Here is a 57,671-nt window from a genome sequence, read left to right on the forward strand (position 1 = left end):
ATGCTTGCGGACTTCGGCGATATTCACAAAATCGACTCTGCCCGCCGTTGTAGTCTTTATCATTTTCAGCTAAAAAATCCACCGCACTTTGATCTGAATTCCTTCTGGAAATCCTACCAATCACCACACCTTGCCGATGTCACCGTGTATGCGTTACCGGGCGTCTTCAGCGCCGCCGAACTGGATGGCGGCACGGCATTGTTGTTGTCTACGTTAAAAAATGTGTCGGGTGATGTACTGGATATTGGTTGTGGCGCCGGCGTGATTGGCAGTTACATTCAAAAACATCATCCGAAAACCAAGCTGGTGATGACGGATATTCACGCCATGGCGCTTGAATCGGCACGACGAACCTTGCAAGAAAATCAGTTGCAAGGCACAGTATTGGCAAGCGATGTGTTCTCTCATGTGGAAGGAAAATTTGACCTGATCATTTCCAACCCGCCGTTTCATGACGGCATTGATACCGCTTATACCGCGGTTAATGAATTGATTAAACAAGCAAAATGGCATCTTAAAGCAGATGGTGAATTGCGTATTGTGGCGAATGCCTTTTTGCCTTATGCCGACTGGCTTGATCAACATTTCGGCGGCCATGAGGTATTGGCGAAAAATAATAAGTTTAAGGTGTATTCAGTGCGCGGATGAGTGAATAGTGCGTTAAATTTCGCTAGTCTGACAAAAGCCTTTTAGCTAGAATTCTACCTATTATTTACTACTTCGGGAGAAGACTATGAACTTTCCTAACATCGCCAAACAAGTGATTGAAAAACTTGGCGGCAAAGAAAATATTGTCACGGCTGCTCACTGTGCTACCCGTTTGCGTATTGTGCTAAATGATGAAAGTAAAGTGGACAAGGAAGGCATCGACAATATTGAGGGGGTAAAAGGGCAGTTTGCTGTTGCTGGGCAATATCAAATTATTTTTGGTTCTGGTACTGTGAATAAAGTCCACGCTGAATTAACCAAATTGCTGGGCATCGGCGATGTGAGCAAAGCGGAAGTGGCAGAAGCCGCGAGCGGTAACCAAGGTTTATTGCAACGTTTGGTGAAAGGTTTAGCGGATATCTTCGTACCGATCATTCCGGCCATTGTGGCAGGCGGTTTGTTGATGGGTATTTACAGCATGCTCACCGCCAAAGGGTTCTTTGTGGATGAACTCAGCGTCATTGAAATGCATCCTGAACTTAAAGATTTAGTGGATTTCATTAATACCATTGCGAACGCACCGTTTGTGTTCTTGCCGGTATTGCTTGGTTTCTCTGCTACCCGTAAGTTTGGTGGTAACCCATTCCTTGGGGCTGCATTAGGAATGTTATTGGTTCACCCGGCACTGGCTGACGGTTGGAACTATGCTTTAACGCTGGCAGAAGGCAAAATCCAATATTGGAATGTGTTTGGTTTGGAAATTGAACGTGTAGGCTATCAAGGCACTGTGATCCCAACCTTAATTTCCGCTTGGGTGTTGGCAACGTTAGAAAAAACGTTTCGTAAATTTGTGCCGTCTTATTTAGATAATTTGGTTACACCGTTATTTTCTTTGTTTATCGCCGGCTTCTTGGCGTTTACCATCATCGGCCCAATCGGACGTGAAGCAGGTTCATTAATCGCGGCAGGGTTAACCTGGTTATATGACACATTAGGTTTTATCGGCGGTGCGATTTTCGGTACCTTCTACGCACCAATCGTGATTACCGGTATGCACCAAACCTTCATTGCGGTGGAAACCCAATTATTGGCGGAAATGGCACGCACCGGCGGTACCTTTATTTTCCCAATTGCGGCAATGTCTAATATTGCACAAGGCGCCGCCTGTTTGGGCGTGGCATTCGCCTTAAAAGATCCGAAAGTTCGCGGCTTGGCCATTCCTTCCGGCATTTCTGCGTTGCTTGGTATTACCGAGCCCGCCATGTTTGGGGTGAACTTGCGTTACCGTCAAGCCTTTATCGCGGCGATGATTGGCTCCGGTCTTGCCAGTGCGTTTATTGCGTTCTTTAATGTCAAAGCCATCGCCCTTGGTGCGGCAGGTTTTTTAGGGATTCCGTCGATTAAACCGGACAGCCTTGCCATGTACAGCATTGGCATGGCCATTTCCTTTATTGTGGCATTCAGTCTTTCCACGATTTTAGTGAAACGGGCACAAGCCAAAGCATAGTTTGCCAACCTTGAGAAAGCACGAATTTGTGAAAGCGGATTCGTGCTTTTTCTTTTGTATAAATATAAAAACTCCTTCAAAAACGACCGCACTTTTTTACAAAATTTTCGTGCATTTCTACATAAACGCAAACGTTTGCGTTATAATACGCCACCTCAAATTTACTTCATAAATCAAAGGAAATTATTCATGCAATCAACTCGTCCCATTCGCCAAGCATTGCTTAGCGTGTCCGATAAATCCGGTATTGTGGAATTCGCCCAAGGCCTCGTAAAGCGCGGTGTTAAACTGCTTTCTACCGGCGGTACGGCAAAACTTTTAGAACAAAACGGCTTGCCGGTAACCGAAGTGTCCGATTACACCGGTTTTCCGGAAATGATGGACGGTCGCGTGAAAACCTTACACCCGAAAGTGCACGGTGGGATTTTAGGTCGTCGTGGTACGGATGATGCTATTATGCAGCAACATGGCATTGAAGGCATTGATATGGTGGTGGTGAATTTATATCCTTTCGCCGCAACCGTGGCTAAGCCAAATTGCACGTTAGAAGATGCCGTGGAAAATATTGATATCGGCGGCCCAACCATGGTGCGCTCTGCCGCGAAAAACCATAAGGATGTGGCGATTGTCGTGAAAAATCAGGATTTTGATGCCATTCTTGCCGAAATGGATCAACATCAAAACAGCTTAACCCTGGAAACCCGTTTTGATCTTGCTATTAAAGCGTTTGAGCACACAGCGCAATACGATTCTATGATCGCGAACTATTTCGGACAATTGGTGAAACCTTATCATGTGGCAGCCGAAGAAGATGCAGAGGCGAAGTGCGGTCAATTCCCGCGGACTTTAAATTTGAACTTCGTGCGTAAACAAACCATGCGTTACGGCGAAAATGCCCATCAAAATGCCGCATTTTATGTGGATCTCAATGTAAAAGAAGCGAGTGTGGCAACGGCAAACCAACTGCAAGGTAAAGCCCTGTCTTACAACAATATTGCCGACACCGACGCAGCCCTCGAATGTGTGAAAGAATTTGATGAACCTGCTTGTGTGATTGTTAAACACGCTAATCCATGCGGGGTGGCTTTAGGAAAAGATATTTTAGAGGCTTACAATCGTGCCTATCAAACAGACCCAACCTCAGCCTTTGGCGGTATCATTGCTTTTAACCGTGAATTAGACGAAAAAACGGCAAATGAAATTGTAGAACGTCACTTTGTGGAAGTGATTATCGCACCGAAAGTGTCTGCGGAAGCTGTTGAAGTGGTGAAACGTAAGAAAAATGTCCGTTTGCTTGAATGTGGAGAATGGCAAGCGCGTACCCAACGTTTAGATTTCAAACGCGTGAACGGTGGCTTGTTGGTGCAAGATGCGGATTTAGGCATGGTGGGCTTGGATGATTTAAAAGTGGTCAGCAAACGTCAACCGACCGAACAAGAACTGAAAGATTTATTATTCTGTTGGAAAGTGGCGAAATTCGTGAAATCAAATGCCATTGTTTATGCCAAAGATAACCAAACCATCGGTATTGGCGCAGGTCAGATGAGCCGCGTGTATTCGGCCAAAATCGCCGGTATTAAAGCGCAAGATGAAGGCTTGGAAGTGGCCGGTTGTGTGATGGCATCCGATGCGTTCTTCCCATTCCGTGATGGCATTGATGCGGCGGCGAAAGTAGGCATTCAATGCGTGATCCATCCGGGCGGTTCAATGCGCGATCAGGAAGTGATTGATGCGGCAGATGAGCATAATATGGTGATGGTATTGACGGGAATGCGGCATTTTAGACATTAAATATTACGGGGTTGGGCTACCTAGGGTAACAAGTTACCCTAGGTTAGTTATAATTTTGCCCTTTGGGGCAAGAGCAATGTTCCCCAAAGGGGAACCATTATGCTTAACCGTGGGTATACTTACCCACGGCGATTCACAAATACAAGGATCATTATGAACATTCTCATCATCGGAAACGGCGGTCGTGAACACGCCCTCGCTTGGAAAGCGGCGCAATCTCCATTAGCAGATAAAATTTTCGTTGCACCGGGCAATGCGGGGACGGCGTTAGAACAAAAGGTTGAAAACGTGAATATTGCCGCAACGGATATTCCTGCGTTAGTTAAATTTGCCCAAGATAACCACGTTGGTTTAACGATCGTGGGGCCTGAAGCGCCACTTGTGATTGGTGTGGTGGATGCGTTTCGTGCGGCGGGATTGAACATTTTCGGGCCAACACAAGCGGCGGCGCAATTGGAAGGTTCCAAAGCATTCACCAAAGATTTTCTCGCTCGTCACAAAATCCCAACGGCAGAATATCAAAACTTCACCGAAGTCGAACCGGCATTAGCTTATTTGCGTGAAAAAGGCGCGCCAATAGTCGTTAAAGCGGATGGTTTGGCGGCAGGTAAAGGCGTGATTGTGGCGATGACGTTGCAAGAGGCGGAAGACGCAGTGCGGGATATGCTGTCCGGTAATGCCTTTGGTGAAGCCGGCAGTCGGGTGGTCATTGAAGAATTTTTAGATGGCGAAGAGGCGAGTTTTATCGTCATGGTGGACGGCAAAAACGTCGAACCTATGGCGACCAGTCAAGACCATAAACGTGTGGGCGAAAAAGACACGGGCTTGAACACCGGCGGCATGGGGGCTTATTCTCCTGCGCCTGTGGTGACACCTGAAATTCATGAGCGCGTGATACGTGAAGTGATCTATCCAACGGTCAACGGTATGGCGGCAGAAGGCAATGTTTACACCGGTTTCTTGTATGCCGGTTTGATGATCATGCCAAATGGTCAGCCGAAAGTGATCGAATTTAACTGTCGTTTCGGCGATCCGGAAACCCAACCCATCATGTTGCGTTTAGAATCGGATTTGGTGGAACTTTGTCTTAAAGCTTGTGATGGCAAATTGGACGAAGTGACATCCCAATGGAATCCAAAGGCTTCTTTGGGCATCGTATTGGCAGCAGAAGGCTATCCGGGCGATTATCGCAAAGGCGATGAAATCACTGGTTTGCCACAAAGTGCGGTGGAAAATGAAAAAGTTTTCTTGGCGGGCGTAGAAGCGAAAGCGGGCAAGTTAGTCACTAACGGTGGTCGTGTACTTTGTGCTGCGGCATTGGGGGAAAGTGTCTTTGAGGCACAACAGAAAGCGCTAAAACTGGCTGAACAAATCCAATGGAACGGTCGTTTTTATCGTCGTGATATCGGCTACCGCGCCGTGGCACGTGAGCAGAAAAAATAGCAAAAAAATGATTCGTAAGTTCGTCTAAGTACTTGCGAACACCAGATGGCGGTGTCGGCAAAGGCGACGTTAAAAATCCAATGGATTTTTTGACCGCACTTTTATGAATGGTTTTCATTGATTTGATGAAAATTTAGGACTTAACTTTTAATTAAATTTCAATCCATAAACAGTTAAACTATACCACTCAAAATTACATAACGAGGAAAACACAATGTTTAAAAAGAGCATGAACATCGCAGATTACGATCCGGTTTTATGGCAAGCCATTCAAGATGAGAATCGTCGTCAAGAAGAACATATTGAATTAATCGCTTCTGAAAACTATGCCAGCCCGCGCGTAATGCAAGCGCAAGGTTCTCAATTCACCAATAAATATGCGGAAGGCTATCCGGGCAAACGCTATTATGGTGGTTGTGAGTACGCTGACATTGTGGAACAGTTGGCGATTGATCGTGCGAAAGAATTATTTGGCGCAGATTATGTGAACGTGCAACCGCACTCCGGTTCACAAGCGAATGCGGCCGTTTATATGGCATTATTGAATCCGGGCGACACCATTTTAGGCATGAGCTTGGCACATGGTGGTCACTTAACCCACGGTGCTTCTGTGAGTTTCTCCGGTAAAATTTATCATGCAGAGCAATATGGCATTACCGATGAGGGTTTGATTGACTACGATGCTTTGCGTAAACAAGCGCATGAAGTGAAACCAAAAATGATCGTGGGCGGTTTCTCTGCTTATTCTCAAGTAGTTGATTGGAAAAAAATGCGTGAGATCGCAGATGAAGTGGGCGCCTATTTATTCGTGGATATGGCGCACGTTGCCGGTTTAATTGCCGCAGGTGTTTATCCTAATCCGTTGCCGCACGCCCATGTTGTTACAACGACAACCCATAAAACCTTAGGCGGTCCACGTGGTGGTTTAATTTTATCTGCCAGCGGCGATGAAGAGATGTATAAAAAACTTCAATCTGCGGTCTTTCCGGCTGGTCAAGGTGGTCCATTAGTTCACATTATTGCGGCAAAAGCAGTGTGCTTCAAAGAAGCATTAGAGCCGGAATATAAAATCTACCAACAAAATGTCTTGAAAAATGCAAAAGCCATGGTTGAGGTGTTTAAACAACGAGGTTACAAAGTGGTTTCAAACAGCACTGAAAATCACTTGTTCTTGGTGGATTTAGTTCAACAAGGTTTAACCGGTAAAGCGGCGGATGCAGCACTTGGTAAAGCAAACATTACCGTGAATAAAAACTCTGTACCGAATGATCCACAAAAACCATTTGTGACTTCCGGTATTCGTGTAGGGACACCTTCCGTTACCCGTCGTGGCTTTAACGAACAAGACTGTCGTGAACTTGCCGGCTGGATGTGTGATGTGTTAGATGCACTCGGTAAAGACAATGAAGAACAAGTGATTGCTGCGACGAAAGAAAAAGTATTGGCAATCTGTAAACGTCTTCCGGTTTACGCCTAATTATTCAGGCATTTCTCTTTAAGCGGCGAATTTCGCCGCTTTTTTATTGCTTAAAGAGCGGTCGAAAAATAAAAGGTTTTTTCTGATGTATTAGAGAAATGCGATAAGTGTGGAAAATAAAAAAGGTCGTTAAAAAACGACCTTTTTTGTTTTAGTGATTTTTATGGTAACTCTTCAATATCATCTTTGTTCACTTTAGGTTGAACCATGTGTTCACGGGTTAAACCTAAGTCATAGGCGATAGCAATCGCAATGAAGATGGAAGAATAGGTACCGAATCCGATCCCGATGAGCAACGCTAGCGAGAAACTGTGAATTGTCGGGCCGCCGAAAATGAAGAGGGCGATAACGACAATTAACGTGGTGACCGATGTCATAATAGTACGGGATAGGGTTTGAGTTAAGGAAATATCGATGATGTCGATGGCGGAAATCCGTCTGATTTTACGGAAGTTTTCACGCACACGGTCGAATACCACGATACTGTCATTTAACGAGTAACCTACCACGGAAAGGATCGCCGCAATAAAGGTTAAATCCATTTCGATTTGTAAGTAAGAGAATGCACCGAGGGTGACAATCACGTCGTGCGCTAAAGAAAGCACACCACCGGTTGCTAAGCGCCATTCAAAACGCATGCCCACATAAAGCAAGAGCATAATGAGGGTGGCTAAGGTGGCGTAAATGGCCCCTTGGGTTAATTCTTCACCTACGTTAGGTCCGACAAATTCAATGGAACGGATTTGAATATCACTATCCAATGTGTTCAGCATTTTTTTGACGTGATCGCCGATTTGCGCATCATCGGTTGCCGGTAGGCGAATCATCACATCGCGCACACCGCCGGTGGTTTGTACGAGTGGACTCTCAATGCCGTTTTGTACCAACGTAGAACGGATTTTTTCCAGATCTGCCGGTTGGGAGAAGTGGGTATCTACCACCACACCACCGGTGAAATCTAATCCCCAGTTGAAACCTTTGGTAAACACAAAGAATAAGGAAACCGCGATAATCACGACGGAAGCAAGATAGCCCCATAGACGGAATTTCATGAATTCCACTAAACGGAAAGGGAGTTTAATGCCTTGAATTTCTCTAATTGGCTGACTTCTATTTTCTAAATTCACAATATATTTCCTCACCGTTAAATTGATAATTTATCAATTCGTTTGCCGCCGTATAAGAAATTCACGATTGCGCGTGTTCCGGTGATTGCGGTAAACATGGAGATAGCAATCCCTAAAGATAAGGTGATTGCGAAGCCTTTGATCGGACCCGTCCCTACAGCATAAAGTGCTACCGCAGTCAAAATGGTGGTTAAGTTCGCATCGAAGATAGAACTGAATGCACCGCTATAACCTTCGCTAATAGCTTGTTGAACAGGGCGACCGTTGCGAATTTCTTCTTTTATTCGCTCAAAGATCAACACGTTTGCGTCCACGGACATCCCTACCGCCAATACGATACCGGCAATCCCCGGCATGGTGAGCGTGGCGCCCGGTAATAAGGACATCAAGCCGACCAATAAAATGATATTGACGATTAAGGCGACATTGGCGATAAGACCGAATTTACGGTAGTAAATCACCATAAAGGCGACGACGATCATTAAGCCCCAAAAACTTGCTTGCAAACCTTGTTCGACGTTTTGCGCACCAAGAGATGGACCGATGGTGCGTTCTTCCACGATTTGAATCGGCGCAATTAACGCACCGGAACGAAGTAATACCGCAAGGTTTTGTGCTTCAGCCGGAGAGTCAATGCCAGTAATTTGGAATTGACTACCGAAACGGCCTTGAATCGTCGCAACGTTAATCACTTCCTCGTGTTTTTGTAAAATGGTTTTGCCATTTTCGTCTTTTTTACCGCTGTCTTTATATTCCACATACAACGTTGCCATCGGTTTTTGGATGTTGGCGCGGGTGGTTTGTGACATGATTTCGCCGCCTTCGCTATCCAAGGTGACGCTCACTTGCGGTCTAGAGGTATTTTGATCCACACCGGAACTGGCGTTCGTAATGTGCTCACCACCTAATACGGCACGTTTATATAGCACAATAGGGCGATTGTTTCTGTCATATTTCACTTCAGAATCAGAGGTCACCATGCCGCGAGCGGCTGCCTCTAAGTTTGCATTACCATTGACTAAGCGGAATTCAAGGGTCGCCGTTGCTCCAAGAATTTCTTTCGCACGAGCAGTATCTTGTACCCCCGGCAATTCAACCACGATACGTTCTGCGCCTTGGCGCTGAATCACCGCTTCAGCCACACCAAGTTCGGTGACACGTTTACGCAAAATACTTAGGTTTTGTTCAATCGCACTTTCGCGTGCTTCGTTTAATGCCGCATCAGATAACGCCAAAGACAGGGTATTATCAGAAATCGCACGAATGTCTAAGGTCGGATGCTGTTTGCGCAAATAACGCTGTACATCAGATAACTGTTCCGGATTCACCAAACTTACGATTGTGGAAAAATTCTCCGCTGACTTAATTGCGCTGTATTGATATTTTTCTTTGCGCAATTCGGTACGCAAGGAATCTTGTAATTGCTCTTGACGTTTGGTGAGCGCAGAGTTCATATCCACTTCCATCAGGAAGCGTACACCACCACGCAAATCCAAGCCCCATTTCATCGGATTGCCGCCAATGCTGCTTAGCCATTTTGGCGTTGCCGGTGCAAGGTTCAGGGCGATAGAGTAGTTATTGCCTAATTTTTCAGTGATTTTATCTTTGGCGAGTAATTGGTTATCGGTATTGTTAAAACGTACAAGAATAGAGCCGTTTTCTAACACGATGGATTTTGTTGCCAGATTATTTTCTTTTAGAACAGTTTGAACTTCGCTTAGCACGCTGGAATTAGCTTCCTGGCCACGAGTTCCTGAGATTTGTACGGCAGGATCTTCACCGTAAAGATTTGGAAGAGCGTATAAAATACCAATGGCGACCAAAAAGATCACCATTAGATTCTTCCATAAAGGGTAACGATTTAACATAGATTTCCTGTTCCCTTGAGGAATGTAAGATTAAAGGGTTTTAATTGTGCCTTTCGGTAATACCGCTGCAATGTAGTTGCGGTTGATGGTCACTTCAGTGCTGTCGTTTAACGCGATAACGATGCTGTCGCTGTTTTCAACTACTTTGGTGATTTTACCAATGATACCGCCGGCGGTTAATACTTCGGTGCCTTTGGTTAATTCGGACATTAATTTTTTGTGTTCTTTATTTCTTTTCGCTTGCGGACGATAAATCATGAAATAGAAAATCAATCCGAAGATGATAAAAATAAATAACATTGACATTGGGCTGCCTTGTTGAGCTTCCATTCAAATTTCCTTTTAGTTAATGAAAAGAGAAGACGCTGTGGAGCGTCCGTAAACTGATTAAAATCGGCAGTTAAAATACCATAAATTCGCTGAAATGTGAAAATGATATTGTAAAAATGACGGCAAAAACGACCGCACTTTTGAAGGCTGAAAATAGGGAGGTTACTTGTTGATTTTGGTGATTTGAATGGTACGTTGAGATTGACTTATTACGGTAAAAGACAACTGCTTTGCTTCGCAAAATAAACGAAAATCTTCGATGTCACTTTCCGCAGCAAGCCACACCGTCAAGACATCATTTGGGGCTAATGTGTTGACGGCATTTTTCGTCATTAATAACGGCAGAGGACAACGATACTCACGAGTATCAAGTTGATATTCCATAATTTAAATCAACGATAGCTTAAGCTTGTACGCGACGACGAGCGCTCATGATGTCACCGATTTCGCGTAATTCGGCTTCCGATAAATGTTGTTTACCAAGCTCAAATAACGGCTCTTCCAACGCGATATGTTTGTCGTAGCCTGACACCACATTGTTGATCAATGCCATATCGACATTCTCCCGTTCGCCATTCAACAAGGCTTGCAACTGTTCAGATAATTTTGCCCAGTTATCATGTAAGGTCACGTGCTGTCTTTCTAATTCATCAATGTCTTTTTGCGCTTCCGGCACATATTTCACCAACAGTGGGAAAAAATCTTTTTCCTCATCATCATGGTGCAATGGGGCTGACTGATTGAAATAGTTGAGAATTTGCTGAACGTCATTTTTCACCGCCTGATTACAACCGTTTTTTGCCAAATAATCAGGCAAAATCGTCAACTGCCGACAAAAACGTTTCACTTTGCTATGACAGGCATACAACATTTCAATGGGTTCATTCCATGTGGCAAATTGTTGAGGGGATAACTCAATCATATATTTTCTCCAATAATTAAATAGTTATTAGTGTCCGCATCTATCTTCACAAGGTTTGCCGTCGTTATCTCCATCCATTTTTGTATTCGGACAATTGCGAAGAAAATAGCGGGCTTCTTCACAAGAGTTCATTTCGGAGCAGTATTGACGACCATCACACGAGAATCTTTGATTTGGTTTTGAATACGAAAGGTTATTTTTTTTGATAAATACAGTTTTATTTGTATGGTCTTTAAAACTTATTTCAGAAGGTCCAGTATACTCCTCTTGTTTTTGGGTATTTTTGAAGTACATTTGTGCCTTGCCTATCCAGTATTTACTTTTCCAAATGAATTCCTCAACGGTCTCTCTGACTGGGGAGCGAGGTATTGAACATTGCCATATTATAAATCCAACACTAGAAAACAGGAGTGTAGCGACTATAAATTTTGTTATTTTAGAATTTAGCACTTTGAGGTTCCTAGTTAGAAAATTAATCTTAAACAAAAAGCGCGGTCGAAAAAACACTTAAATTTTCCACCTCACTTTTAACTGATTATTTTTCTGTTTCTGCAAGTTGTAACGGTGGAACAGGCTTGCCGATTCTCGCATAAAATTCCACCACGAAATCATCGAAGCGATCGTCTTCAATGGCTTGACGGATTTCCGCCATTAAACGTTGGTAATAACGTAAGTTGTGGATGGTGTTTAGGCGCGCGCCGAGGATTTCGCCACATTTATCCAAATGATACAAATAGGCTTTGGTGTAATTCTTACAGGTGTAGCAATCACAGTGCGGATCTAACGGGCTGGTATCGTCTTTGTATTTGGCGTTGCGGATTTTCACAATGCCATCAGTGACGAATAAATGACCGTTACGTGCATTACGGGTTGGCATCACACAGTCGAACATATCGATGCCGCGGCGTACGCCTTCCACTAAGTCTTCAGGTTTGCCCACGCCCATTAAATAACGTGGTTTGTCGGCAGGGATTTGCGGGCAAATGTATTCCAAAATGCGGTGCATATCTTCTTTCGGTTCGCCCACAGCCAAACCGCCCACGGCATAACCGTCGAAACCGATGTTCACCAAACCTTCCAGGGACACTTTGCGTAATTCTTCAAAGGTGCCGCCTTGGATAATGCCGAATAGGGCGTTTTTGTTGCCTAATTCATCAAAACGGTTACGGCTACGTTGCGCCCAACGTAAAGACATTTCCATCGATTTTTTGGCATAGTCAAACGTTGCCGGGTAAGGCGTACATTCATCGAAAATCATCACGATGTCGGAACCCAAATCATATTGGATTTCCATGGATTTTTCCGGTGATAAGAAAATGCGTTCACCGTTGATTGGGTTTTGGAATTTCACGCCTTCTTCGGTGATTTTGCGCAACTTGCCTAGACTGAAAACTTGGAAACCGCCGGAGTCCGTGAGGATAGGACGATGCCATTGCATAAAATCGTGCAAATCGCCGTGTTTACGCATCACTTCTTGCCCCGGACGAAGCCATAAATGGAACGTGTTACCGAGGAGTATTTCTGCGCCAGTTGCACGAACTTCTTCCGGTGTCATGCCTTTTACCGTGCCATAAGTGCCCACCGGCATAAACGCCGGGGTTTCAACCGTAAATATACCTTGTGGGCGTTCAAATACCAAGCGACCACGACGGGCGTTGCCACTGGTTTTATCTAATTCATACTTCATTTTATTTCCTCAACGAATAAACAGTTCGAAGGTTTTTAGTCAATAAAAAAGCCTGAGTAACAGGCTTGAGTTGTAGGATTTTAGGTGGAGAACCTAAATAAGTCAATTTCTATTCCATTCCCTTAACATGGGGATTTTTGTTGATAAACATGGCATCGCCATAACTGAAAAAACGATAGCGATTTTCTACCGCACTTTTATATGCATTCATCGTATGGCTAAACCCTGCGAAAGCAGAAACCAGCATAATCAAAGTGCTTTCCGGCAAATGGAAATTGGTAATTAAACAATCCACCACGCGGAATTTTTTGCCCGGATAAATGAAAATAGACGTATCGGAAAAATACGGTTCAATTAACGCTGCACTTTGTTTTTCTTCTGCCGCTAATGCAGCACTTTCAATGGAACGTACGGAAGTTGTTCCCACGGCAATCACGCGCTTGCCGGCTTTCTTGGTGGCTAGAATGGCATCGCAAACCTCTTGCGGCACTTCCACGTATTCTGCGTGCATAACATGATCTTCAATGTTTTCAACACGTACCGGTTGGAATGTTCCTGCGCCCACATGCAAGGTTACAAAGGCGAAATTGACGCCTTTCTCTTTGAGTTTGGCTAGAAGTTCATCATCAAAATGTAAACCGGCTGTCGGTGCGGCAACCGCCCCCGGCACTTTGTTATAGACGGTTTGATAACGTTCTTGATCCGCTTCTTCGTCAGGACGATCAATATAAGGCGGTAAAGGCATATGCCCGATTTGTTGTAAAACGTCAAAAAGTGCGGTCTGTTTTTCAGCGATTTCAATTTCAAATAAACTGCCTTGGCGACCAACCATCAAGGTTTTTACACCGTTGCCTTCGCCTAATTTATCTTCACCTAAAATCAGTTCAGCCCCTTCTTTCGGCGCTTTGGAAGCGCGAACATGGGCAAGAAAACGAGATTCGCTTAATACGCGTTCCACCAAGACTTCTATTTTTCCGCCACTGATTTTGCGCCCGAACATCCGCGCAGGAATAACACGGGTATTATTGAAGATCATCAAATCGCCCGGATGAATCAATTCCAACACATCGGCAAAAGTGCGGTGGAAAATGTCCCCATTTTCGCCATTTAACTGCAATAAACGGCTGGCAGTTCGCTCTGTTTTAGGGTAACGGGCAATCAACTCATCAGGTAAATCAAAATAAAAATCGGCAACACGCATAATGGAACATTTGGTTTGAAAAAGAGGGCGGTAGTCTAGTGCGAATTGGGGAGAATCTCAAGGAAATAAAAGAAATCACGCTAATTTCTTTTGGCGAATATGTAGAAGAAAGTGTTTGTACGGACTAATTGATTCTTTAATCTATGTTTTACTTTTCTCCAGACAAAAAAAAAGCCCTTTCAAGGGGGTAAGGGCTAAAAGTATTTGGAGTCATATTTTTTTAGGGTACGAGTTGCATTATATGCTTCCAAATTAATAATGCAACATTTATTTAACAATAAATTAACTTTTCTTTTCGTGCGGATTGCGCGTGTTGGTATCAACCAAATTTCGCATGAGCAACGCATAATCCAAATGAATATCCTGTGGCACATCTAAAAAGACAAAGTGTCCGTCGCCCAAGGCCGCATCGACTTCCGCATTTTTGCGATTGAGCATTTTGTTGATTTTAAACACGATATTGCCTTGTGGTGTCATCATTTCCACTTCATCACCGAGCAAGAATTTATTCTTCACTGCCACTTCTGCCATGCCAAGTTCATTACGTTTACCGGTGAATTCGCCGACAAATTGTTGACGATCGGAAATGGAGTAGCCGTAGTCATAATTTTGGTATTCATCATGAGTGTGGCGACGTAGGAAACCTTCGGTATAACCACGGTGGGCAAGGGACTCTAAGGTATCCATCAAGCTTTCATCAAATGGTTTGCCGGCAGCCGCATCGTCAATCGCTTTGCGATACACTTGGGCGGTACGGGCACAGTAATAGAAGGATTTGGTACGACCTTCGATTTTTAAGGAATGCACGCCGAGTGAGGTGAGTTTTTCCACATGTTGCACGGCGCGTAAATCTTTCGAGTTCATGAAGTAAGTGCCATGTTCATCTTCAAAGGCGGTCATTTGCTCATCAGGATTTTGCGCTTCGGTGTAAAGGAAAACTTTATCGGTCACTGCGCCTTCGCCCAAGGTTGGGGCGACATTTTTCACCTCAATCTGTTGGCTCGGGTCGAATTTCGGCACGATATTGCCCACATCATCTACTTTGCCTTCTTCCATTTTGTATTCCCAACGGCAGGCATTCGTGCAGGTGCCTTGGTTTGGATCGCGTTTGTTGATATAGCCGGAAAGGAGGCAGCGACCGGAATACGCCATGCAGAGTGCGCCATGCACGAAAATTTCCAGTTCAATATCCGGTACTTGTTGGCGGATTTCGGCGATTTCATCAAGAGAAAGCTCACGCGACAAAATCACGCGGGTTAATCCCATTTGTTTCCAGAATTTCACAGTTGCCCAGTTCACCGCATTGGCTTGCACGGAAAGGTGAATATCAATGTCAGGGAAGTGTTCACGTACCAGCATAATCAAACCGGGATCGGACATGATCAGCGCATCCGGCCCCATGTCGATAACCGGTTGTAAATCCTTAATAAAAGTTTTGAGCTTGGAATTGTGCGGCGCAATGTTCACCACGACATAGAACTTTTTGCCTAGCGCATGGGCTTCATCAATGCCGATTTTTAAATTGGCGTGATTAAATTCATTATTGCGTACGCGTAAGCTGTAACGCGGTTGGCCGGCATACACGGCGTCTGCGCCATAAGCAAAGGCATAACGCATATTTTTTAGGGAGCCGGCAGGGGAGAGTAATTCAGGTTTAAATGAGGTTGTCATAAATGTCTCTTATGGTCTGATGTCAAGTCAGGAATTTGCGCAAGGCAAATCGTAAAGAGGGGTATTTTAGGCGGATTTTGCTTTTTGTAAAGGATAAGTGCGGTGGAAAAATAAAATGTTTTTTAGCGGAGTGAGAATAAAAAAGTGGGCATATAGCCCACTTTCTTGTGAGGGTATTTAGTCTTTACTTTCCGACTGAGAAGAATCCATCATCAGTTCATGTTGCTTCAGAAGTTCTTCTACGGTTTTTCCGTTAATTAGAAAACGGTTATTGTCCCTTTCTAATGTCAGAACATAGTTATCGCCTTCTTCGATAAATATCGGAAATAGTCGTTCTTCCGGTTTAAGCTCAGTCAACAAGGCTTGCCAAAATGGTGAGGCTTTTTTGATTTTTAAACTTTCTTCATCAGAAGTCTCTGCGAGGCCTTTGCTTAGAACAATATTGGTCGTGCTTTGCATATTTTCGATGAACATGTCTGCGATGGACTGTTTATCTTTAGTTGTTTTTAAAGCGCCTTTAAGGTGGATACTCACTGGATACGCTTTTGTGGTTGGATAGGTATTTAAATTGAAGGTGAGGGTTGTGTTATCACTGGCTAAATCTAGATCTTTCCATTGATTTCCAAGGAGTTTTTGTGTTGTTTCCGGTGTGAAATAAGCTGAACACAATGATGCAGTCAACCCAAAGCAAAACTGATTTTCTGCAAATTGAGCAACATTATTCACGGTGAGCGGTAGATTGAACGCAAGATCTTCCATTTGCGCCTGTGCTTCAGACAACGTCAGTTTTTTTAGTGAAAGCGTGGAATTTCCTCGATATTGGTTGTTTTCCTCTGAGCCTTGATGTTTTAACGCTAATGTTTCCAAAGAGACATTTTGGTAATTAAATGCTTGTAATGAGATTTCTGCATTGCTGTTTCCAGCCATTGTGTTTGCCCATTGTTTCTTCAGCTTTAATAAGGTCTTGTTATCTTCTTTGGGGGCATTTTTGATGGAGAGGGCATCTAAATAGAGCGGAATAAATGCCAATTTGTTTTCCAAGTTATAGCCATCAAGTTGATAGACGATTTGAGCTCCTTTGGCTTCCCATTGTTTGCTTTGATCTTCCGGCGTCTGTTTGATGCCGGCAACATTTAATTGCAAAGCCAGATTGGCTTTAGTGAGATCTGCATTTGCCATCGTTAAATTGAGTTTTGCCTCATTTAAATTAAAGTAAGGCTTTTGATTTTTAGGCACATCCACGGATTTGACGGAAAGGGTTCCGTTAAATGTGTGATTTTGCGTGAGGACGGCGGATAAAAAATTGGCTACCTGTTTAATATTTTGCTCACCGTTCAGCTGTTTCTTAAATTCATTGGCAAAATCCACCGCACTTGTTACACCTTGCTGTTGTAGATTCAGCGTTATGCCGTTAATCACGGTTTGGCTTTCTTCTGTAGTACGTTCTTTGTTGGCAATGCGTAAGGTGTCGCTACTTAATTGGGTGGAAAGATCGCGCAAGTCTGTATCAGCCGATTTTGTGACACTGAATTGATAACGGGTATTTTTCAGTTGGATTTTGGTGTTTTCTCCATTTAACAAATCCCATTCGGCGTTTTTAGCATTGAGTTCAAGGTTTGAAATGTCGTATTGGTTTTCACCAACAGGCACAAATTTAATCTGGGCACCAATTTGTTCTAATTTGCTGTTTTTATCATAGTTAAAGCCGCTTAAGTTGGCATTAAGCGCTACGTTTTTTGTGCCTGCATTAAAGTCTAGACTGACTGAAAGCGCTTGCGTTTTGTTCGTAAAATCACGGAAGTCGGTAAGTATGTTTGATTGCAGATAATCGCCAACCGGTGAAAATTTGCTGTTAATGGTGTTTTTATCAATGGTGATATTGAGATCTTTGTTTAATTGACGCACCAATTGTTCGGAAAGTTTCGATTCTGCCGTAATGAAAAAAGGCAATGCCGTCAGTTTGGTAGAAATAATATTGGTTTTTTGACCATCATTATTTTCTAAACTAAAGGTAAGCTCACGACTGAAAAAGTTCTTGGCACTTTCCGTCACATTGAGGCTGAGTTGATTATCTAAAGAATAAGGGAATTTTTGTAAAACCTGATCCACTTGCTGATTGGTATAAAACTGCGCGCCCCCACCAAGTGTAATAATCATGGCAGCAAGGGTTAAAGTGACTTTTCTTTTTTTACTCATGTGATTCTCAAGCTTAGGTTAAGGTTGTTTCGATGACGATACGGAACGCCAACGTTAAAAATGCTGTAAATAATAACCGCACTTTACTCTCTTGAATATAAAGTGCGGTTAAAATTTTAATTATTTTTGATTTTTATTGGTTTTTTAACAGGAAAACGCCTTGTTCGGAAAGATGCACATAGGCTTCTTGCGACGTCGGGTTGAACTGTTCCGGACGGCAGTTAATCAACAAATCTTGACCATGCCATACTGCCACGACTTCCCAATGGTTGCCCATGTACACCGCACTTTTAATCGTGCAACGTTGGGCTTCTGTGCCGGTTTCATGCAGATAAACGGCTTCCGGGCGAACGCCTGCCAAGCAATCCCCATCCGGTAAATTAAATTGCGCCGCATTATTTAAGGCAAGTTCATAGCCATGAATGTTAACGGTATTTCCTTGCAATTTCGCCGGGAAAATACTGGATTCGCCCATGAAGTTAGCCAAGAATAAGGAGTTCGGGCGTTGATACAGATCTTTCGCCGGTGCTTTTTGCATGATTTTCCCTTTATTCATCACGATAACTTCATCGGATACTGCAAAGGCTTCTGTTTGGTCGTGGGTCACGTATAGAGACGTGATGCCAAGGCTTTGTTGTAATTCACGGATTTTTTCCCGCATTGCGCGACGTAAGTTAGCATCAAGGTTACTTAAGGGTTCATCGAACAGTAAGACTTTGGGTTTGAGAACAAGCGCACGAGCAAGCGCCACACGTTGTTGTTGACCCCCGGAGATTTGATCCACATAACGATCTTCAAATCCGGCCAAATCTACCAATTCCAAGGCTTCTTTAACGCGCTGTTTACGCTCTTCCTTGCTCACGTTTTGCATGCGTAAGCCGTAACCGACGTTGTCACCGATGCTCATGTGCGGAAATAATGCGTAGGATTGGAACACGATACAAATATCGCGGTTTTGAATAGACGATTTGGTTACGTCTTCGCCGTCAATGAAAATTTGTCCGGAGGTTGGGTTTTCAAGACCGGCAACCAAACGCAAAATGGTTGTTTTACCGCAACCGGATGGACCAAGTAACGTCACCATGGTGCCGCGTTTAATGGTTAAATCCAAATCATCAATTACCACAGATTTGCCAAAGGCTTTCGTGACATTTTTTAATACTAAGAAATCATTACTCATATTTTTTACCTACAACTTAATTCATTTTTTTCGCTTTGGAACGGGAAATGCGGGTGTCACCAACAATCCAGTCGAAGAATAAAATAATCGCCATCATCACCACGATTAAGATAGAGCCGTATGCAATGGCAATCCCATACTCACCGTCTTCTACACGGTTTAGGATGTATGCGGTTGCTACACGGGTATCCGCAGTTACCAAGAAGATGATTGCACTTACTGTTGTCATGGCACGCACGAAACTGGTGACAAGCGCAGAGAGCAAGGCCGGTTTTAATAATGGCAACACGATATACCACAGGGTTTTCCATGAGCTACCTTTCAGAGAAAGGGAGGCTTCGTCTAGGGATTTATCAAGTTGTCCTAAGCCTGCAATCGCTGCACGCATACCAATTGGCAAATCACGCATCACCATGGAAATCACCACGATAATGCTGGTGCCGGTGATGTACATCGGCGCATTGTTAAAGGCAAGAATGTAAGATACCCCCGCTACGGTGCCTGGTACGGCAAAACAAAGCATGGTTAAGAACTCAAGGGATTTTTTCCCTTGGAAGTCTTTACGCACCACAATATAGGCAATTAATAAACCAAAAATGGCGGTAAGTGGTGCCGCGATACCGGCGTAAATTAAGGTATTAATTAAGGAAGGCCACGCGCCGTCACTTAATCCTTGTCCGAACAACATGGCGTAGTTCTTCAAGGTTAAGGTATAGTCCACACCCCAGTTGACGGTGAAGCTTCCGTAGAAAATACTGCCGTATAAAGCAAGGTTGAAGATAACCCAAGAACCGAGCATGAAAATAATCGTGTATTTCAAGCCGGCAGGGAGTTCTTGTACATCGCCGCGATAAGATTTACCGGAAACGGTCACATAAGAGCGGTTACCAATCCATAAATATTGAATGATAAAAATCGCCAAGGAGAAGATTAACAACATGGAGCCAAGGGTACTGGCGGAGGCGTAATCTAATTGTGAACCGGCAATGTAGAAGTAAATTTGCGTTGCAATAACGTCGAAGCTCCCCCCCAACACCAACGGGTTACTAAAGTCGGCGAGCGATTGGATGAACACGATGAGGAACGAGTTTGCCAAGGCCGGGCGCAGTAACGGGAAAATGATGTTATAGAAGGTTTGATAACGGTTAGCACGCAACGTATAAGACGCTTCTTCAATAGACGGATGCACGGATTTTAATGCACCGTCTAAAATCATGAAGGAAATTGGCGCGAATGCCAAAATCTGCGCAATGGCGATACCGTTAAAACCGTATAACCAGTTGTGATTGGTGAAGCCGAAATTGCTTGATAAAAACTCGGTCACATAACCGGAGCGGCCAAGCATTAAAGTTACCCCTAACCCGACCACAAACGGTGGTGTAACAATCGGCAAAATAGAGAAGATTTTACCGATAAATGCGGTACGGCGTGCGATACGGGTTGTATAAAGGGCAAATGCTAAACCGAATACCGTAGAAACGATACCCACGAAACCGGATAAAAACAAGGAGTTACTGATGACGCGCACAATGTAGCTTTGCGTCAAAATACGCATCACTTGTTGTGGGGCAAAGGTGTCCCCGTCGTAGAACATGGAGACAAAAATCGCCAAGGTTGGATACACGATGAAGAAGAAAATCAGCAAAATAATGCAAAGCAAGGAGGCGATAATAAATTTATCGCCTTGCATGATTTTCAGCTTGGCAAGCGATAGCGTAGCAAGTGCGGTGAAACCAATGAGTAAAACGATCACCGAATAACCCATACTGATTTTTAACACGCTCGCACTGATAAAGGTGAATAGTGTGGCTATTGCCAGTAAGTAAAGTTCCGCTTTAGCTTGGGTGTTGGCGGGTAATTTTAGCCACGGCAACAAACCGTATAAAATCACCGGTAGGAACCAAAAGGCGGTAATGTTAAAAGACGACCACCCCATGGCATCGTAGAATTCGTCGGCAGTGCTATCGAACAAACCGTAATCTAGGGCGTGGGAAGGTAAAACCAAGTATGCAATTAAGGATAAAATGATCCAAAAATGAGCAGAATGTGTTATTGGAAGTTTGTTTGCGTTCATACAACCTCGCATTAGTAGAAAAGTGAAGCAATGCAACAGCGCATTGCTTCTTTAATTTTACTACAATTATTTGGCTAATTTGACATCATCGACCCATTTGGTGATGAGGCGTTTACGTAAATCGGTGGCGCCGTATTTGTCAAAATCATAGTTAATCAGGTTAACGGATTTAAAATCCAACGCATAAGGCGATTGTTGCGCCGTGGTATTGGTTAAAATGGAATAGGCTTCGCCTTTTTGCCATGTTAATTCTTGCGCTTCTTTAGATAAGGCCCAATCCACGAAAAGTTTGGCATTTTCAAGATTGCGTGCGCCTTTAATCACGCTGACACCGCCGATTTCATAACCAGTTCCTTCGCAAGGCACCACTAATTCAACCGGAGCACCTTTAGCTTTTTCTAACGAATATTCGTGTAAAAAGCCGATGCCGATTGCTGTTTCGCCACGGGCGGTATTGCGAGTTGCTGTGTTACCAGATTTGGTATATTGCGAAACGTTTTTGTTTAACGCTTTCAAGTATTTGAAGGCTTCCTCTTCGCCCCAAAGCTGAATATAAGTGGCTAATTGAGTATAGCCTGTACCGGAACTTTGCGGATCCGCTGCTTGAATTTCATTGCGATACATAGGATCAGCTAAATCTTTCCAACATTTTGGTATTGGCAAATTGAGTTTTTGTAAACGTTCAGGGTTCACACCAAAACCTAACACACCAAGATAGATAGCAGAGGAATAGTTACCTTTCGTTTTGGCCGGATCACGGAATTGTTCAACAATTTGTGGCAGATTTGGTGATTTATACGGTTCCAACAAGCCCATTTCGCCCGCTTGGGAATGCGGATCCATTGTACCGCCATACCAAACATCGCCTTGAGGGTTATCTTTTTCCGCATCAATTTTGGCTAAGATAGTGCCCGTGCCGCCACGAATAAAACTGGTTTTTACATCATATTTTTTCTCGAATGCCATGGCTTCTTGCTCGCACATGGTGTTTTGCGCACTGCAATAAATGACTAAGCGACCTTTCGCTGCCGCATTGCCACTTAATAACATTCCACCGAGTACAACACCTGAAAGCGCTAACGCAATTTTTGAGAGTTTCATTTCAACACTCCTGTGTTTTTGATGTCGAGGTAACGCACTTTTGTTGATGTGCGTTCTGATGATAGTGATAGGCTCGCGTCGTAAGGACACGAGCCATCAATATAAGAAAAGTGCGGTAAGAAAAATACAAGAATTTTCGACCGCACTTTAGCGTGTTATTTCGCTAATTTAACGTCTTGAACCCATTTTTCAATTAAGGCTTTGCGTTGTTCGGCGGCGCCGTATTTTTCAAAGTCATAATTGATAAGGTTCAATTTGTTTGGATCAAACGCCGTTGGCGATTGTTCTGCCGTTGTGTTGGTTAAGATTTGTAAGGATTCACCTTGTTTCCATGCCAATTCTTGACCTTCTTTAGATAATGCCCAATCCACGAATAATTTTGCATTGTCGATATTACGCGCGCCTTTTAAGATGCTCACGCCGCCTAACTCATAGCCGGTACCTTCACATGGCACCACGAGTTCCAATGGTGCGCCATTGCGTTTTTCAAGGGCGTAATCGTGTAAGAAACCGATACCCACGACGGCTTCACCGCGAGCCGCGTTACGGGATGGGGTGACACCGGATTTGGTGTATTGGGAAACGTTTGGATGTAAAGCTTTTAAGAAATCAAAGGCTTTGTCTTCGCCCCAAAGTTGTACGAACGTGGCAAGCGCAGTATAGGCTGTACCGGCACTTTGTGGGTCAGCAATTTGTACTTCGCCTTTCAAACGTGGATCCGTTAAGTCTTTCCAGCATTTCGGGACTTCTTTAATGCCTAATTTTTCAAGACGTTCTGTGTTCACGCCGAAACCTAAAATCCCCATGTAAATGGCGGATACGTAGTTACCTTTGGTTTTTGCCGGATCACGGAAACGTTCTACGATTTCATCAATGTGTTTGGATTTGTAAGGTTCGATTAAACCTAATTCAGCCGCTTGCGCTTGTGGGTCGAATGTACCGCCGAACCACACGTCTGCTTGTGGGTTATTTTTTTCCGCTTCTACTTTGGCAAAGGTACTGCCTGAGCCGTTACGAATAAAGGAGGTTTTAACATCATATTTTTCACCAAAGGCTTTCGTGGTGGTTTCGCATAAAATATTCGTCGCACTACAATACACGACTAAACGTCCTTGTGCCGTTGCGGCTTGTGATGCGAATAACCCACCGGCCAAAAGTGCGGTTGAAATTGCAAGAGAAAGTGATTTGAGTTTCATGTTGTACCTCTTTATTGTTCATAAAATGAAAATGTAATATGAATGCGCTCAAGCAAGTGCTTTCAAGGTTTGCATGTTACATAAAATACCCCTTAATTAATGTGAGAAGTCTCACAAAACGAAGAATTTTATGAGCGAATATGTTGCGTAAAAAATTAATTGTAGAAAAATTGTTTGTAAATGGATCTATTTATGTCAAAAAAAGGCTTTTTTCTTTATAATTTCGCCAATTTATTTACCTTAATGAGAGAAAGGGAAACGGTATGTCAGATCATCAAGCATCATCTTGTATTATTATCGCCATTGCAGGCGCTTCGGCTTCAGGAAAAAGTTCTATCGCCTCTACGGTGCACAAAGAGCTTTGTCATGAATTAGGCTGTGAAGAAATCGGTATTATTGCAGAAGATAGTTATTACAAAGATCAAAGCCACTTAGAGATGTCTGAACGGGTCAAAACGAATTATGACCACCCAAATTCTATGGACCGTGATTTGCTCATTGCCCATTTGAAAGCCTTAAAAGCCGGCAACGCCGTTGATATTCCCGTGTATAGTTATGTGGAGCATACCCGAACCGATGAAGTGACCCATTTCACGCCAAAACGTATTGTGATTTTAGAGGGGATTTTATTACTTACAGACGAGCGTGTACGTCAGTTGGCAGATATTTCCGTGTTTGTGGATACGCCGTTAGATATTTGCTTTATTCGTCGTTTACAGCGTGACATGGAAGAACGTGGTCGCACCTTGCAATCCGTCATTGATCAATATCGTGCTACTGTGCGTCCGATGTTTCTGCAATTTATCGAACCGTCTAAACAACACGCTGACATTGTGATCCCTCGTGGTGGTAAAAACCGCATTGCTATCAATATGTTAAAAGCGCAAATTATGCAATTATTAAGCCAAAAATAGGAGCCTGGCATGAGATTATGTGATACTGACATTGAACGTTATCTGGATGAAGGCTTGATTTCTCTGAGTCCACGACCGTCTAACGATAAAATTAATGGTGCGACCATTGATGTTCGTTTGGGGAATTCTTTTCGCGTATTTCGTGAACATTCCGCACCTTACATTGATTTAAGTGGGCCGAAAGAAGAAGTCTCCGCGCAGTTGGAGTCGGTCATGAGCGATGAAATTATTATTGCTGATGATGAAGCCTTCTTCTTGCACCCCGGCATGCTTGCATTAGCGACGACGTTGGAGTCTGTGAAATTACCGGCCAATATTATCGGTTGGCTGGACGGACGTTCTTCTTTAGCGCGTTTGGGTTTAATGGTGCATGTGACGGCACACCGTATCGATCCGGGTTGGGAAGGCAAAATTGTATTGGAGTTTTATAATTCCGGTAAATTGCCGTTGGCGTTGCGTCCGAATATGGTGATTGGCGCCTTGAGTTTTGAAGTGTTAAGTGGCGCAGCGGCACGTCCGTATAACAGCCGTAAAGATGCTAAATACAAAAATCAACAAAATGCGGTTGCCAGTCGCATCGATGAGGATAAATAAATGAAAAAGATCGCCTTGATGACGCTGGTCGTGTTGTTGGCGATCTTGGCTTTTTTTCATGTTCAACTTAACAAACTCGAAAGTGCGGTGACAGCCAAATTGGCACAATATGAAACTGCATTTCAACATCTTAGTATCGGTCTTTTCCCACAGCCTTATGTCTCTTTTGAAGGGGTTAAACACAACCAAATTTCTATTGAAAAATTAAAAGGAATATTTAATTTTTCTGCCTTAATTTCCGGCAATATGCAACTTAAGCAGCTGGATATGCAACGTATTCGTTTTTCCGATAATGCGCTTAATTCTGCTGATATGCACATGTATTTTTCCGATTTCAGTTTGAATAATCTTCAACAAGATCGCGTGCTTTTCAATGAGCCACATTCGTTTTCTCTTGAATGGGATAAGCCGTTATATGGAACTCAAAAAAGTTTCACTTTTCGTTTCAATAAAGGTGAAATTTCCCGGTTCGCAGAAAAAGACTTTGCCGTTGTTTTTGAAGAGGTTGAGCTAAACCAACAACCCTTAGGAACCCTCCGAGCGGAAGTGGATTTGTCCAAATATACCAAATACGTCATTGCCGATATCATTTCGGATTGTGATCTTATTTGTATTGCTCATGTGGATTATGCGAGTTATCCCGGCCAAAGTGCGGTCAGTTTTTGGGGTAAAAATTATCCTATTGAACGTTTGCTAGGAATATTTAATTTTCCGAATACGGTGACGGGTAACAGCGATTTTGATATTGCCCTAGAGTTCGTTCAGTCAAAGGTGAAAAACGGTCGGTTCCATTTTAGTGCGCATGATGGCGAGTTATCCGGCGTGAATCTATTGGAGCTCGCCGGGCAGTATTTGCCGATAAATTGGAATGAAGCAGAACTCAAGCAAAAAGGCAAAATTAAAACGCCTTATGAAAAATTGGTAACGAGTTTTACGTTAAATGAAAGCAAATTAAAGATTGATAGAATAACGCTAAAAACCACCGCACTTTTGGGGCAGGGTTCTGGCCAAGTGGATTTAAATGCAATGCAATGCGACATCCATTTGAACCTCAGTTTAGCAAATGAAAAATATGCTGACCTTTCCTTGCCGATTCATTTTTTTGATAGCTGTTATTCGCCTCAATACGAATTACAGATCAATAAAGATTTTCGTAAGAAAATCAAAGAACTGATTAAACGCAAATTAAAGTAGTTTTTCTCTATGTACTCTTTACAAATCGTTCGGCGTCTGAAATTTTTTCGTGTTATTTTGCTGGCATTTGCTGGATTTGTCTTTAATACCACAGAGTTCTTGCCGGTCGCTTTATTGTCAGATATTGCCGACAGTTTTCACATTCCGGTGGAACAAGCCGGCTTGATGATCACTCTCTATGCTTGGATTGTGTCGCTCATGTCGTTGCCTTTTATGCTCATGACAGCAAAACTGGAGCGACGCAGTTTACTCATTAAATTATTGATTGTTTTTGTGGTAAGCCATGTGCTTTCTGTGTTGGCGTGGGACTTTTGGGTATTACTGCTTTCTCGCATCGGTATTGCCTTTACCCATGCGATCTTTTGGTCCATTACCGCTTCACTTGCCGTGCGCGTTGCGCCGAAAGATAAAAAAGCACAGGCTATTGGATTATTGGCGATGGGCAGTGCGTTAGCAATGGTGCTCGGTTTACCTCTTGGGCGAGTTATCGGGCAATATTTTGGCTGGCGCGAGGCGTTTGCCATTATTGCCGTGTTAGCGTTTACGATTTTAATTTTGCTTTATCGTTTCTTACCACATTTGGAAAGTCGTAATGCCGGCTCGTTGCGCAGTCTTCCGTTACTGATCAAACGCCCTTTATTACTTGGGCTTTATGCTTTAACCATATTGATTATTTCAGCACACTTCACGGCGTATAGTTATATAGAGCCTTTTATGGTGCGTATCGGTGAAATGAGCGATGCTGCCGCTACGGCGATTCTCTTGATTTTCGGGTTGTCGGGCATTATAGCCAGTTTGCTGTTTAATCGCTTTTATCAACGTTCGCCTACCGTTTTTTTATTGACTTCTATGGGCATTTTAATGCTTTCTCTTGTTTTATTGCTGCCACTAAGCGAGAGCCAATTTTCGATGTTTTTACTGGCGTTTATTTGGGGCATTGGTATTTCGGGCATCGGTTTAAGTTTACAAGTGCGCGTGTTACAACTGGCATCCGATGCAACGGATGTGGCAATGGCAATTTATTCAGGTTTATATAATGTCGGTATTGGTGGTGGCGCACTATTGGGCAATCAAGTGATGCAGCACCTCGGGTTGGCAAATATTGGTTTTTCCGGTGCGGCATTTGCCATGTTAGGTATTGGTCTTTTTGTTTATCTTCATCTCCGTTACGGTCAATCGCAAGGAAATGCGTTGGATTAACTCAGGCAAAAAGAGACTTGGTAGCAAGGGAGTTAAAAAAAGTGCGGTCGAAAAATCATGATATTTTCGACCGCACTTTAGTTTTATTTTTTCGATTTCTTAATAAACTTCATCAAACGTTTACGTTTACGTAATTGATTCGGCGTGAGTTTATTTCGTTTGCCGGCAAACGGGTTGTTACCCTCTTGGAATTGCAGACGAATCGGCGAACCGATAATTTTCAGGCTGCGACGGAAATGGTTGGATAAATAACGTTTGTAAGAATCCGGCAGTTTATCCACTTGGTTACCATGAATCACAATGATTGGCGGATTGTAGCCACCCGGGTGAGCATATTTTAGTTTCACACGACGACCGCTAATCATTGGTGGCTGATGTTCGTCCACCGCAATTTGCAGAATACGAGTCAGCATAGATGTTGTCATTTTCTGCGTCGCGCATTCGTAGGCTTCTTTGACGGAATCAAATAAATTACCAACGCCGCTGCCGTGTAAGGCTGAAATAAAGTGTACGCGGGCAAAATCAATAAAATCTAAACGGCGATCTAACTCGGATTTCACGCGATCTTTAACATCGGTGTCCAATCCATCCCATTTGTTCACCACAATTACCAGAGAACGGCCGGCATTTAAAATAAAGCCGAGGAGGGACAAGTCTTGGTCGGAGATGTTCTCACGGGCGTCAATAACCAATAGCACTACGTTGGCGTCTTGAATAGCTTGTAGCGTTTTGATCACAGAGAATTTTTCTACCGCTAAATGAACTTTACCGCGTTTACGCACACCGGCTGTGTCGATTAACGTGTAATTTTGGCCATCACGTTCCATTGGAATGTAAATACTGTCGCGAGTAGTGCCCGGCATATCGTAAACCACCACGCGATCTTCACCTAAAATGCGGTTAGTCAAAGTGGATTTGCCTACGTTCGGGCGACCTACAATGGCGATTTTAATGTTTTGGTTATCCGGTGTTTGTTCTTGTGCTAGTTCTTCATCTAAAAGTGCGGTGTCTTCTTCGTTTGAAAAATCGAAATCTTCGTCCCATTCATCAAATTCAGCAACCTCGGAAGAAACATCCGTGGTTTCGACCGCACTTTCTTCTGTTTTTTCTGCGTCTTCTGCTATTTTTTCTGCTAATGGGGTAAGCACTTGTTCCATTAAGCTGGCGATACCACGGCCTTGAGAGGCGGCAATCTGGGCAATTTCACCTAGGCCTAATTGATAGAACTCTGCGCAGTGGGAGTCAGCATCAATGCCGTCCACTTTGTTGGCAACTACCACGGTGGTTTTGTTCTGGCGTTGGCGCAAATAGTTTGCAATGCCGATATCTGCTGACGTTAAGCCGGCACGGGCATCCACTAAGAATAAAACGATGTCTGCTTCTTCAATGGCAAGCAACGATTGCTCCGCCATTTTTTCTTCTACGCCTTCTTCTGTGCCGTCGATACCGCCGGTATCAATGACGATGAAATCGTGTCCGGCAAGATGCGCTTGGCCATATTTACGATCGCGGGTTAGACCTGGAAAGTCAGCGACTAATGCATCACGGGTGCGGGTGAGACGATTGAATAGGGTTGATTTGCCCACGTTTGGGCGACCAACTAAGGCAACTACGGGAGTTGTCATAAAAACCTCTTATAAATGAATGTGCCACGGGAATATTGATATCGGCACTTGAAAAATGACCGGCATTATAGCGGATTTTGGCAGTGATGAGAAATGACAAGGGTTGGACGAAACAATTTATTTCTAAAAATCACTTTAAAATTTTTGCGTTGGTATTATATTAAAATAGACGAAAATTTGTACTGTTCATCTTCACGATTCATCAAGTTACCCTAAGCTGCTCAGAATTTAGCGAAAAATTAAACCGAATAATATGATTTAAAAATTAAAGAAATAAGGATAACTATGGCAAAAAGAAATTATTACGAGATATTGGGCGTAGATGAAAACGCCGATCTCGACACAATAAAAAAAGCGTACCGCAAATTGGTGCGCAAATATCACCCGGATGTTAGCAAAGAACCTGATGCGGTGCAGAAAACTGCCGAAGTGAATGAAGCTTATGAAACACTGAAAGACACACAAAAACGGACAGAATATGATGAAATGTTGGCTAATCCATTTGACGGTACAAGCCAAACGCGAGGCAACCCATTTGAGGGGGCTTACGGCGACACCAATGGTTTCCGTCATTATGAATTCCATTCCGGTGATGATGAGCCATTCGGGCAAGGAGATTTTCATTTCGAAGATTTATTCTCTGCCTTTGGGCGTCGAGGACAACAATCACATACTCGCCAAACAGGGCCAATGAAAGGCGAAGATCAGCATGCTGAACTCAGTATTGATATTGCCGCCGCTTATGACGGCACTGAGCGTTCTGTGACTCTAAATGTGCCGACTATTGATGAATATGGCAGAATTACTCAACAAAACAAAACATTAAACGTAAAAATTCCGAAAGGTATTACGGAAGGACAACAAATCCGTTTGGCGCGCCAAGGTTTGCCGGGCATTAATGGAGGAGAAAACGGTGATTTATATTTGAAAATTCGCTTCCATGAACGCCCCGATCTTTATGTGAAAAATAAAAAAGACGTTTGTCAAACTATCGATGTATTCCCATGGCTGGCGGCATTGGGTGGCAAAATTCAGGTTGTAACCCTTGGCGGACGTCTGCAACTCAACTTGCCGGCTAACAGCCAAAATGGCAAAAGCATTCGTTTGAAAGGCAAAGGTATTCCGGCTAAAGAACCGGGTGATTTATATTTGAATATTCGCATTTTGGTGCCACCGGTTGAGGATGACGCCGACCGTGCCGCATGGGAGCAAATTGCCACACATTTCGCCAGCAAACAGGCATAAAATAGAACAAGGAATTGAAATGATGAATCAAGATATTGATATCAAATTGAGCTTTAATGAAATGTTGAAAGTCTGTTCTGATGATCGTCAGTGGTTACTGGAACTGATTGAAGAAGGCGTGATTTCAGTGGATGGGCGACCCGAGCAGGCGATTTTCAGCGGTTTCCAAATGGCCCGCGTGCGTCGGGCTTGCCGTTTGCGGCATGATTTTGATGCCAGTGTACCTGCGCTAAGTTTGATTATGCGTCTATTGGACGAAGTAGAAGAATTACGTAAACAGAATCATCCTTTTTCCTTACTGGATGAGGTGTAAATAGGCTAAAAGTGCAGTCATTTTTGATGATATCTTTATGTTGTTAATGAAATAATTTACCCGTATGTGATGTGTAGATTTTATTGTTAGAAACTTGAAAAGGAGAAATGCTATGTTAAAAAACATTGAAAAAGCCACAGTACTAAAACTTAATGATCTATTGACATATCAGGACGGACAGGTCATCAGTAAAACCTTCTCGCAAAATCCGGCGGTGGGATTGACTATGTTTTGTTTACCGAAAGGCGAAGAAATCAGTGCGCATAAATCACGTGGTGATGCTTTAGTTACTATACTGGAAGGCAAGGCCCGAATTACGATTGACACCACTGATTATGATGTCAATGCCGGCGAAAGTATTGTCCTTCCGGCGGACATTCCTCATGCGCTATATGCATTGGAAAATTTTAAAATGTTTTTGACTGTGGTATTTCCGAAAGAAGGAAGATAGTTAGAAGAGAAAGGAGGCGCTTGGGGAAAGCGCCTTTATTTTTATGTTTTGAATAGTTGCGCATTTGCTAGAATTAAGAAAGGTAGTTTAGTGAAAAAGTGTTCATTACTTATGCGATATAGAAACTCGTTACACATGACAAAAAGTAGTGAGGAACAATAAAAAATAAATTTCTGGCATCATTTTATTCTTTATATGACGAAGAGAATGTACTTTTAAAGATGAGTACGAGAGGAATAATGTAACTGATGAACTTCAAAGAAGTGGCGGAACGGACGGGACTCGAACCCGCGACCCCCTGCGTGACAGGCAGGTATTCTAACCAGCTGAACTACCGCTCCGAATTAGAATAGATAAAATTGGCGGAATGGACGGGACTCGAACCCGCGACCCCCTGCGTGACAGGCAGGTATTCTAACCAGCTGAACTACCACTCCGCACAGGTGAGGTGCATAATAATGGCGACAGAGCATTCCGTCAACTTTTTTTTTCTCTTTTGGTCTTACTTGTTTAATCGGTGAACGATTTATTTAGTGCAAGGTTTCTTCTTGAGATTGGCGTGTCCACAAGCAATTATCTTTGCTTTTTTTATTGATTAATTTGAGGTATTCCAAATGCGCCTGCAACTCGTCTTCAGTGGGGGTAAGTAAGCGTAAATTATGTGAAAACGCGACCGCACTTTGTACCTGTTGCTCGTTCACATGTTGAATAATTTCTGATTCGTTTTCATCAAAAAGACTGGTTTGCCCGCCTGTCATGGCAAGGTAAACGTCTGCTAGAATTTCCGCATCCAGTAACGCGCCGTGCAAGGTTCGTTTACTGTTATCAATGCCTAAACGGCTACATAGTGCATCCAAGTTATTTTTCTTGCCCGGATACATTTGACGCGCCATTGTGAGCGTATCGGTCACTTGGCAAATATCGTTGGTTTTTATCGGTAAGTTGAGTTTGGCAAATTCATAATCCATGAACCCCACGTCGAAGGGCGCGTTGTGAATCAACAACTCGGCACCTTTAATATACTCAATAAATTCATTGGCAATTTGACTGAAATCCGGTTTATCCACAAGCATTTCATCGGTGATGCCGTGTACTTTAATTGCTTCAGGGTCAACGGGGCGATTGGGTTTGATGTAAATGTGAAAATTATTGCCGGTGTAGCGACGATTGATCATTTCCACTGCACCGATTTCAATGATGCAATGGCCTTCATAGTGGGCGCCCAGCTGGTTCATACCGGTGGTTTCCGTATCCAGTACAATCTGGCGATTCGGGTTAATTTGAATACTCATAACTTGACTTTTTATCCGCAAAAATTTCGGGTATTATCGCCCCATTTAAAATAAATTAGTAGTCAATATGCGCAAACAAATCGAAATTTTTACCGATGGATCTTGCCTTGGCAATCCCGGCCCGGGTGGCATTGGCATCCTATTACGTTATAAACAACATGAAAAACAGTTGTCCAAAGGTTTCTTGTTAACGACCAATAATCGCATGGAATTGTTGGCTGTGGTGGAAGCGTTAAATAGCTTGAAAGAACCTTGTGACATCCATTTATACAGCGATAGTCAATACATGAAAAATGGCATTACACAATGGATTTTCAATTGGAAGAAAAATAATTGGAAGGCGAGTAGTGGCAAAGCGGTGAAAAATCAAGATTTATGGATTGCGTTAGATCAGGCTATTGCTCGCCACAATGTGGATTGGCGCTGGGTAAAAGGGCACGCGGGACATCGTGAAAATGAAATTTGCGATCAACTGGCAAAACAAGGCGCCGAAAATCCGACATTGAATGATGAGGGCTATCAGCCGGAAACGTAAATCTTCTTAAAAAGAAACCGCACTTTATACGATGAAATATAAAGTGCGGTTTGTTTTTTCTGTGTTTTTAATTATTGTCGTTGGACGTATGTGCGATAGCTAAAAACTCCTCAAAAAACGTTGGGAATGTTTTGGCTGTGCAGTCTGGATCCAAAATGGTGATGGGCGTGTCAGATAAGGCGACCAAGGCGAAACACATCGCCATACGGTGATCGTTATAGGTTTTGATTTCTGCGGTCTTAAAATCCGTTAATTTTAAGGGTTGAATACGAATAAAATCCTCGCCTTCCTCCACGTCAGCACCCACTTTGCGTAGTTCGGTTGCCATGGCGGTTAAGCGATCCGTTTCTTTCACTCGCCAGTTATAAATGTTACGAATCACGGTTTCCCCTTCGGCAAACAACGCAGTCGTGGCAATGGTCATGGCCGCATCGGGAATATGGTTCATGTCCATATCCACACCGTGCAACGGCGCTTGTTCTGCTTCAATGAAATCCTCGCCCCACGTAATTTTTGCCCCCATTTTTTCTAACACATCGGCAAATAAACGGTCGCCTTGAATACTGTTTTTGCCGATGCCTGTGACTTTCACTTTGCCCTTAATGGCGCCTGCTGCCAAGAAATAGGACGCAGAGGATGCGTCACCTTCCACCAAGAAAGCGCCTGGTGATTGGTAAGATTGTTTGCCTTTCACGATAAAGCGTTGATAGTTTTGGTTTTCAACTTCCACACCGAAGATTTTCATCATGTTAAGGGTGATGTCGATATAGGGTTTAGAAACTAATTCACCAATAATTTCAATTTCACTGTCGCCTTCTGCAAGGGGGGCTGCCATTAAAAGTGCGGTCAAAAATTGCGATGAAATAGAACCGTTGATTTTAATCGTGCCACCACGCAAACCGGTGTTACGAATGGCAATCGGCGGATAGCCCTCGTTTTCTAAATAACGAATGTCTGCGCCCGCTTGCAACAGAGTGTCTATTAAGTGCTGAATCGGGCGCTCTTTCATGCGCGGCTCGCCGGTTAAAATCACTTCATTTTGTACGGAAGCGCCTTCACGCGCCAAACAAAGTGCCGCTGCCAACGGACGCATGGCGGTGCCGGCATTGCCTAAAAATAACGCTAAGCCGTCATGCCATTGAAAGGCACCACCTAAGCCCTGCACTTTGCAGACGGATTTATCGTCAGACAGCGAATATTGCACACCGAGGTGTTTTAAGGCGTTGAGCATGTGGCGGATGTCGTCGCTGTCTAATAAATTGGTGACGTTGGTCGTCCCATGTGCCAATGCGGCCAATAATAGGGCACGATTGGAGAGGCTTTTCGAGCCGGGCAGGTTGATCGTGCCTTCTACATGATGGATCGGGTTAAGGGTAATGGAAGTGGCGTGTTGCATAAATCGTCCGTTAGATGCCTAAAATTTCGCTAAGTGCGGTTAAAAAACGCTGATTTTCTTCCGGCAAGCCGATGCTGATACGCAAATGGTTCGGCAATCCGTAACCGGCAAGCGGACGTACGATCACGCCTTTGCGTAACAGTGCTTGATAAATCGGTGCGGCAGGTTGCTGTAAATCCAACATCACGAAGTTGCCCTTGGACGGCACATAACGCAAACCTTTTTCATCAAAGAAGTTTTGTAATAATTGCAGTCCGATACTGTTATTTTCTGCCACTTTGGCGACAAATTCATCGTCTTGAATGGCAGCAGTTGCTGCGGCAAGGGCAAGACTGTTGCAGTTAAAGGGTTGGCGTACACGATTTAACAAGCCCGCAATTTCTGTTGAGGAAACGGCGTAACCGATGCGCAAACCGGCTAAGCCGTAGGCTTTGGATAGGGTGCGGCACACGATCAGGTTCGGATATTTTGCCAACAAGCCGAAAGAATCCACGCGTTCATTCGGTTCGGTAAATTCCACATAGGCTTCATCCAACGCGACAATCACTTGCGGTGGCACTTGGGCTAAAAAGTCGGCAATTTCCACCGCACTTGAGAAACTACCCGTTGGGTTATTGGGATTAGCGATGTAGATTAATTTGGTGTTGGGCGTGATCGCTTTCAGAAAAGCAGGCAAATCGTTGCCATAATTTTTCGCCGGAATTTCTACCCGTCTGGCATTCAAGGCTTGACTAATTAATGGGTAAACAATGAAGCCATATTGGGAATAAATCACTTCGTCTTGCTCAGAAGCAAAAGTGTGCGCAATGAGTTCGATTAAATCGTTGGAGCCGTTACCAAGCGTGATTTGTTCAGGCTGTAAGCCGAATTTTTTGGCTACCGCTTGTTTGAAATAAAATCCGTTGGAATCAGGGTAAAGATGAAGATTGTCTAATTGTGCCTGAATCGCTTTTTTAGCACTGGGCGGTAAACCGAACGGATTTTCGTTCGAAGCGAGTTTGATGATATTTTTAATGCCTAATTCGCGTTCTAATTCTTCAATGGGCTTGCCAGCTTGGTAAGGTGAAAGCGCTTTTACGCCCGTATTGGCACGATCAAGATATTGCATAAGATGCTCCGAGTAAGAATGAAAGGAAAGAAAAGTGCGGTAGATTTTTACGATAAGTTTAGACCGCACTTTTAAGAGGGCTATGCGTTTTCTTTGGCAAATTTTTGCATGAATTGGATCAATGCTTGTACCCCTTCAATCGGCATGGCGTTATAAATAGACGCGCGCATACCGCCTAACACTTTGTGTCCTTTTAACGCTTGTAATCCTGCTGCGGTGGCTTCTGCAACGAATTTTGCATTCAATTCGTCATTGCCCGTGGTGAAGGTCACGTTCATTAAAGAGCGGTTGGCTTTTGCCACGTTATTTTGGTAGAAATCGCTACCGTCTAAATAATCGTAAAGCAATTTAGCTTTGGCAAGGTTACGTTGTTCGATTTCCGGCAAACCACCGATAGACAATAAATGTTTGAACACTAAAGCACATAAATACCAAGCGAACGTTGGTGGCGTATTGATCATGGAATCGCTGTTTTTCTGCGTTTCATAATTCCAAATGGATGGCGTGGCTTTACGGGCTTTGCCAATTAAATCATCACGCACGATAACAATGGTGATCCCTGCCGGGCCAAGGTTTTTTTGCGCGCCGGCGTAAATTAAACCGAATTTGCTGATATCTATTTTGCGGGAAAGAATGGTAGAGGATAAGTCGCCCACTAATACGGCGTTGCCGACGTTTGGCACATCAAAAATTTCCACGCCACTGATAGTTTCGTTCGGGCAGTAGTGAACATAATCGTATTGTTCGGCAATATCGCTAAAATCAAGAGATTTGACTTTGAGTTCATCGCCCTGTTCTAAAATGTTGATTTCATCAATTTCACCGAAAGAACGGGCTTCTTTCGCTGCGGTAGCAGACCAGTGTCCACTGTTTAAATACAACGCTTTGCCGTTTTCACGCAATAAATTCATTGGAATGGCGGCAAATTGACCGCGCGCGCCGCCTTGTAAAAATAGTACTTGGTAGTTTTCAGGAATGTTATAGAGTTTGCGAAAATCCGCTTGGGATTGGGCGATTAATTCCATGAACAATTTGCCGCGGTGGCTCACTTCCATGACCGAGGTGCCTTGCCCCTGCCAGTTTAATAATTCTTGTTGTGCTTGTTCTAAAACTGCTTTGGGCATCATTGCCGGACCGGCACTGAAATTAAATACATTTGCCATGGGATTTCCTCTGATTTAGTGAAAAATTGATTTCAGTTTTATCACCTCACCGTTTTCTAATCAATGATTTTTACGGAAATTTTTTGAATTTATCGGGAGGGGAAATAATCCCCTTTTAAAACGGGGAATTTTTTGACGAAATCCACAAAAAAGGCTACATTATCGCCAATTCATTTTTACTATAAGGGAGCAAATCAATGGAAAACGTCAACAAGTCTTTTCAGGATGTTTTGGAGTATGTGCGTATGTATCGCTTAAAAAATAAACTGTTGCGCGATATGGACGATAACAATCGTAAGATTCGCGATAACCAAAAACGGGTGTTGTTGCTAGAGAACTTAGATCAATATATTCGTGATGATATGTCGATTCGAGATGTACGTACTATCATTGAAAGCATGCGGGATGATTACGAAAATCGTGTTGACGACTACATTATTCGCAACGCCGAATTATCTAAACAACGCCGCGAAATCAGTAGCAAAATGAAAAATCAAATTAATCCTCCCTGTGAATTTGCTAAAAAGTCGTAAATCTTACTATTTAATTTAACGAAACGCTGACTAAGTTCAGCGTTTTTTGTGGGTTTTATCGAGAAAATAAGATAAAAATAGACCGCACTCTGAATCTAAAAATCAAAGTGCGGTCTTTTTTTATGTGTTTTCTTTTGAACCTATTTAACTGTTCAATGCCGTATCGATTACAGCAAGAGCTTCTTCTATTGTTTCGCAATTCAAGAATTTTTGAATGTTTACGCCATCATCGCTGTTAGGATCGTCAAAGATTTGAGTAATTTCCATAATACCTTCCATGTGAGTATTGGAATCGCTGCCTGCAAGTGTCAGTAACACAGAAACAAATTCGCCGTCGAGATCCACCGGCCTACTTAACGTTGTTAGAGCAAAAGCAGTTTTAATCACACCTTCTTCCGGACGTGCGTGTGGCATAGCAAGCCCCGGAGCGATCACGATGTAAGGACCAAGTTTTTTTATATTATTGACGATATGCTCATAATAACGAGGTTCAATAGCGCCAGAGTCAACCAATAAATCCGTACCGATTTTTATGGCTTCTTCCCAAGTGTTTGCAGTTTGATTGAGTTTAATGGAATTATTTTCAATCAGTGATTCTTTTAACATGATGTTACTCCTTTTAAAGATGATTTCCCCTGTGGAACAGGGGAAATGGGTAACCGAACCGCGCTCGAGCAAGTTGATTGTAATATTGCTCTTTATTGTAGAATCTCAAAGTGCGGTCTTTTTTTAGGTGTTTTTACCCGACCACAAACGGCAGATAGCCTGCACGGATAGCGAATGGGATGGACGTAATGATTACGCCAAGAACTAAAACGAGCATCAATGTTACTTTGCCGCCCCAGACTTTATACGGCAAATTCGGGTGAATGCGGCGCGCTTTCCATACCAGCGAAACCGGAAGAACCACGGCGTAGAACGCAAACATTTGACCGGCATAGCCTAACGCTAAAATAAAACCTTGTGGGTAGAATAAGGCGAAGACGATTGGCGGAATGAACGTCATTAAACCTAAGGAAAAACGCCCTGCATCGATGTTAAAAGAACGTTTTAACAAGTCTTCAATACATTCTAATAAGCCAAGCCCCACACCCAAGAATGAGGTGATTAACGCCAAGGTGGAGAAGATCTTCACGGCGTTTGCCATCATACTGCTTTGGGTAATGGTTAACGTGGCAGTCACTAAGCCGTTCAGCGTGGCATCTTGTTGCAAGATTTGTAGAAACTCATTTTGTGTGAGCAAACCGTGGGTGGAGAGTTGCCATAAAATGTAGGCGAACAAGGTGATACCGGAACCCACTAAAATGGAAATGCGCAAGGCTTTGACATTGCCACCGAGGTATTTGTTTAAGCTTGGTATAGAACCGTGGAAACCAAACGCGGTGAAAAATACAGGGCTGGCGGAAATGATCAGCGCATTATCAATGGGCATTGCCATCAAGTTGTCGAGTTTAATTTCCGGCAACATCAAACTTAACACCATCACGAATGTGGCAATCATCACAAAGAACAACACACGGTTAATTTTATCTACGCTGTGCGTACCGATAATGATAAACGCGCCAAAGAAAAGGGTGAAAATCAATACGGCGACTTTGCCGGTGGTATCACGATCAACGATGGTTGGTAGCGTATCGGTCAACAAAGAACCGCCACCGCTGATGTAGGCCGCAATGAGCGCGTATAAAAAGACAATTAATACGGTGGTGGAAACAATCCGTCCCGGGCGACCGAAATATTGCTCTGCCAATGTGCCGATGCCGGCGTCACTTGGTGCGGTTTGGTAAAGCTCAACGAACAGCAACGCACTAAAGGTTAAAAGCGCCCAAAGCCCGAGCAGAAGAAATAAGGTAGCGCCAAAACCAATGCCGGCGGAGGTTAACGGCATGGCTAACATGCCTGCGCCAATCATGGTACCTGCCACGAGCAGCGTACTTCCCACTGTTTTATTCATAGATGTTCCTTATTGTGTATTTAAAAATTGACACTGATTGTATTTTAAATTTTACACTATGTAAAATAGAGAATGTGATATGACTCACAAAATGTTAATTTTCTATGAAGTTTTAGAGTGGTTTGTCTATGATTTAGAACCTTTGTTTGCTATTGAGCCTTTGCCATGGTATGGGGAAATGACTTTCAAAAGCTTGATATATCACCTATCAAAACAACATTATACTTTTGGTTATTGTGTAATGAATTATTTACGGCGTGCTGGCGAAATCACGTTATTGGATTAAAATAGTGAGATGGTAGTTATTTGAAAGGACAGGAAAATACCCGTCATTAAGGATATTTCTAGGTTAAAGTGCGGTTAGAAAAACGAATGGATTTTTAACCGCACTTTTGGCTTTATAAAAGAAGCATCAAGCAATGTCGGGGAATTGCTCTTGCATTAAGGCTTCAAAATCGGTGCAACCGCCAATGGATTTGTCGTCAATTAATACCTGCGGCACGGTGTGTACCGGTTTGCCGATGATTTTCGCAATGTCTTCTTTTGTCATGCCCTGTTCGATGATGTCGATGTAACGATAATCAACATTTTCCACGGCATTTTTTAGTTTTTCGGCTAAGTTTTTCGCACGTACGCAATACGGGCAACTTAAGCGTCCATAAATAGTAACAAACATAATTTTTCCTTGTTGTGATGAATCAGTAACGTGATTCTACGACCTCTCTAAAAAAGAATAAAGGGGTTTTGGGGAGAGCGCGTAATTAGTGTAAGATAGAGTCGATTTTGTGTTTGTTACAGTAAGGAATGTTTATGTCTGAGAAAAAACTTACTTCTTCGACGTTAGATTGTATTTTAGCTCACCGCTCTATTCGTCAATTTACTCATGAGCCTGTGTCTGACAAAGTGATTGAACAGCTTGTGAATGCAGCGCGTTTTGCCTCTACATCTAACCATTTGCAATGTGTTTCTATCGTGCGCATCACTGATCCGGCTATTCGTGAGCAAATGATGGCATACAGCTCCAATCAGGAATATGTGAAATTCGCCCCGGAGTTTTGGGTGTTCTGCGTTGATTTCCATAAACATAAACAAATTTGCCCAACAGCACAGTTGGGTTATGCGGAAGTGTTGCTCATCGGTGCGGTAGATACCGGTATCATGTCGCAAAATGTCTTGTTGGCGGCGGAAAGTTTAGGACTCGGTGGTGTGTATATCGGTTCTTTGCGTAATGAAATGGAAGCGGTTGGCAAGTTGTTAAATCTACCGGAACATTGTTTACCGATGGTGGGCATGTGTTTGGGGTATCCGGATCAGGATCCACCGACAAAACCACGTTTGCCGAAAGAAACCCTGTTCTTTGAAAACGCCTATCAGCCGTTGGATACCACTAAATTTGATGAATATAACGCCACCGTTGCGGAATATTATCGTCAGCGCAGCAACATTGACATGGATTGGTCGCGTAATGTGATTAAGAGCTTGGATAAGCCGATTCGCCCGAAAGTGTTGGCTTATTTGCAACAACAAGGTTTCATTAAAAAGTAATTTTTTATGAAATTGTTAATGTTGTGTCGTGAGCCGCGTTTGTACAGTTGTCAGCGGCTAAAACGTGCGGCGGAAGAAAACGGGCATCAAATGGATATTTGGGATCCGAATCGTTGCTTGATAAAACTTCTTAAAAATCCACCGCACTTTGCTTTGTATTATCAGGCAGACCTTGAAAGTGAGGCACAATTATTACCGCAATATGATGCAGTTTTGCCTCGTTTTGGCACGACCAGTATGCTCATGGGCTGTCGCGTATTGCATTATTTCCAAGCTTTAGGTATTCCTTGTCTGAATAATGTAGAGGCTTTTCGTCATGCTCGAGATAAGTGGCTGAGCCTACAGATGTTGTTACAACATGGCATTGCCGTGCCGGATTCTTTATTGGCAGGCATGGAAGTGGAGGCTAATCATGCGGTACAACACATCGGTGCCCCGACTATCTTGAAAACCTTAAGCGGTTCGCAAGGTATTGGCGTAATTTTGGCGGAGCGGGCACAAAGTGCGGTCAGTATTTTGGACACATTAAAGCAATCGGATGTGCCTGTCTTGTTGCAAGAATTTGTAACGGAAGCCAACGGCACCGATTTACGCTGTTTCGTGATTGGTGGACGGGTGGTTGCCGCCATGCAACGTGTCGGGCAGAACGGGGAGTTTCGCGCAAATTGCCACCGTGGCGCCACTGCAGAAAAAGTGATACTGACCGAACAGGAAAAGCAAATCGCTTTAAATGCCACGAAAGCCTTGGGCTTGGATGTTGCGGGGGTAGATTTAATTCGTTCGGCAAATGGCCCGTTGGTGTTGGAAGTAAACGCCAGCCCGGGGCTTGAAATGATTGAGAAAACCAGCGGTATTAATATCGCGTTGCAGATGATTTTATATTTAGAGCAGAAAACCCGTAATCAAGTGGGAGTAATAAAATGATTATTTATTTACATGGTTTTGATTCCAGCAGCCCCGGTAATCATGAAAAAGTCATGCAGTTAAAATTTATTGACAGCGACGTGCGTTTTATTAATTACAGCACCTTACACCCGCGTCATGACATGACTTTTTTGCTGAATGAGGTGCATAAACTGGTGTCTGAATCGAAAGATAAGAACCCGTTGATTTGCGGCGTTGGGTTGGGTGGCTACTGGGCGGAGCGTATTGGCTTCTTGTGCGGCATTAAACAGGCGATTTTCAACCCGAATTTATTCCCGCAAGAAAATATGACGGGCAAGATCGATCGTCCGGAAGAATACGAAGACATTTCTACTAAATGCGTGGAAAATTTCCGTATGAAGAATAAAGGTCGCTGTTTGGTATTTTTATCCGTTGAAGACGGCGTGCTGGATTCCAAGCGTAGTGCGGAGGTTTTATCCCCGTATTACGACATTGTGTGGGATGAAAAAGAAAGTCATAAATTCAAGCAAATTTCTCATCATTTACAGCAAATCAAAGCATTTAAAGAAGCGTAAGGTTTTGAGATAAAAAGAAGGGTAGCATTTCGCTACCCTTTATTTTTGTTTTTTAACCGAATTCCGGATTCTTATTATTTAACGGGAAATTAGGCGGTAATTGTGGACTGGCATCATCTTCGCTCAGTGGCGCAATTTCCGGTTGCGTTTTAAATTCCTCTGCCGGCGTGGCATTTTTTTCTTTGCCTAATAATTGCGGCTGTAATTTTATAAAATTGCTGTTTGGCGCTAACCAAATGCCGGCAAATAAGCGGCTAAATTCCGGATCAAATTCATGATCTAAAATCGAGTCGTTTAACATGAAATAGCCTTTATCCGGCAACGCAATGTAACGCAATACATCGTTTGGTGAGAAATCCGGGAAAATAGCTTGCATGTCTTTTAGCCACACATCACTTTTCGCTTTATCCGCTTTTAGAAATTCCATTTCTTTAATTAAACTAATCGCAAAATTTTTACCTTCAACGGGCTTTTCATATTTGAAAGAAAGCATGATAGGTAATTGATTTTCCTGATATGCACCATCTTCAGTCGCCAAATCAATGGAATAAACCAAGAACGGGCCCCAATTATAGTCGGCAGTACCCACATTGACCCAATGGGCTGAAAGTGCGGTAGGAAATAAGCTTAAAATAAACAGCAGCGATTTTAATTTCATAAAAAATCCGTCATAAAAATTTATGTGCGCGATTATAGCAAAAAAGACGGGAAATTGATCCCGTCTTCTTTACTCATGGCTTAATTTAACGCATCACGTTATTTTAAGCTGCCGACCATATCTTCCGGACGCACCCATTTATCGAAGTCTTCCGCAGAAACTAAGCCAAGATTAATGGCTTCTTCACGTAAGGTGGTACCGTTTTTGTGTGCGGTTTTCGCAATTTTTGCCGCATTTTCATAACCGATATGGGTATTAAGTGCGGTGACCAACATCAATGAATTTTCAAGTTGTTGTTTAATTCGAGGGTAGTTCGGTTCAATACCGGTTGCGCAGTGTTCGTCGAAAGAAACACAGGCATCTGCCAATAATTGAGCGGATTGTAAGAAGTTCGCAATCATTACCGGATTGAATACGTTCAATTGGAAGTGACCTTGAGATCCGACGAACGCGATCGTGGTGTCGTTACCAAACACTTGTGCACACACCATAGTCATGGCTTCACATTGGGTTGGGTTAACTTTACCCGGCATGATGGAAGAACCCGGTTCATTTTCCGGAATTAAGATTTCGCCGATACCGGAACGCGGACCGGATGCCAATAAACGAATGTCGTTGGCAATTTTGAATAAGCTCATAGCAAGTTGACGCAATGCTCCATGAGTTTCCACGATAGCATCATGCGCTGCCAAGGCTTCAAATTTGTTTTCTGCGGTGATGAACGGAAGACCGGTGAATTTAGCAATGTATTCAGCCACTTTCACATCATAGCCTTTCGGCGTATTCAAACCGGTACCCACTGCCGTGCCGCCAAGAGCTAATTGGCGTAAGTGCGGTAGGGTATTTTTCAATGCAAGTAAACCGAAGTGTAATTGCGCTGCATAGGCAGAGAATTCTTGACCTAATGTTAATGGGGTTGCATCCATTAAGTGCGTACGGCCGATTTTCACCACATCTTTAAAGGCTTCAGATTTTGCTGCAAAGGTTTTTTGTAAACGTTCTACGGCAGGAATAGTGGTTTCGACAACTTTTTTGTATGCGGCAATGTGCATTGCGGTTGGGAAAGTATCGTTGGAAGATTGGGATTTGTTCACATCATCATTCGGGTGAATAATGGATTTTTCGCCCAATTTGCCACCGTGTAAAACGTGAGCACGGTTTGCCACCACTTCGTTCACGTTCATGTTGGATTGCGTACCGGAACCGGTTTGCCAAATCACCAACGGGAATTGATCGTCTAATTTATTTGCTAAAATTTCATCGCAAGCTTGTGCGATTAAATCACGTTTTTCAGCAGGTAACACGCCTAAATCATGGTTGGCAAATGCCGCCGCTTTTTTCAAATAACCAAAGGCTTCGATGACTTCATGTGGCATAGATGCCGCAGGACCGATTTTGAAATTATTGCGGGAACGTTCGGTTTGAGCAGCCCAGTATTTGTCTGCCGGAACTTGAACTTCACCCATGGTGTCTTTTTCAATACGAAATGCCATTGTAATTACCTCTTATTGATTATTAATGAAAAGTCAGTCGAATTTTAACACCGCCTGACTCATCTATGAACTGAAATTACAAACAGAAAATCGGTTTTGTGACTTAGATCATAAAGTGCGGTCGGTTGCTGGCGAAAGGTTTCGGAAATTAACATTTTATATTTAGCCCGATTTCCGCTAAAATCTTGCAATTCATTTTTCCCCGTTTGGACTTGTTATTTATGCCGAAAAACGCGCAATTTTACCTGCTTTCCGACAGATCTCCTGCGCAGTCAAATTTGTCTGCTGTGGAAAGCCTTGCTTGCGATTTAGCGGCATCCGCTTGGCGTTTAGGAAAACGTGTTTTATTGGTGTGCGAAAGTGAAGCGCAGGCGCTCAATATTGATGAGGCGTTGTGGCAAAGAGAACCCGACGAGTTCGTTCCGCACAACCTTTCCGGAGAAGCCACCACGTATGCCACGCCTATTGAAATTAGTTGGATGGACAAACGCAATGCGCAAAGCCGTGATTTGCTGATTAATCTGCAACCGCAACTGCCGGAATACATTAATAGTTTTAACCAAATTATCGACTTTGTTCCTGTGGAAGAACAACCAAAAGCCTTGGCGCGTGAACGTTATAAACAACTGAGACAGTTGGGCTGGGCGTTGAGTACGGAGCAGGCATAACGATATAAAAAGACTCCCCTCTTTGCCAAAGAGGGGGATGGTTACAAAAAACGCTTAAAAAACTGACCGCACTTTTATGAACGACATTACTTTCTATCAACGCTTTGAAGCTGACATTCTCGCAGGGCGTAAAACCATCACCATTCGAGATAAATCCGAAAGCCACTTTAAAGCAGGCGATATTTTGCGAGTAGGGCGGTTTGAAGATAATCAATATTTCTGCACTATTGAAGTGTTAAGCGTTTCACCGATTACTCTTGATGAATTGACGGAACAGCATGCGAAGCAGGAGAATATGGGATTGGATGAGTTGAAAGAAGTGATTCGTGGGATTTATCCGAATGAAGAGGTGTTTTATGTTATTGAATTTATGAATGCCTACTCTCTTCTATAAAGAATAAGTTTTAATAAATGATATTAAGGGAAAATATATAATTACTAATTTTAATGATTTCAATGAGCTAGATACTATAGACGCTCCTCAGGCAGATGATTTACGTAAGGTTTATACTGTTACTTCTCTTATAGGTGGAGATCCCATTTTATCCAATAATGATCAATCGCTAGCATCGAAGATGGGAGTTGTAGATAGACAAGTTCGGTATTATAAATCAGCAGCTAGAATTTTAGGATTCTTAGATGCTAAAGATTGTTTAACGCAAGCAGGTTATAAGCTACTATCTTTTCCTGGTGATTTTATGGACACTATGGTGACAGCCTTTCAGTACAGTAATATAGGTAGTCTTTGGTGCGCGTATTATCGAGTAAATTCAGTGCTTGATGTTCCTCTTGACATAAATAGTGTTATTGAATTTTTAGATTATGCGTTTGGTGGTAATTTATCTGACTCTACTAAAAGAAGAAGAGCACAAACTCTCATCAAATGGGTAAACGAATATAAACAACACATACATACGCGGTAGGATACCTATGACACAAAAATTCGAAATGGCAGATCGCTTTGATGCATCTGCAGTAGAACAAGCCCTTTATCAACATTGGGAAGAGAGCGGTTATTTTAAACCGTCTGAAAATGAAAATGCGCCGAGCTATTGCATTGCGATTCCGCCACCGAATGTAACAGGTTCGCTACACATGGGGCACGCTTTCCAACAAACCTTAATGGATACCTTAATCCGTTTTAACCGTATGGAAGGGCATAACACGTTATGGCAAGCGGGGACAGACCATGCGGGTATTGCGACTCAAATGGTGGTGGAGCGTAAAATCGCCGCAGAAGAAGGTAAAACCCGCCACGATTATGGCCGTGAAGTATTCATCAATAAGATTTGGGATTGGAAAGCCTATTCTGGTGGCACAATCAGCCAACAAATGCGCCGTTTAGGCAACTCCATCGACTGGGAGCGTGAGCGTTTCACCATGGATGAGGGTTTATCTAATGCGGTAAAAGAAGTGTTTGTTCGCTTGCACGAGGAAGGGTTGATTTACCGTGGTAAACGCTTGGTAAACTGGGATCCAAAACTGCACACCGCAATTTCCGATTTAGAAGTAGAAAACAAAGAGAGCAAAGGTTCCCTTTGGCATTTCCGCTATCCGTTAGCTAACGGTGCAAAAACGGCAGATGGTAAAGATTATTTAGTGGTGGCAACCACGCGTCCGGAAACCATGTTGGGCGATACGGCGGTGGCGGTGCATCCTGAAGATGAGCGTTATCAATCTTTAATCGGTAAAACAGTCGTTCTGCCATTGGCTAATCGTGAAATTCCGATTATTGCGGATGAATATGTGGATCGTGAATTCGGTACGGGTGTGGTGAAAATTACCCCTGCGCACGACTTTAATGACTACGAAGTGGGTAAGCGTCACAGTTTGCCGATGGTCAACGTGTTAACCTTAAATGCAGATATTCGTGATGAAGCGGAAATTATCGGCACCGATGGCAAACCGCTTAGAGGCTATGAAGCGACTATTCCTACGGATTACCGTGGCTTAGAACGTTTTGCTGCACGTAAGAAAATCGTGGCAGATTTTGAAGCGCTAGGGTTATTAGACGAAATTAAACCGCATGATTTGAAAGTGCCTTATGGCGACCGTGGTGGTGTGCCAATCGAGCCGATGCTAACCGACCAATGGTATGTGAGCGTGAAACCGCTTGCTGATGTAGCGATTCAAGCGGTGGAAGACGGTGAAATCCAATTCGTGCCGAAACAATATGAAAACCTTTACTTCTCTTGGATGCGTGATATTCAAGATTGGTGTATCTCTCGCCAACTTTGGTGGGGCCACCGTATTCCGGCGTGGTATGACGCAGAAGGCAACGTTTATGTCGCTCGTAACGAAGCAGAAGTGCGGTCAAAATACAGCTTAGATTCTGCGCTGGAACTGAAACAAGATGAAGATGTGTTAGATACATGGTTCTCATCGGGCTTGTGGACGTTCTCAACTTTAGGCTGGCCGGAGCAAACCAAAGAACTCAAAATGTTCCACCCAACGGATGTGTTAATTACCGGCTTTGATATCATCTTCTTCTGGGTTGCCCGTATGATTATGTTTACGATGCACTTCGTGAAAGATGAAAACGGCAAACCGCAAGTACCGTTTAAAACCGTGTACGTAACGGGCTTAATCCGTGATGAGCAAGGCCAAAAAATGTCGAAATCGAAAGGTAATGTGCTTGATCCAATCGATATGATTGACGGCATTAGCCTTGAAGATTTACTTGAAAAACGCACCGGCAATATGATGCAACCGCAATTAGCGGAGAAAATCGCGAAAGCAACGCGCAAAGAATTTGCTGAGGGTATTGCCGCTCACGGCACAGACGCATTGCGCTTCACACTAGCCGCACTGGCTTCAAACGGTCGTGACATCAACTGGGATATGAAACGCCTAGAAGGCTATCGCAACTTCTGTAATAAATTGTGGAATGCAAGCCGTTTTGTGCTCACCAATGACAAATTAGATTTAAGCCAAGGTGAAATCGAATTCTCCGTGGCAGACCGTTGGATTCAATCCGAATTCAATCGCACAGTAGAAACGTTCCGTAGTGCATTAAGCCAATACCGTTTCGACCTTTGTGCCAATGCGATTTATGAATTCACTTGGAACCAATTCTGCGACTGGTATTTGGAACTCACCAAACCGGTATTTGCCAACGGCAACGCAGCGCAAATTCGTGCAGCAAGCCAAACTTTGGTTCATGTGTTGGAAAAATTATTGCGTTTAGCACACCCGCTCATGCCATTTATTACTGAAGAAATTTGGCAAAAAGTGAAAGGTTTTATGGGTATCACTGCCGACAGCATCATGTTGCAACCTTTCCCACAAGTGGAGGAAAACGCCTTTGATGCCGAGGCTGAAACCGATATCAATTGGCTCAAAGAAGTGATTGTTGCCGTGCGTAACATCCGTGCCGAGAGCAATATTGCACCAAGCAAAGGCCTCGATCTGTTATTCCGTAATATTCCAGCCGATGAGCAAAAAATACTGGAAAAACAGACCGCACTTTTACAAGCCATGGCGAAATTAGATAGCGTCAGCGTGCTTAAAGAAGGCGAACAAGCGCCATTGGCTGTGGCGAAGTTAGTCGGCAACACCGAAATCCTCGTGCCGATGGCAGGTTTCATCAACAAAGAAGCCGAGCTTGCCCGTTTAACCAAAGAGATTGAAAAATATCAAAACGAAGTTAAACGCATTGAAAGCAAACTCAGCAACGAAGCCTTCGTCGCCAAAGCCCCGGAAGCGGTTATCGCCAAAGAACGCGAAAAACAAGCCGAATACCAATCCGGATTAGAAAAAATTCGTGAACAGTATAAGGCGATTGAGGCGCTTTAACGCTAGCTATAAAAAACGTTGGTTTCTCCGACGTTTTTTCTTTTCAGAAACTAAAAGTGCGGTGAATTTCTACCGCACTTTTTTAACTTATCTTTTTCATCTGCATTTCTAATCCCATGAAAATAGGCTCGACAATTTCATTAGGCAATCCATGGGTATTTATTTCACTGATTCTTGGATATAGTGCACTGATTTCATGCAAAATATCTTCTACGGTTTCCTTTGCCAAACCTGCGAGTTTAGCGGTGTTGAAAATGTGGCGGAGCTGTATTTTATCCCATAAATAATGTTTATTTTCTCCGTGCCACGCCATTGCCATTTTGACTTTTTGCTTTTGTAGTCCGTTGTGTTTGATGAGCGGATAGGCGGACATCACGTCATAAAATGGTGTGAGACGATAGCGATTCTCTTGTTCCAAAAATAAACTGAAATTTTTGCCATGGCCGTCAATGGCACAAAGTAGCCAAAAAACAATTTGCGCTTTAAAAAACTGCTTGCGATCTGCTTGGGCGTTGGATGAACCGTTGAGGAGCGACATAATTTGCAGAATGCTCGGCCCGCCGTCATTTTCATATTTTCGTGCAGGAGCGATGTTGAGTGCTTGGCACATATCTTCCTGTGGTAAACGAATTAGCCAACTCCTATTTTCAGACCAACGGCGATCAAAGCGCTCCACAATCAGCACTTTCATTTCACCGAAATACTGAATTTGACTTCGAGGAACCGACAGATCGAAGGCTTTCATAATATTCAAGCAAAGCCATTCATTTTCACAGCTGCCGGAAAGATCAAGTTGCCCTTGTGCCACCATACCAATCGGAAGTTTAAAAATATGGCTGGTCGCGGTGGAATGCAAAGGGCGCTGCCATTGATTCTGATAATAAAGCAGCGCTGTTTTTTCCTGAGCTCCGGCTAAAGAAATTCGGAAATCCTCGCTTTCTTCCATGCCGAGAGGAAAAGTGCGGTAGTTTTTCAGTACGTTTTCCACCTCTTTGTCATTTAGCGGTTCTGCATAAATTTGACGTACCGAGCGGCTTTGCCCCTGATAAAGCTGAATTGCGCCAATACAATCCTGTCCAATCGCCGAAAGCAAATCAAATGGCGATTTCGTTGATGTTTGGAAACGTTGTTGAATGCGTGAACGGATCTGTTCGTTGTCTGGGAGGAGATTATCGAAGAAATTGTAAACGGAATCTCCTCGATAAATTTTGTGCGACAAAGGTAGTGACAATGAAATAGGGCGCGAACGCACAGACTCCAACCATTTTTCAGCGTATTGAAATTCGGTTGCGCCACTGGTCAGTTTTCGCCATTCACCGACTAACAAGCCATTCATGGCAACGTTTAGAATCGAGTTACTCATCACCATGCCTCATCGTCATCGTATGTTGCTGTTGGTTCTTTAATTGACAGGGCAGTATCAGATGATTTTTTGCGAGGTTGTACAATAAGCTCTAGCTCTAATCCTGCCAAAATCTTAAACAGCGTTTCTAATTTAGTACGCTCCGGCTCATTCTCAAACGCTGAAATTCTAGCTTGGGTAGTTCCGGCGAGTTTAGCAACATCGGTTTGTGAGAGCTCGCCTTGATAGCGAAATTCCCGAATGACATGAGAAAGCATTATTGCGGTGGTAATAACCATTTTTACTCCTTATACGGCATAGCGTATAGAATTCACTTTATACTTTATGGAGTATAAATTTGATTTTATATCTTGTAAAGTATAAATTATGTTTTATATCTTATGAGATATAAATTATAAAATGATTAAAATTTCCACCGCACTTTTTTCTCAGCTATTTTTCTCCTTTTACCGTTTCAACCCAGCGCTCAATTAAGCGTTTGCTTTCAGCATCGGAACCAAAACGGATAAAATCAATATCCAATAATTTTAATTTGCTTGGATCGCTGGCTTTTGGGGAGGCTTTTGCATGAATATTAGCAGGGATTTGGTAAGAGTCAGATTCGCGCCATGGGATTTCTTGCGCTTCGGTGTCGAGAACGAAGTCTACGAAGTGTTTGGCATTTTCTAGATTACGTGCGCCTTTGATAATGCTTACCGACCCTAACGTGTAGCCCACGCCTTCACAAGGTAAAATGCCTTTTACCGGTGCGCCCTTGCCTTTTTCACGTACATAGCCGTGCATAAAGGCAATATCAACGCCCACTTCACCGGTCGCTAAGTTGCCGGTGGCTAAGCCACTTTTGGAATATTGGGCCACGTTCGCATTGAGTTTTTTCAAGTAATCAAACGCTTTTTCTTCGCCCCAAAGCTGCACTAATGTCGTCAGAAAAGAATAGCCCGTGCCGGATACGCGAGGATCGGCATATTGAATTTGATTTTTGAATTCCGGTTTAAGTAAATCGGCAAAGCATTTTGGTTCCGGAATATTGAGCTGTTTTAATTTTTCCGTATTTACGCCAATGGCGACTTCCATTAAATAGATGATTGATGTGTAATCGCCTCGTTCATCCATTAATTTCTTAAATTGCGGCATGATGTTTTTTTGTAACGGAGAACGATAGGTTGCGAGCAAACCTTGATCGGCGGCTTGTAAGTGTGGTTCAAATGTGCCGCCAAACCATACATCTGCTTGTGGATTTTCTTTTTCTGCTTTGATTTTACCGAGTACGGTGCCAGTGCTGTTTCGTACAAATTGGGCATCAACGTTGTATTTTTCGGCAAAGCGTTTCGTGACTTTTTCACAGGTGACATTTTGTACGCTGCAATAAATGGTCAGCTTGCCTTCCGCTTGGGCGTTGTGTGTGTAAAACAACATTGGAAGTAAGAAAAGTGCGGTTGTTTTTAAGGATGTTTTTAGTGGTGAATAATTTTTAGAAAGCTTGGTCATTGATTTAATCCTTGGTGAGATTGAAAAACAAAACCAGCTAACAACTAAACGGGGAAATAGGCTGAAAGAAGCCATGGAAGCAGAGTGAAGTGCATTAGTTTCCTACGTCAGTGCTAACTGTATCAGGTTCACGGGTATTTCTCAGCTCCGTTATTTAAGCCAATGGAGCACCCCGACTAACGCGCATTACTATAGGTGTTTGTTATTGATTTGTAAATAAAAGTGAAAAATATTTATTTTTTAGACCGCACTTTAGCTGCGGCTTCCAAAAGGTGGTTTGGCAAACCAGACCAAAATAAATAACACCAAAAACAGCACGGCGGATAACCAGAAAATCTCGTTGGCGCCGAGGATAAAACCTTGCGATGTAATGTTACGAGCAAGCAGGGAAGAGGTTTGTTCTTCGCCCATGCCAAAACGCTCCATCATCTGGTAGTACTGTTGTGCAGTAGGGTTATACGGCGTAATGGCTTCAGTCAGCTGTGAGTGGTGAACGGCTTCACGGTTATACCACAAGAATGTAGTAAGGGAAGTACCGATGGAGCCGGCAAGGGTACGCAAAAAGTTAAACAAGCTTGAGGCGGATGCCATTTTGTGTGCCGGTAAATCGGACAGCGTAATAGTCGTAAGTGGCATGAAAAAACAGGCGACGGCTAACCCTTGCACCATTTGTGGCAGTGCTACATCGGCAAAACTCATTCCTGGTTCAAAGGTAACGGCGCGCCAATAAAAGGTAATGGCATAGACCACAAAGCTGACGGTGACCAAAATACGCATATCGATTTTATGGCCAAATTTTCCGATAAGAGGCGATAACAAAATAGGAAAGAGCCCTACGGGGGCGGATGCTAAACCTGCCCAAGTGGCGGTGTAACCAAAAACCTGTTGCAACAACAAGGGAATTAATACGACGGAGCCGAGGTAAATTAAAAATGCCAAGCTGGTGGATAAACAGCCCACAGTGAAATTGCGTTTCTTGAATAGGGAAATATCTACTACCGGGTTGTCGTCTGTCAGTTCCCAAATGACAAGCGCGGTTAAGGTTACGGCGGAAATGACAGCAAGGATAATGATTTCAGTGGAGTTGAACCAATCTTGTTCACGCCCTTGATCTAGCATTAATTGCAAGCAGCCTACACCCAAAACCAATAAGACTAATCCCACCGTATCAATCGGTTGGTGCTGAATTTTACTTTCTCGTGGCATTAATATTTTCCAACTGGTACTGATAATGAACAGTCCAACGGGCACATTAATAAAGAAGATCCACCCCCAATGTAAATTATCACTGATCCAACCACCGAGAATGGGACCGAAAATCGGTGCAACTACTATGGTCATTGCCCAAAATGCCAATGCCATGCCCCGTTTTTCCGGAGGATAGTTATTGAGTAGTAAACTCTGAGACAGCGGAATAATCGGGCCTGCCGCTAATCCTTGGAAAATACGGCACAGAATCAACATTTCCAAGTTATGGGAAATGCCGCATAACCAAGAGGCTAAAACAAAAAGTGCGGTGGAAATGAGGAATAATTTTACTTCCCCGAAACGTTTGGCAAGCCAGCCGGTAATGGGAATAGAAATGGCATTGGCGACGCCGAAAGAGGTAATCACCCAAGTACCTTGGCTGAACGATGCGCCGAGATCGCCCGAAATCGTGGGGATCGCCACGTTTGCAATGGTGGAATCCAATACTTGCATGAACGTGGCAAGAGACAGCGCTAACGTAATGATGCCAAGGGCAGCACCTTCAATGGGTTTTTGCATGATGGGCAAGCCTTAGTTTGTGTTGTCGCGAATAATTTTTTCGATGAGATTTTCCACCGCACTTTGATCATAATTCAACGTATTCGTGGAATAGAGCGGCGCAGTACGTTTTTGTTGCGACAACATTTCACCGTTGGTATCTGAAATATTCACTTCAACTAAGGTAGATAAGCCAATACGCAACGGGTAGCGAGCGGTTTGTTGTGCATCTAGGCTAATACGGACAGGCACGCGTTGCACCACTTTGATCCAGTTACCGGTGGCATTTTGGGCAGGGAGCAAAGAAAATGCGCTGCCGGTGCCCATTTCGATGCCTTCTACTTTGCCGTCAAATTTCACGTCATGACCGTATAAATCAAAGGATAATTTCACCGGTTGACCGATGCGCATGTCTTTTAATTGCGTTTCCTTGAAATTGGCATCTACCCACATTTGTTCGTTGGAAACAATCGCCATCAGCGCGCTACCCACGGCAACTTTTTGTCCCACTTGTGTGCTTCGGCGCGCCACATAGCCATCGACCGGGCTAGTGATTTTGGTGCGTTGTAAATTGAGCCACGCCTGTTTTACGGAACTGATGGCTTTTTGAATTTCCGGCTGTTCTTTCAGCGGCACATTCATTAATAAAGATTTATTAGCAGCAAGTTGGTTTTTAACCGCTTTTAAGTTGGCCTCCGCTGTCATTACAGCTTCTCTTGCGTGTTGTAGTGATTCTTTATCAATCGCTCCGCTTTTTCCTAACTGTTCACGGCGCGCTAAATCGCCTTGGGCTTTCGTCAACGCCGTTTGGTTGGCTTGAACCGTTGCTTCCAGTTGTTTCACGGTGTAGCCGAGTTGCGAAATTTGGCGTACTGCACTTGCTAAGGTATTTTGTGCTTGGTTAAAACTCAGTTGATAATCCGTGTCATCCAATTCAAGTAACACATCTCCGGCATGCACAAAATCCATGTTTTCTGCATTAATTTGTCGTACGTTTCCGGCAATTTGCGAAGAAATCATCACCTGATTGCCGCTCACATAAGCGTCTTCTGTGGTTTGATAATTTTTAATAAAAAAGAACCAATATAATCCGGTGAGAACGGTGATAAGGATGAGGATAAAAAAGAAAATACTTAACGCTTTTTTACGTGTATTTTTGGGGTTGGAAACCGTTGGTTTACTTACTTCTGTCATTTATGTTCCTTTTTTAATAGATTTTGTAAATTGTTTTTTATTATTCAATTTTTATTATCTATCAATTCTATTCGGTGTAACAATTAGCGCTATTATGTGCTTTTTTCTATACTTACGCCAACAAAAACGAACGATTTTGGTTTTATATCGTTCATCTTTTTATAAATTAACAAAGTATAGGAGAATACATTATGTCAAAAACAATGATTGGTTTAGATACCGCAAAATCTGAAGTCTTAGCTGCAAAATTAAATGAATTATTAGCCACTTACCAAGTGTTTTATACCAATGTACGTGGTTATCACTGGAATATTAAAGACGTGAACTTCTTTGAATTACACGCAAAATTTGAAGAAATTTATACTGATCTTGTTGAAAAAGTGGATGAAGTCGCAGAGCGTATTTTGACCTTGGGCTACACACCAAACAATGCGTTCAGCCAATATTTAAGCCATTCCCGTATTAAAGAAGAAATTGCAGTGAGCAGTGCGGCGGCCTGTTTAAGAGGTACTTTAGAAGGTTTCAAAGTCTTGTTGATCCAACAACGTGAAATTCTTGCTTTTGCTGCGGATGCTGATGACGAAGGCACCGCTTCACAAATGAGTGATTACATTAAAGAGCAAGAAAAATTAGTTTGGATGTTCCAAGCTGCTTGCCAAACTTGTGCAAACTAAAACATCGCCTGCATAAAAGAAAATCCTGCTTAAGCTTGATGTTTAAGCAGGATTTTTTATAGTAAGTGCGGTGGTTTTTTATGGTGTTTTATAAAACATCTGTAAAACCTACCGCACTTTTTTATTTAATCACCACGCCGACAATGCTGCGTGTGTCTTCACGTACTTCGGTTAACTGTACACGCAAGATATCGCCAATTTTGTATTGGCGTTGATCTTTCACATAAAAAGCGATTTCATCAGAATTAATCAAAACCTCTTCTTTATTGTCGTGCAGCGTTGAGGCTGGAATAAACATGGAGGCGCCATTTTCTAACAGCATGACGCGCAACCCGCCACGGGTCACATCTTGCACTTCCGCGTCAAATTCCGGTTTTTCAGCGACTTTATCCGCCAAATAACGGCAATATAACCAGTCGGCAATATCACGTTCTACCAAACGATTTTGGCGACGGGCTTCTTGTAAACGCGCAAGTACGCTTTCCTCTGGTTTAGCAAAATCTCGGCCCGCTAAATGGGCTTTGATTAAGCGATGGTTCACCATATCCGAATATTTACGGATTGGCGACGTCCATGTGGCATAGCCGTTTAAGCCTAGGCCAAAGTGCGGTGCCAATTCCGCTTTAAATTCTGCGAAAGTGAGGAAACGACGCAAACGGAATTCCAAATAATCCCCTTCAATCGGTTCAATATCATGGCGCATTTGGCAGTAACCTTTTAAGGTTGCCAAATTTTCTGGCACGTAACGACTTTGTAATTCCACCTTATTTTCATCATTGGCTAAATTAGCTAACAAGAAATGGTGCGCGTTTTCTAAGAATTTTTTATCAAATCCGGTGTGCGTGTTGAAAATGCCGCATTGCAGGTTTTCATGTAAAAATTGGGCGGCGCAGATATTGGCGATAATCATGGATTCTTCCACGATTTGGTTGGCAATACGACGGTATTCCGCTTTAATTTCTTGCACTTTGCCGTTTTCTGCCAGCACGAAAGAATAATCCGGTTTTTCTTTAAAAAGCAGGGCATGAGTTTTGCGCCATTGCGTTCTGGTCAGGGTAAATTGGTGCAACCAGTGAATTTGCTGTGCCGTTTCCGGATTTTCCGGCTGCCAAGCATTAGCTTTGCCTTCTAAGTAATCGGAAACTTGGTTGTACGTCAATTTATCTTTTGATTGCACATCGGCTAACACAAATTTTGCCGGCCCACTGATGTTGCCCTGCAGATCTGTTTCAATGTAGCAAACCAATGCCGGACGGGTTTCGTGAGGTTTTAAAGAACAAAGCTCATCGGAAAGTTCGCGCGGCAACATCGGAATATTGAAGCCTGGCAGATAATTGGTGAAACAACGTTGTTTGGCGTCTTTTTCGATTTGTGAATTTAAACTGATGTAAGCTGTTGGATCGGCAATGGCAACCACTAATTTCCAGCCGGTTTGTTCACCGTTTGAGGTGATAGGTTCAATATACAAGGCATCGTCCATGTCCTGCGTGGTTTCAGAGTCGATGGTGACGAAGTGAAGTGCGGTCAGATTTTCGCGTGTTTCTTGATCCTGCATTTTATAGTGATCTTGTCCTTGCACCGGTTCACGCGGTTGTTCGTGACGAGCAAGGGTCACCCACCATGGCGCCAGTTCATCCTCGGCGTGACAGATAAATTGAGTGATTTGCGCATAGAAAAAACGGTCGTCGCGCAACGGGTGAGTTTTCAAGGTTGCCACAACCCAATCGCCTTCCTGTAATTCTTCTTTGACGGCTTTGCTTTGTGCGGCGCCAATGGGCTGATTGATGTTAGGGTGATCAACAAGCACCTGCAATTTCTTGTCTTTATTGAACCGTACTTTCGCGATAAAACGGGTAAGCATCGGCTCGATTAAGGTCTCCGGTTCGGCTTGTTCTTTATCGCCTTGTTTTTCGATAGTGGCACTGATTTTGTCGCCGTGCATCACTTTTTTCATGGCAGGTGGTGCAATAAAGTAGCTTTTTTTATCACATTCTAAAAAGCCATAGGCTTTATCGGAGCCTTTTACCGTGCCTTCTACACGTTCTTTACTGTCATGAATTTGTTGTTTGAGCTGCGCGAGTAATGGGTTGTCTTGGAACATAATTATTTTTATCGTAGGGCAGACTGGAACCTGCCGAAATCATCATAAAATGGCGGAGTGAACTCCGCCTTACAAATAGAAAAGGCAGGTTAAAAAACCTGCCGATAAATAAAGGAAGAAAAAATTATTCTTCGCCTAATTCGCCCATGGCGGTGATGCTGAAACCGGCATCAACATGGACGATTTCACCGGTGATGCCGGAGGCTAAATCAGAACATAAGAACGCCGCGGAGTTGCCTACATCTTCGATAGTCACGGTGCGGCGTAATGCAGCAGTTTTCTCGAAGGTTGCCAACATTTTCTTGAAGTTTTTAATGCCGGAAGCCGCTAAGGTACGAATCGGGCCTGCGGAAATGGCGTTCACGCGAATGCCGTCTTTACCTAAATCAGCCGCCATCACGCGGGTTGCCGCTTCAAGAGAGGCTTTGGCTAAACACATGACGTTGTAGTTTGGAATGGCACGCTCTGCACCTAAGTAAGAAAGGGTTAATAATGCGGCATTCGGATTCAAATATGGGCGTGCCGCTTGCGCCATTGCCACGAAGCTGTA

The 57,671-nt window shown here is 43.3% G+C and carries 53 protein-coding genes, 2 tRNA genes and 1 riboswitch (2 of these 56 running past the window's edge); of the genes, 22 read left to right on the top strand and 33 right to left on the bottom strand.

The window, feature by feature from the left end; all coding sequences use genetic code 11:
- The 5 genes from rsmC to glyA form a co-directional block, all read left to right on the top strand.
- Nucleotides 1-648, top strand: the 3' portion of a protein-coding gene (gene rsmC, locus DK415_RS01195) for a 16S rRNA (guanine(1207)-N(2))-methyltransferase RsmC (RefSeq protein WP_109432080.1). The gene continues 357 nt to the left of window position 1, outside the view; only the last 648 of its 1,005 coding nucleotides appear in the window; its start codon lies beyond the left edge, outside the window; the stop codon is at nt 646-648.
- A gap of 85 nt (nt 649-733) precedes the next feature.
- The gene (locus tag DK415_RS01200; protein WP_109432081.1) at nt 734-2,155 is read left to right on the top strand and encodes a sucrose-specific PTS transporter subunit IIBC; all 1,422 of its coding nucleotides are present in this window, start codon (nt 734-736) and stop codon (nt 2,153-2,155) included.
- Between the two features lie 189 nt (nt 2,156-2,344).
- A complete protein-coding gene (gene purH / locus DK415_RS01205; protein WP_109432082.1) occupies nt 2,345-3,946 on the top strand; it encodes a bifunctional phosphoribosylaminoimidazolecarboxamide formyltransferase/IMP cyclohydrolase in 1,602 nt (533 codons plus the stop codon).
- Nucleotides 3,947-4,099: 153 nt separating this feature from the next.
- Nucleotides 4,100-5,389, top strand: a complete 1,290-nt coding sequence (purD, locus tag DK415_RS01210) for a phosphoribosylamine--glycine ligase (RefSeq protein WP_109432083.1) — start codon at nt 4,100-4,102, stop codon at nt 5,387-5,389.
- Nucleotides 5,390-5,603: 214 nt separating this feature from the next.
- Nucleotides 5,604-6,866, top strand: coding sequence for a serine hydroxymethyltransferase (glyA, locus tag DK415_RS01215; protein WP_109432084.1), 1,263 nt, complete (start codon nt 5,604-5,606; stop codon nt 6,864-6,866).
- Between the two features lie 161 nt (nt 6,867-7,027).
- Here the strand turns inward: glyA and secF are convergent, their stop codons facing one another.
- The 14 genes from secF to DK415_RS01285 form a co-directional block, all read right to left on the bottom strand.
- Nucleotides 7,028-7,993 (bottom strand): protein translocase subunit SecF, encoded by a 966-nt coding sequence (secF, locus tag DK415_RS01220; protein ID WP_109432085.1) that lies wholly within the window; start codon nt 7,991-7,993, stop codon nt 7,028-7,030.
- A 17-nt stretch (nt 7,994-8,010) separates the two neighbouring features.
- Nucleotides 8,011-9,861, bottom strand: a complete 1,851-nt coding sequence (gene secD, locus DK415_RS01225; protein ID WP_109432086.1) for a protein translocase subunit SecD — start codon at nt 9,859-9,861, stop codon at nt 8,011-8,013.
- Between the two features lie 30 nt (nt 9,862-9,891).
- Entirely contained in the window at nt 9,892-10,191 is a 300-nt protein-coding gene (gene yajC / locus DK415_RS01230; protein WP_006718961.1) for a preprotein translocase subunit YajC, read from the bottom strand.
- Between the two features lie 162 nt (nt 10,192-10,353).
- Entirely contained in the window at nt 10,354-10,575 is a 222-nt protein-coding gene (locus DK415_RS01235; protein WP_109432087.1) for a sulfurtransferase TusA family protein, read from the bottom strand.
- A 19-nt stretch (nt 10,576-10,594) separates the two neighbouring features.
- Nucleotides 10,595-11,113 carry a hemerythrin domain-containing protein gene (locus DK415_RS01240; RefSeq protein ID WP_109432088.1) on the bottom strand — a complete coding sequence of 173 codons (519 nt, stop codon included), beginning with the start codon at nt 11,111-11,113 and terminating at the stop codon, nt 10,595-10,597.
- 27 nt (nt 11,114-11,140) lie between these two features.
- Nucleotides 11,141-11,563: an excalibur calcium-binding domain-containing protein gene (locus tag DK415_RS09485; RefSeq protein WP_204098389.1), complete on the bottom strand. Its 423-nt coding sequence runs from the start codon at nt 11,561-11,563 to the stop codon at nt 11,141-11,143.
- Between the two features lie 85 nt (nt 11,564-11,648).
- Nucleotides 11,649-12,800, bottom strand: coding sequence for a tRNA guanosine(34) transglycosylase Tgt (gene tgt, locus DK415_RS01250; protein WP_109432089.1), 1,152 nt, complete (start codon nt 12,798-12,800; stop codon nt 11,649-11,651).
- Between the two features lie 109 nt (nt 12,801-12,909).
- A complete protein-coding gene (queA, locus tag DK415_RS01255; RefSeq protein ID WP_109432090.1) occupies nt 12,910-14,001 on the bottom strand; it encodes a tRNA preQ1(34) S-adenosylmethionine ribosyltransferase-isomerase QueA in 1,092 nt (363 codons plus the stop codon).
- Between the two features lie 282 nt (nt 14,002-14,283).
- A complete protein-coding gene (gene trhP / locus DK415_RS01260; RefSeq protein ID WP_109432091.1) occupies nt 14,284-15,672 on the bottom strand; it encodes a prephenate-dependent tRNA uridine(34) hydroxylase TrhP in 1,389 nt (462 codons plus the stop codon).
- Nucleotides 15,673-15,849: 177 nt separating this feature from the next.
- Nucleotides 15,850-17,868: a hypothetical protein gene (locus DK415_RS01265; protein ID WP_109432092.1), complete on the bottom strand. Its 2,019-nt coding sequence runs from the start codon at nt 17,866-17,868 to the stop codon at nt 15,850-15,852.
- 133 nt (nt 17,869-18,001) lie between these two features.
- Nucleotides 18,002-19,048 (bottom strand): ferric ABC transporter ATP-binding protein, encoded by a 1,047-nt coding sequence (gene fbpC, locus DK415_RS01270; protein WP_109128074.1) that lies wholly within the window; start codon nt 19,046-19,048, stop codon nt 18,002-18,004.
- A gap of 16 nt (nt 19,049-19,064) precedes the next feature.
- Nucleotides 19,065-21,122: an ABC transporter permease gene (locus DK415_RS01275; RefSeq protein WP_162540447.1), complete on the bottom strand. Its 2,058-nt coding sequence runs from the start codon at nt 21,120-21,122 to the stop codon at nt 19,065-19,067.
- Nucleotides 21,123-21,188: 66 nt separating this feature from the next.
- The gene (locus tag DK415_RS01280) at nt 21,189-22,223 is read right to left on the bottom strand and encodes an ABC transporter substrate-binding protein (protein WP_006718951.1); all 1,035 of its coding nucleotides are present in this window, start codon (nt 22,221-22,223) and stop codon (nt 21,189-21,191) included.
- 155 nt (nt 22,224-22,378) lie between these two features.
- Nucleotides 22,379-23,419 (bottom strand): ABC transporter substrate-binding protein, encoded by a 1,041-nt coding sequence (locus DK415_RS01285; RefSeq protein ID WP_048749851.1) that lies wholly within the window; start codon nt 23,417-23,419, stop codon nt 22,379-22,381.
- Nucleotides 23,420-23,682: 263 nt separating this feature from the next.
- On the opposite strand from DK415_RS01285, the gene udk reads away from it, so the two are divergent.
- From udk to DK415_RS01305, 4 genes are read left to right on the top strand one after another with little or no spacing between them, the layout of a single operon-like run.
- Nucleotides 23,683-24,333 (top strand): uridine kinase, encoded by a 651-nt coding sequence (gene udk, locus DK415_RS01290; RefSeq protein ID WP_109432093.1) that lies wholly within the window; start codon nt 23,683-23,685, stop codon nt 24,331-24,333.
- 9 nt (nt 24,334-24,342) lie between these two features.
- On the top strand, nt 24,343-24,927 hold the full coding sequence (gene dcd, locus DK415_RS01295) for a dCTP deaminase (protein ID WP_109432094.1): 585 nt from the start codon (nt 24,343-24,345) through the stop codon (nt 24,925-24,927).
- A complete protein-coding gene (locus DK415_RS01300; RefSeq protein ID WP_109432095.1) occupies nt 24,928-26,121 on the top strand; it encodes an AsmA-like C-terminal region-containing protein in 1,194 nt (397 codons plus the stop codon).
- 9 nt (nt 26,122-26,130) lie between these two features.
- Nucleotides 26,131-27,321 carry a sugar transporter gene (locus tag DK415_RS01305; protein WP_109432096.1) on the top strand — a complete coding sequence of 397 codons (1,191 nt, stop codon included), beginning with the start codon at nt 26,131-26,133 and terminating at the stop codon, nt 27,319-27,321.
- 83 nt (nt 27,322-27,404) lie between these two features.
- Here the strand turns inward: DK415_RS01305 and der are convergent, their stop codons facing one another.
- Nucleotides 27,405-28,946 carry a ribosome biogenesis GTPase Der gene (gene der, locus DK415_RS01310; protein WP_109432097.1) on the bottom strand — a complete coding sequence of 514 codons (1,542 nt, stop codon included), beginning with the start codon at nt 28,944-28,946 and terminating at the stop codon, nt 27,405-27,407.
- Between the two features lie 285 nt (nt 28,947-29,231).
- On the opposite strand from der, the gene DK415_RS01315 reads away from it, so the two are divergent.
- The 3 genes from DK415_RS01315 to DK415_RS01325 all read left to right on the top strand — a co-directional run bounded on the left by DK415_RS01315 (nt 29,232) and on the right by DK415_RS01325 (nt 30,955).
- The gene (locus DK415_RS01315) at nt 29,232-30,191 is read left to right on the top strand and encodes a DnaJ C-terminal domain-containing protein (protein WP_109432098.1); all 960 of its coding nucleotides are present in this window, start codon (nt 29,232-29,234) and stop codon (nt 30,189-30,191) included.
- A gap of 22 nt (nt 30,192-30,213) precedes the next feature.
- Nucleotides 30,214-30,504, top strand: a complete 291-nt coding sequence (locus DK415_RS01320; protein ID WP_109432222.1) for a chaperone modulator CbpM — start codon at nt 30,214-30,216, stop codon at nt 30,502-30,504.
- A gap of 112 nt (nt 30,505-30,616) precedes the next feature.
- The gene (locus tag DK415_RS01325) at nt 30,617-30,955 is read left to right on the top strand and encodes a cupin domain-containing protein (protein ID WP_006718932.1); all 339 of its coding nucleotides are present in this window, start codon (nt 30,617-30,619) and stop codon (nt 30,953-30,955) included.
- Nucleotides 30,956-31,219: 264 nt separating this feature from the next.
- Here the strand turns inward: DK415_RS01325 and DK415_RS01330 are convergent.
- The 3 genes from DK415_RS01330 to dnaQ all read right to left on the bottom strand — a co-directional run bounded on the left by DK415_RS01330 (nt 31,220) and on the right by dnaQ (nt 32,247).
- Nucleotides 31,220-31,296 (bottom strand) — tRNA-Asp (locus DK415_RS01330).
- Nucleotides 31,297-31,315: 19 nt separating this feature from the next.
- Nucleotides 31,316-31,392 (bottom strand) — tRNA-Asp (locus DK415_RS01335).
- A 93-nt stretch (nt 31,393-31,485) separates the two neighbouring features.
- Entirely contained in the window at nt 31,486-32,247 is a 762-nt protein-coding gene (dnaQ, locus tag DK415_RS01340; RefSeq protein WP_109432099.1) for a DNA polymerase III subunit epsilon, read from the bottom strand.
- 67 nt (nt 32,248-32,314) lie between these two features.
- Between dnaQ and rnhA the strand changes: the two genes are divergently transcribed.
- A complete protein-coding gene (gene rnhA / locus DK415_RS01345) occupies nt 32,315-32,782 on the top strand; it encodes a ribonuclease HI (RefSeq protein WP_109432100.1) in 468 nt (155 codons plus the stop codon).
- Nucleotides 32,783-32,849: 67 nt separating this feature from the next.
- Here the strand turns inward: rnhA and aroA are convergent, their stop codons facing one another.
- The 3 genes from aroA to serC all read right to left on the bottom strand — a co-directional run bounded on the left by aroA (nt 32,850) and on the right by serC (nt 36,449).
- A complete protein-coding gene (aroA, locus tag DK415_RS01350; protein WP_109432101.1) occupies nt 32,850-34,178 on the bottom strand; it encodes a 3-phosphoshikimate 1-carboxyvinyltransferase in 1,329 nt (442 codons plus the stop codon).
- 10 nt (nt 34,179-34,188) lie between these two features.
- Nucleotides 34,189-35,286 carry a histidinol-phosphate transaminase gene (hisC, locus tag DK415_RS01355; RefSeq protein ID WP_109432102.1) on the bottom strand — a complete coding sequence of 366 codons (1,098 nt, stop codon included), beginning with the start codon at nt 35,284-35,286 and terminating at the stop codon, nt 34,189-34,191.
- Nucleotides 35,287-35,366: 80 nt separating this feature from the next.
- Entirely contained in the window at nt 35,367-36,449 is a 1,083-nt protein-coding gene (gene serC, locus DK415_RS01360; protein WP_109432103.1) for a 3-phosphoserine/phosphohydroxythreonine transaminase, read from the bottom strand.
- A gap of 197 nt (nt 36,450-36,646) precedes the next feature.
- Here serC and DK415_RS01365 point away from each other — a divergent pair, with 197 nt between their 5' ends.
- A complete protein-coding gene (locus DK415_RS01365; protein WP_006718920.1) occupies nt 36,647-36,982 on the top strand; it encodes a DUF496 family protein in 336 nt (111 codons plus the stop codon).
- Between the two features lie 144 nt (nt 36,983-37,126).
- Here the strand turns inward: DK415_RS01365 and DK415_RS01370 are convergent, their stop codons facing one another.
- From DK415_RS01370 to DK415_RS01385, 3 genes are all read right to left on the bottom strand, one after another.
- On the bottom strand, nt 37,127-37,588 hold the full coding sequence (locus tag DK415_RS01370; protein ID WP_109432104.1) for a PTS sugar transporter subunit IIA: 462 nt from the start codon (nt 37,586-37,588) through the stop codon (nt 37,127-37,129).
- 133 nt (nt 37,589-37,721) lie between these two features.
- Complete coding sequence (locus DK415_RS01375; protein WP_109432105.1) at nt 37,722-38,936, bottom strand: aromatic amino acid transporter; 1,215 nt, start codon at nt 38,934-38,936, stop codon at nt 37,722-37,724.
- Between the two features lie 412 nt (nt 38,937-39,348).
- Nucleotides 39,349-39,612, bottom strand: coding sequence for a GrxA family glutaredoxin (locus tag DK415_RS01385; RefSeq protein WP_109432107.1), 264 nt, complete (start codon nt 39,610-39,612; stop codon nt 39,349-39,351).
- 134 nt (nt 39,613-39,746) lie between these two features.
- Here DK415_RS01385 and nfsA point away from each other — a divergent pair, with 134 nt between their 5' ends.
- Genes nfsA through ycfP form a run of 3 tightly spaced genes read left to right on the top strand, consistent with a single transcriptional unit; the run spans nt 39,747 to nt 41,941 of the window.
- Entirely contained in the window at nt 39,747-40,481 is a 735-nt protein-coding gene (gene nfsA, locus DK415_RS01390; protein WP_109432108.1) for an oxygen-insensitive NADPH nitroreductase, read from the top strand.
- Nucleotides 40,482-40,487: 6 nt separating this feature from the next.
- Nucleotides 40,488-41,405 (top strand): ATP-grasp domain-containing protein, encoded by a 918-nt coding sequence (locus DK415_RS01395; RefSeq protein WP_109432109.1) that lies wholly within the window; start codon nt 40,488-40,490, stop codon nt 41,403-41,405.
- A complete protein-coding gene (gene ycfP, locus DK415_RS01400; RefSeq protein ID WP_109432110.1) occupies nt 41,402-41,941 on the top strand; it encodes an alpha/beta hydrolase YcfP in 540 nt (179 codons plus the stop codon). The genes DK415_RS01395 and ycfP overlap by 4 nt, the downstream gene beginning before the upstream one ends.
- Before the next feature lie 52 nt (nt 41,942-41,993).
- Here ycfP and DK415_RS01405 read toward each other — a convergent pair whose 3' ends face one another.
- Both DK415_RS01405 and fumC read right to left on the bottom strand, forming a co-directional pair.
- On the bottom strand, nt 41,994-42,599 hold the full coding sequence (locus DK415_RS01405; protein WP_109432111.1) for a hypothetical protein: 606 nt from the start codon (nt 42,597-42,599) through the stop codon (nt 41,994-41,996).
- A gap of 98 nt (nt 42,600-42,697) precedes the next feature.
- Entirely contained in the window at nt 42,698-44,092 is a 1,395-nt protein-coding gene (fumC, locus tag DK415_RS01410; RefSeq protein WP_109128058.1) for a class II fumarate hydratase, read from the bottom strand.
- 221 nt (nt 44,093-44,313) lie between these two features.
- Here fumC and DK415_RS01415 point away from each other — a divergent pair, with 221 nt between their 5' ends.
- The 4 genes from DK415_RS01415 to DK415_RS01430 all read left to right on the top strand — a co-directional run bounded on the left by DK415_RS01415 (nt 44,314) and on the right by DK415_RS01430 (nt 48,555).
- The gene (locus DK415_RS01415) at nt 44,314-44,760 is read left to right on the top strand and encodes a DNA polymerase III subunit chi (protein ID WP_109432112.1); all 447 of its coding nucleotides are present in this window, start codon (nt 44,314-44,316) and stop codon (nt 44,758-44,760) included.
- Nucleotides 44,761-44,836: 76 nt separating this feature from the next.
- On the top strand, nt 44,837-45,154 hold the full coding sequence (gene yqfB / locus DK415_RS01420) for a N(4)-acetylcytidine aminohydrolase (protein ID WP_109432113.1): 318 nt from the start codon (nt 44,837-44,839) through the stop codon (nt 45,152-45,154).
- Between the two features lie 181 nt (nt 45,155-45,335).
- Nucleotides 45,336-45,683 (top strand): hypothetical protein, encoded by a 348-nt coding sequence (locus DK415_RS01425; protein WP_109432114.1) that lies wholly within the window; start codon nt 45,336-45,338, stop codon nt 45,681-45,683.
- Nucleotides 45,684-45,690: 7 nt separating this feature from the next.
- Entirely contained in the window at nt 45,691-48,555 is a 2,865-nt protein-coding gene (locus DK415_RS01430; protein ID WP_109432115.1) for a valine--tRNA ligase, read from the top strand.
- An 82-nt stretch (nt 48,556-48,637) separates the two neighbouring features.
- Here the strand turns inward: DK415_RS01430 and DK415_RS01435 are convergent, their stop codons facing one another.
- From DK415_RS01435 to DK415_RS01455, 5 genes are all read right to left on the bottom strand, one after another.
- The gene (locus DK415_RS01435) at nt 48,638-49,918 is read right to left on the bottom strand and encodes a type II toxin-antitoxin system HipA family toxin (RefSeq protein ID WP_109432116.1); all 1,281 of its coding nucleotides are present in this window, start codon (nt 49,916-49,918) and stop codon (nt 48,638-48,640) included.
- A complete protein-coding gene (locus tag DK415_RS01440) occupies nt 49,918-50,196 on the bottom strand; it encodes a helix-turn-helix domain-containing protein (RefSeq protein WP_109432117.1) in 279 nt (92 codons plus the stop codon). Before DK415_RS01440 ends, DK415_RS01435 begins: the two co-directional genes overlap by 1 nt.
- A 154-nt stretch (nt 50,197-50,350) precedes the next feature.
- A complete protein-coding gene (locus DK415_RS01445; RefSeq protein ID WP_109432118.1) occupies nt 50,351-51,406 on the bottom strand; it encodes an ABC transporter substrate-binding protein in 1,056 nt (351 codons plus the stop codon).
- A gap of 82 nt (nt 51,407-51,488) precedes the next feature.
- A riboswitch (TPP riboswitch) is annotated at nt 51,489-51,591 on the bottom strand.
- A gap of 67 nt (nt 51,592-51,658) precedes the next feature.
- Entirely contained in the window at nt 51,659-53,176 is a 1,518-nt protein-coding gene (locus DK415_RS01450; RefSeq protein ID WP_162540450.1) for a DHA2 family efflux MFS transporter permease subunit, read from the bottom strand.
- Nucleotides 53,177-53,185: 9 nt separating this feature from the next.
- Complete coding sequence (locus DK415_RS01455) at nt 53,186-54,346, bottom strand: EmrA/EmrK family multidrug efflux transporter periplasmic adaptor subunit (RefSeq protein WP_109432120.1); 1,161 nt, start codon at nt 54,344-54,346, stop codon at nt 53,186-53,188.
- A 191-nt stretch (nt 54,347-54,537) separates the two neighbouring features.
- Between DK415_RS01455 and DK415_RS01460 the strand changes: the two genes are divergently transcribed.
- The gene (locus tag DK415_RS01460) at nt 54,538-55,020 is read left to right on the top strand and encodes a Dps family protein (protein WP_109432121.1); all 483 of its coding nucleotides are present in this window, start codon (nt 54,538-54,540) and stop codon (nt 55,018-55,020) included.
- 121 nt (nt 55,021-55,141) lie between these two features.
- Here the strand turns inward: DK415_RS01460 and rnb are convergent, their stop codons facing one another.
- Nucleotides 55,142-57,121, bottom strand: a complete 1,980-nt coding sequence (gene rnb, locus DK415_RS01465) for an exoribonuclease II (protein ID WP_109432122.1) — start codon at nt 57,119-57,121, stop codon at nt 55,142-55,144.
- Nucleotides 57,122-57,245: 124 nt separating this feature from the next.
- Nucleotides 57,246-57,671, bottom strand: the 3' portion of a protein-coding gene (locus tag DK415_RS01470) for an enoyl-ACP reductase FabI (RefSeq protein ID WP_005703676.1). It continues 363 nt past the right edge of the window; only the last 426 of its 789 coding nucleotides appear in the window; its start codon lies beyond the right edge, outside the window — the gene reads right to left on this strand; the stop codon is at nt 57,246-57,248.

Origin of the sequence: Aggregatibacter segnis, assembly GCF_003130075.1 — a bacterium.
GTDB classification, from domain to species: Bacteria; Pseudomonadota; Gammaproteobacteria; order Enterobacterales; family Pasteurellaceae; genus Aggregatibacter; species Aggregatibacter segnis_A.

Excerpts from the sequence above, each read along its gene's own strand:
- rnhA (WP_109432100.1), top strand. The coding sequence starts at position 32,315 with ATGCGCAAACAAATCGAAATTTTTACCGATGGATCTTGCCTTGGCAAT.
- DK415_RS01370 (WP_109432104.1), bottom strand. The coding sequence starts at position 37,588 with ATGTTAAAAGAATCACTGATTGAAAATAATTCCATTAAACTCAATCAA.
- dnaQ (WP_109432099.1), bottom strand. The coding sequence starts at position 32,247 with ATGAGTATTCAAATTAACCCGAATCGCCAGATTGTACTGGATACGGAA.
- DK415_RS01320 (WP_109432222.1), top strand. The coding sequence starts at position 30,214 with ATGAATCAAGATATTGATATCAAATTGAGCTTTAATGAAATGTTGAAA.
- DK415_RS01315 (WP_109432098.1), top strand. The coding sequence starts at position 29,232 with ATGGCAAAAAGAAATTATTACGAGATATTGGGCGTAGATGAAAACGCC.
- queA (WP_109432090.1), bottom strand. The coding sequence starts at position 14,001 with ATGCGTGTTGCCGATTTTTATTTTGATTTACCTGATGAGTTGATTGCC.
- glyA (WP_109432084.1), top strand. The coding sequence starts at position 5,604 with ATGTTTAAAAAGAGCATGAACATCGCAGATTACGATCCGGTTTTATGG.
- purH (WP_109432082.1), top strand. The coding sequence starts at position 2,345 with ATGCAATCAACTCGTCCCATTCGCCAAGCATTGCTTAGCGTGTCCGAT.
- dcd (WP_109432094.1), top strand. The coding sequence starts at position 24,343 with ATGAGATTATGTGATACTGACATTGAACGTTATCTGGATGAAGGCTTG.
- DK415_RS01325 (WP_006718932.1), top strand. The coding sequence starts at position 30,617 with ATGTTAAAAAACATTGAAAAAGCCACAGTACTAAAACTTAATGATCTA.
- nfsA (WP_109432108.1), top strand. The coding sequence starts at position 39,747 with ATGTCTGAGAAAAAACTTACTTCTTCGACGTTAGATTGTATTTTAGCT.
- DK415_RS01300 (WP_109432095.1), top strand. The coding sequence starts at position 24,928 with ATGAAAAAGATCGCCTTGATGACGCTGGTCGTGTTGTTGGCGATCTTG.
- DK415_RS01305 (WP_109432096.1), top strand. The coding sequence starts at position 26,131 with ATGTACTCTTTACAAATCGTTCGGCGTCTGAAATTTTTTCGTGTTATT.
- DK415_RS01395 (WP_109432109.1), top strand. The coding sequence starts at position 40,488 with ATGAAATTGTTAATGTTGTGTCGTGAGCCGCGTTTGTACAGTTGTCAG.
- secD (WP_109432086.1), bottom strand. The coding sequence starts at position 9,861 with ATGTTAAATCGTTACCCTTTATGGAAGAATCTAATGGTGATCTTTTTG.
- fbpC (WP_109128074.1), bottom strand. The coding sequence starts at position 19,048 with ATGAGTAATGATTTCTTAGTATTAAAAAATGTCACGAAAGCCTTTGGC.
- yqfB (WP_109432113.1), top strand. The coding sequence starts at position 44,837 with ATGAACGACATTACTTTCTATCAACGCTTTGAAGCTGACATTCTCGCA.
- DK415_RS01365 (WP_006718920.1), top strand. The coding sequence starts at position 36,647 with ATGGAAAACGTCAACAAGTCTTTTCAGGATGTTTTGGAGTATGTGCGT.
- trhP (WP_109432091.1), bottom strand. The coding sequence starts at position 15,672 with ATGACAACCTCATTTAAACCTGAATTACTCTCCCCTGCCGGCTCCCTA.
- tgt (WP_109432089.1), bottom strand. The coding sequence starts at position 12,800 with ATGAAGTATGAATTAGATAAAACCAGTGGCAACGCCCGTCGTGGTCGC.
- DK415_RS01445 (WP_109432118.1), bottom strand. The coding sequence starts at position 51,406 with ATGACCAAGCTTTCTAAAAATTATTCACCACTAAAAACATCCTTAAAA.
- DK415_RS01375 (WP_109432105.1), bottom strand. The coding sequence starts at position 38,936 with ATGAATAAAACAGTGGGAAGTACGCTGCTCGTGGCAGGTACCATGATT.
- DK415_RS01430 (WP_109432115.1), top strand. The coding sequence starts at position 45,691 with ATGACACAAAAATTCGAAATGGCAGATCGCTTTGATGCATCTGCAGTA.
- DK415_RS01275 (WP_162540447.1), bottom strand. The coding sequence starts at position 21,122 with ATGAACGCAAACAAACTTCCAATAACACATTCTGCTCATTTTTGGATC.
- aroA (WP_109432101.1), bottom strand. The coding sequence starts at position 34,178 with ATGCAACACGCCACTTCCATTACCCTTAACCCGATCCATCATGTAGAA.
- DK415_RS01200 (WP_109432081.1), top strand. The coding sequence starts at position 734 with ATGAACTTTCCTAACATCGCCAAACAAGTGATTGAAAAACTTGGCGGC.
- DK415_RS01385 (WP_109432107.1), bottom strand. The coding sequence starts at position 39,612 with ATGTTTGTTACTATTTATGGACGCTTAAGTTGCCCGTATTGCGTACGT.
- hisC (WP_109432102.1), bottom strand. The coding sequence starts at position 35,286 with ATGCAATATCTTGATCGTGCCAATACGGGCGTAAAAGCGCTTTCACCT.
- purD (WP_109432083.1), top strand. The coding sequence starts at position 4,100 with ATGAACATTCTCATCATCGGAAACGGCGGTCGTGAACACGCCCTCGCT.
- DK415_RS01405 (WP_109432111.1), bottom strand. The coding sequence starts at position 42,599 with ATGAAATTAAAATCGCTGCTGTTTATTTTAAGCTTATTTCCTACCGCA.
- rnb (WP_109432122.1), bottom strand. The coding sequence starts at position 57,121 with ATGTTCCAAGACAACCCATTACTCGCGCAGCTCAAACAACAAATTCAT.
- DK415_RS01240 (WP_109432088.1), bottom strand. The coding sequence starts at position 11,113 with ATGATTGAGTTATCCCCTCAACAATTTGCCACATGGAATGAACCCATT.
- DK415_RS01425 (WP_109432114.1), top strand. The coding sequence starts at position 45,336 with ATGGGAGTTGTAGATAGACAAGTTCGGTATTATAAATCAGCAGCTAGA.
- der (WP_109432097.1), bottom strand. The coding sequence starts at position 28,946 with ATGACAACTCCCGTAGTTGCCTTAGTTGGTCGCCCAAACGTGGGCAAA.
- DK415_RS01440 (WP_109432117.1), bottom strand. The coding sequence starts at position 50,196 with ATGGTTATTACCACCGCAATAATGCTTTCTCATGTCATTCGGGAATTT.
- DK415_RS01460 (WP_109432121.1), top strand. The coding sequence starts at position 54,538 with ATGTCAAAAACAATGATTGGTTTAGATACCGCAAAATCTGAAGTCTTA.
- DK415_RS01415 (WP_109432112.1), top strand. The coding sequence starts at position 44,314 with ATGCCGAAAAACGCGCAATTTTACCTGCTTTCCGACAGATCTCCTGCG.
- DK415_RS01235 (WP_109432087.1), bottom strand. The coding sequence starts at position 10,575 with ATGGAATATCAACTTGATACTCGTGAGTATCGTTGTCCTCTGCCGTTA.
- yajC (WP_006718961.1), bottom strand. The coding sequence starts at position 10,191 with ATGGAAGCTCAACAAGGCAGCCCAATGTCAATGTTATTTATTTTTATC.
- DK415_RS01280 (WP_006718951.1), bottom strand. The coding sequence starts at position 22,223 with ATGAAACTCTCAAAAATTGCGTTAGCGCTTTCAGGTGTTGTACTCGGT.
- udk (WP_109432093.1), top strand. The coding sequence starts at position 23,683 with ATGTCAGATCATCAAGCATCATCTTGTATTATTATCGCCATTGCAGGC.
- DK415_RS01265 (WP_109432092.1), bottom strand. The coding sequence starts at position 17,868 with ATGAGTAAAAAAAGAAAAGTCACTTTAACCCTTGCTGCCATGATTATT.
- serC (WP_109432103.1), bottom strand. The coding sequence starts at position 36,449 with ATGGCAAATGTATTTAATTTCAGTGCCGGTCCGGCAATGATGCCCAAA.
- fumC (WP_109128058.1), bottom strand. The coding sequence starts at position 44,092 with ATGGCATTTCGTATTGAAAAAGACACCATGGGTGAAGTTCAAGTTCCG.
- DK415_RS01435 (WP_109432116.1), bottom strand. The coding sequence starts at position 49,918 with ATGAGTAACTCGATTCTAAACGTTGCCATGAATGGCTTGTTAGTCGGT.
- DK415_RS01285 (WP_048749851.1), bottom strand. The coding sequence starts at position 23,419 with ATGAAACTCAAATCACTTTCTCTTGCAATTTCAACCGCACTTTTGGCC.
- ycfP (WP_109432110.1), top strand. The coding sequence starts at position 41,402 with ATGATTATTTATTTACATGGTTTTGATTCCAGCAGCCCCGGTAATCAT.
- DK415_RS01455 (WP_109432120.1), bottom strand. The coding sequence starts at position 54,346 with ATGACAGAAGTAAGTAAACCAACGGTTTCCAACCCCAAAAATACACGT.